Raw genomic sequence first — 57,671 nt, forward strand, 5'->3', positions numbered from 1 at the left:
GGGCGGGTCACCACCGCCACGTATGACCCGGCGGGGCGGCAGTTGTCCCAGACGGACCCGGACGGGCACACCACCACCTGGAGCTACGACACCGCCGGTCGGGAAGCGTCGGCCTCGGTGGACGGTGCCCTGATCGCCGCCATCGAACGCGACACCGCGGGCCGGCGGGTGGTCATCACGGACCACACCGGCGGGGCGGGGTACGCGGTGGAGCACGAACTGTGCTTTGACCGCCGCGGACTCCTCACCCGAAAGTCCAACGGCAACGGGAACGGGACGCTTTCCTGGGGGTATGACGGTGACGGGAACCGCACCGCGTTCACCGACCCCACCGGAACCACCACCTACACCCGCGACCCCGCCGGGAGGGTTGTGAAGGTTTCGAACCCGTTGCTCGGGGACGCGGCCTTCGCGTATGACCCGTCCGGGCGGGTCACCTCCGCGACCGCGGGCCAGTACACCCAGGAATGGGTGTACCGGGGAGGGAACCTTGCAGAGCACACCCGCACCCACACCGATACCCCGGATGCCACGGAGGTGACCCTGATCGGTCGTGAGGACGGCGGGCGGATCACCGGTCTGGCCCGGAACGGGGCCACGACCCGGTACGGGTACGACACCGCCGGGCAACTGACCTCCGCCACCACCACCACAGAAACAGGAACCACCGCGAAGGTGGTGGGGTGGGAGTACGACGCCGGTGGTCGGCTTCTCCGCGAAACCACCCCGCATGGGGCACGCACCTACACGTATGACGCCGCAGGCCAGCTCCTTACTGTCACCGAACCTGACGGTTCCCGGACGGAGTACGTGTATGACGGGTTGGGGCGGCGGGTCCGGGTGATCGACCCGGGCGGGTCCTGGACCGAATACGCCTGGGGCCCCACCGGCTACCTCACCGGCACCATCGAAAAGGATCGGGACGGGGCCGAGGTATCCCGGCACCGGCTCCACGTCGACGCGATCGGGGAACTCGCCACCGTGGACGGGACACCGTTGTGGTGGGACACCGCCGCACCGGTACCGACCCTGGCCGGGATCAACACCACCCAAATCCTGTCCTTGCCCGGCGGTGTCACCGGCATCGGCGACGCGTGGACCGCGCCGGGGTGGCGTACCGCCCGCCCCACCGACCAGCACGATCCCTGGGCAGTCCTCGGCACCCCCACCACCCCCAGCCCGGGCAACCCCGCAACGAATGGTGTCGGATCGGTCAATGGTGCAGGTGGTGTGTTGCCCGCCGGGATCACCCTGACCGCAGGTGGCGGGATCGACATCGCCGGACTCGAATGGCTCGGCGCCAGGGCCTACGACCCGGCCACCCGGGGCTTCCTCTCCACCGACCCCCTCGCCCCCGTCCTGGGCGCGGGCTGGGACGGAAACCCCTACGCCTACGCCGGAAACAACCCCCTCAACACCACTGACCCCACCGGCCTGCGGCCCCTGACCGACGCTGACCTGAAAGCCTACGACGGCTCCTCCCGCGGCGCCCTCGCCGCGGCAGGAGACTGGCTCGGAGACAACTGGGAATACGTCGTCGGCGGCGCCGCTGTGGTCGGCGGGGCCGTGTTGATGTTCGTCCCCGGCGGACAGGTCGCGGGCATGGGATTGATGAGCTTCGGCGCCGACGTCGTCATCCAAAAAGCAACCACCGGCCACGTCAACTGGGGCCAAGCGGCTATCTCCGGCGGCCTGGGCATGATCGGCGGCGGAGTCGGCATGATGGCGGGCAAACTCGTCAACAACCCCGTGGCACGGATGGCCGTGGAGAACGGAGTAGAAGGGGCGATCAGCGGAGCCGGCGGTTACCTCACCGGCCCAGGACCCCACACCCCGACAGGACTTCTCGGCGCCACAGCCCTCGGCGGTGGAACAGGCGCACTACCCATCGGAGGCGCCGCAAACCGGGCCGCCCTCCCGGCCCTGCCAACCGCCCGCTTAGGCCAATTGCCGCCTTCACCTCTGGGTTCCGCCAATCGATCCGGATCCGCCTATATTGCCAGTGCCGATGGAGTCGTTATACCGACAAATCGTTCTACTTTGGAAACAGGATTTCAAAAGGCCGGGCTTGCCAGCAAGCCTACTGATTCGATGGGAATGCAGTACACGATGCCAGATGGTAGTCTTGTTCGCATTATGGAGCCGTCTGGCGGAGCCCCTCTCAGGGCTTCATTCACAAACGCGAACGAAGGTCCGGTCCAACCGTTCACTGGAAAGCCCGTCCAGCCACCCCGAGGACTCACTAGGCCTGAAAGAGCGCTTTACGTTCGGGAACGCACGCACATTGAATTGATGCCATGATTGATCGCCTGATTTCTCGTATAAATGCTGTCTTACCCCTCGAAGTTATGCGCATTGAAGTCAATGACCCCTTCTTAAGCCTAGTCGGCGAAAATTGGTCGCTCGCGTTGAACTGTCCGTGGACGCTAGAAACGCCGGATGAAACCATCCCTTGGGAGTCAGATCTTCTTGATATTGAGGCGGAGAAGTTGGTTGGGCTATCGATGGAAGCAGCATCCAAAGGAAGGTCGGATGCTTCCGACCTTATTTTCTACTTCACTTCGGGATTTACAATTCATGTTTTCCCGGATACTGATCTGGATCCCTGGGTGATGCGGTTGCCAGACGTGGTTCTCATCGGACGAAAAAGTCCCTGACCATAGCAGTGTATGTTGCCTAGCTGTGCTGCCCAGGGAGGTTGTTGAGGACGTGCGAGGACGCGGCGTGAGATTTCCGGGATGACGAACGCCTCCCCGTGTGGAGTGGAGTTGTCTAAGAAACCGCTGCACACCTAGGAGGCCTTCGTGTCCCACGCTAACGCAATGTTGACCCCAAAAGCCCGTTTGAAGCTCGCCCAATTGGTCGTTGAAGACCATTGGACGATCACCGAGGCAGCCAAGCACTACATGGTCTCCTGGCCCACAGCTAAACGCTGGGTCACCCGCTACCTCTAACTCGGTCGCGAAGGAATGAATGACAAGTCGTCCCGTCCCCGCTGCAGCCCCAACCGCACCCCGTGGAAACTGGGTCAAACGCATTGTTGCCCTGAGGTGGCGCAAGCGGCTGGGCCCGGTGCAGATCGCCGGGCGGCTGGGCATCGCGGCCTCGACCGTGCACACTGTCCTGGTCCGCTGTCGGATCAACAGGCTGCGATACATCGACCGGATCACCGGCGAACCAAACCGCCGCTACGAACACACAGCCCCGGGCGAGATGCTCCACGTAGATGTCCCCAAATTCGGGAACATCCTCGACGGCGGCGGCCACCGCTACCTTGGCAGGGTCGAGGGCGGAAAGAACTTCAGGTCCTCAGCAGCACGCAGCGGCTACGCCCGTTCCAGCAAGCACCCCAGAAACGAGACCAACTGAAAAATCGAACGGCTCCACCGAACACTCAACGACGGCTGGGCCTACGCCAAGTTCTGCAGCACCGAATCCAGCCGCAGGGAGGCCCTACCCGGCTGGATCCACTACTACAATCACCAGAGGACCCACACCGCACTCGGGAGCACCCCACCCGTCAGCCGGCTAACCAACCTCCCTGGGCAGTACACCTAGCCATCCTCTAAGTTTGGCTCCACGAGCAGCAACTCAATGCAGGCCAGCACTTCTGGATCGGGAGGCTATGCGAGAGCGATGAGCAGCTTTATTCGTTGTCCTTACACTTTCACCATTACGGTACGGATTGGAAACCAATGGACCCTCTTCTTGATGCTCAGTTTCTTCCATCTGGGTTCCACTATTCTGGCTTTTACAAAAGGTTGATAGCACTGAACCTCACTAACCTTGAACCCTGGCGGATACTTCAAGGTCAAATGCTGATCCAGCGGACCGTAGGTTTAAGGGAGCGGTATCCCTCTCGTTTGCTTGTTCCCTTCGCGCGCAGGATTGATTCTGACGCAGTGGCTTGCTGGGACCTGGATGCCGATTGCGATGCGATCAGCGTCATTCATGATTTTGCCAATTCCGGGTGGGAGCAAAGGGAAAGATATGACGACCTGACCTGCTGGTTCCGGCAGGCCGTCGAAGACATGATTGAATTTGAGCAGTAGTGGGGAAGATTACACCGGACTTGAGCGAGTTGATTCGGTCGCCTGGCTGCACGACCTGCCCCACCGATCGCACCTCGTAGTCACACGGGGCGATCAGTGGGAATAGCCTCAGCCCAGCAAAGCCCGCCGCAGCACGTCCAAACCAACTGAGCCGATGTTGAGTGCCTTGCTGTGGAAGGACTTCAGGTCAAAGCCGTCGCGCCCCTCAAGCTCGGCACGGATCTGTTCCCACAGGCGCTGCCCCACCTTGTACGACGGAGCTTGTCCCGGCCAGCCCAGGTAGCGGGTAAATTCGAACTGAAGCTGGCCTTCGCTGATATCGAGGTTGGCTTTGAGGAAGTCGAAGCCTTTTTCGGGTGTCCAGGTGCCGGTGCCCCAGCGTTCAGGGACGGGCAGTTCCAAGTGCACACCGATATCGAACACCACGCGGGCTGCCCGCATCCGCTGGCCATCGAGCATGCCCATGTGGTCACCCGGGTCTTTGAGGTAGCCAAGTTCCAGCATGAGCTGCTCGGCGTAGAGCGCCCAGCCTTCGCCGTGGCCGGAGACCCAGCAGACGTTCCGCCGCCAGTTGTTCAGGAGCTCACGGCGGTAAGTTGCCGTGGCGACCTGGAGGTGGTGGCCGGGCACCCCTTCGTGGAAAACGGTGGTGGTTTCGGACCACGTGGTGAAGGTGTCTTCGCCTGCCGGCACTGACCACCACATACGTCCGGGCCGGGAGAAGTCGTCGGAGGGGCCGGTGTAGTAGATGCCACCCTCGTCGGTAGGGGCGATCATGCACTCGAGGGTTTTCATGACGTCGGGAATATCGAAGTGGACGTCGGCGAGCTCGGACACGGCACGGTCGGAGAGTTCCTGCATCCACGCTTTGAGTGCGTCGGTGCCCTTGATCTGGCGCGCGGGGTCGCTGTTGAGGATGGCCTTGGCTTCTTCAATGGATGCGCCGGGCTTGATCTGCGCCGCGACCTTTTCCTGCTCGCCGATAAGCCTCTCGAGCTCCTGAACGCCCCAGGAGTACGTCTCTTCCAGATCGATTTGTGCGCCAACGAATGAACGCGAGGCCAGCGCGTAGCGTTCGCGCCCGACCGCGTCCTTCTCCGGTGCAAGGGGGAGGAGCTCGTCCCGAAGAAATTCGCCCAGGGCGCTGTACGCAGAACGCGCGGCTGCAGTCCCGGCGTCGAGCCTGTCCTGAACATCGGCGGGCAGCGGCTGGCCATTAAGGGCGGCCGATGAAGCCATCTTGGCGAAGAATCCGTCCTCGGCTGTGTATCGGCCGGTCTGCTCGATGACAATCCGAACCTGCCGGGCAGAAGCTACTTTGCCCGACGCGGCAGCGGTCCGGAGGGAAACGATGTACCCCTCAATCGCCCCGGGAACATTAGCTGCACGGCCGGCGATATGCTCCCACTGTTCCACCGTGTCCGTGGGCATGAGGTCGAAGATCGCACGAATGTCCTGGGCGGGTGAGGCGATGTTGTTGAGGTCGGCGGCGTCCCAACCCGACTCGTGGATCTCCAGCTCCAGTCCGAGCCGCTCGCGCATGGCATCCAGGGTGACGGCGTCCACGTCATCCGAAGGCTCAAGGCCGGCCAGGGCGTCCAATGCCAACCGTGTGGCCTCCGCATGAGCCTCGGCACCGGCGGGCGAGTAGTCCTGGTATTCGGTTTCGTGTCCCGGCAGTCCAAGCGTGGTGGCGAAGCTGGGATTGAGTTCGATCAGCTTTTCTGTGTACGCGTCAGCGACGGCATCGATGGCGGACTTCGGGCGTACGGGGGTGTTTGCAGTAGTCACCCACAGAGCCTATCCGCGACGCCGCTTACGTGAAAGGGTTGTTGAACTTTTCTACGAGCGGGAATATTAGCCGCGGCTGCGCTTCCACGCACCCGGACCCGGGCTGGGATCCAGGCGCAGTTGTTGACGACGCACCCAATGCCGGACATTCGGCTTCGACGCGGCAGCTTCCGAAGGAGCACCGAGTGAAACCACGACGGCGGCCAGCGCCGCGAGTTCTTCGGCGGTCGGTTCACCTTTGACCACAGAGAACAGGGGCGCAGCGGCTGCTTCGGCGGGCAACTGGTCGGGCGCGGAATCGGCGCGGTGCTTGGGCGTGCTCACAGCGGGATGTTTCCGTGCTTCTTGGTGGGCAGGCTGGCGCGCTTGTCCCGGAGGGCCCGCAGGCCGCGGATGATCTGCAGGCGGGTGTCGGACGGAGCGATGACCGCGTCCACGTAGCCCAGTTGCGCCGCCTGGTACGGGTTGAGGAGTTCTTCCTCGTAGCCCTGGATGATTTCGGCCCGCTTCGCCTCGACGTCGCCACCGGCTTCGGCAACAGCAGCGAGGTCGCGACGGTACAGGATGTTGACGGCACCCTGGGCGCCCATGACGCCGATCTGCGCAGTGGGCCAGGCGAGGTTGAGGTCGGCGCCGAGCTTCTTGGAGCCCATGACGATGTACGCGCCGCCGTAAGCCTTGCGGGTGATCACCGTGAGCTTGGGAACGGTGGCTTCGGCGTAAGCGTAGAGGAGCTTGGCGCCGCGGCGGATGATGCCCTGGAATTCCTGGTCCTTGCCGGGCAGGAAGCCGGGGACGTCCACCAGCGTGATGATGGGGATGTTGAAAGCATCGCAGTGTCGAACGAAACGGGCTGCCTTCTCCGAGGCCGAGATGTCCAGCGTTCCCGCGAACTGCATGGGCTGGTTGGCCACAATGCCTACGGTGTGTCCCTCAACGCGGCCGTAGCCGATCATGACGTTGGGTGCGTAGAGGGACTGCATCTCAAGGAAGTGGGCGTCGTCCACGATCTGCTCGATGACCTTGCGCATGTCGTAGGGCTGGTTGGCGGAGTCGGGGATCAACCCGTCCAGGGCGAGGTCGTCGTCGTCGACTTCCAGTTCCTGGTCGTGCTCCACCACCGGGGCCTCGGACAAGTTGTTGGACGGGAGGAAGTCCAGGAGTTCACGGACGAACTCAATGGCGTCTGCTTCGTCGGACGCGAGGTAGGTGGAGGTACCGGTGGTGGCGTTGTGCTGCCGGGCGCCACCGAGCGTTTCCATGTCCACGTCTTCGCCCGTGACGGTCTTGATGACGTCAGGTCCGGTGATGAACATGTGGGAAGTCTTGTCCACCATGACCACGTAGTCGGTCAGTGCGGGGGAGTAGGCGGCGCCGCCGGCGCACGGGCCCATGATGAGGGAGATCTGGGGGACGACGCCGGAAGCGTGGACGTTGTTGCGGAAGATGTCCGCGAACATGGCCAGCGAGGCGACGCCTTCCTGGATACGCGCGCCGCCGCCGTCATTAATACCGACAACCGGGCAGCCGTTGCGGAGGGCGAATTCCTGGACCTTGACGATCTTCTCGCCGTTGACCTGGCTCAGCGAGCCGCCATAGACGCTGAAGTCCTGGCTGTAGATGGCGATCAGGCGGCCGTCGACTGTGCCATACCCGGAAACAACGCCGTCGCCGAGGGGCTTCTTCTTTTCCATGCCGAACGCCGTGGAGCGGTGGACTGCGAGGGCGTCGAACTCGACGAACGATCCGGGATCAACCAGGAGGTCGATGCGTTCGCGGGCGGTGTTCTTGCCGCGCGCATGCTGCTTTTCAATTGCTTCCGGGCCGGAAGGCTGTTCTGCACGGGCCTGGCGGTCGCGGAAGTCGGCAATCTTTCCCGCTGTCGTTGTCAGATCGTGGCTCATCAAGTGTCTCCGGCTCTGTAGCTGATTTTCGCTGGCGCAGTTAGGTGACGGTCGCAAGCTTAAGTAGCTTCCGTACAAAGAACAGGCCCCGATGGCCAGTCTAGTGACGCCTTTGCCGCGAACCGCTGTAGAAACCCTACAATTTTCAGCGTCCAAGCCAAAGCCATCCCTATGTTACCCGTCAGTAACATACTTGGGTTAGAGTGTCCCCATGACTTCAAGCAACGACGCTTCCCGCACACTTTCCCACGGTGCCAGCCCCTACGTCGCCACCGGCTCACTGAAAGACCGGACCATCCTGATGTCAGGCGGCAGCCGTGGCATTGGACTGGCAATCGCCACCCGCGCAGCCCGCGACGGCGCCAATATCGTGCTCATGGCCAAGACCGGCGACCCCCACCCGAAACTGGAAGGGACAGTCTTCACCGCCGCCGAACAGCTGGTCGCCGCAGGCGGCCAGGCGCTGCCACTCGTAGGGGACGTCCGCAACGATAACGACGTCGCGGCTGCGGTGGCCGCCGCCGTCGAGCGTTTCGGAGGAATCGACGTCGTCATCAACAATGCCTCGGCGATCGACCTCTCCCGCACCGACGCCGTTGACATGAAGCGCTACGACCTCATGCAGGACATCAACGTCCGCGGCACGTTCCTGCTGTCCAAGCTGGCGTTGCCCGCCCTTCGGGAATCCAGCCACGGCCACATCCTCACGTTGTCCCCGCCCCTCAACCTGGACCCCAAATGGGCGGGTATGCACCTCGCCTACACCATGGCCAAATACGGGATGAGCCTCACCACACTGGGCCTCGCCGAAGAACTGAAGGACGACGGGGTGTCCGTCAACTCGCTCTGGCCCTGCACCCTCATTGATACTGCCGCGATCAGGAACATGCCCGGTGGGCAGCAGATGGTGCAGGCTGCCAGGGGGCCGGAGATCATGGCCGATGCTGCGCACGCAGTGCTGACCGGTTCTGGCGTTACCGGGAATTTCTTCACCGATGAAGAGGTCCTTCGTGCGGCCGGCGTGTCGGACTTTTCGCCCTACAGCCTTGGGGCTCCGGAAGACCGACTCGTTCCGGACATCTTCCTCTAGGCGGATTCCCAGCCGCTTTTCGGTGAAAGGCACCATCCGGGGCCGCCTCAACTGGATAGGATTCAGCTATGGACGCCGAACAACCAGCCAGCAGTGGACCCCAGGAATCATCCGGGCAGTCGCGCGCCCCTTTGGACCGCGAAGCGCTGCTGCAGGCGGATTTCCTTTCGGCCACAGGCATCTCGAAACTGACCATCGTGGAATCCACGGGGTCAACCAACCAGGACCTGGTCCGGGCAGTAACCGTTGAGCCGAAGAAATGGGCCGATCTCGCCGTCCTGACAGCGGAGCACCAGACCGCGGCGCGCGGGCGACTGGACCGCCACTGGGAATCGCCGGAGCGTTCCGCGGTATCCGTGTCCATGGTGTTGCGACCTGTCACGGCAGACGGCATGCCAGTACCAACACAGAGCTACTCGTGGCTGTCCCTTCTTGCGGCTGTTGCCCTGCGCGAGGCCTTGCAGGAAACGGCCGGTGTGACGGCTGAGATCAAATGGCCCAATGACGTCCTGGTCAACGGGCGCAAGATCGCCGGCATCCTCGCGCAGATGACGCCCATGGGTGACGGCTCCGTGCCTGCCGTGATTCTGGGTGTGGGGCTCAACGTGTCTCTGGCCGAGAAGGAACTCCCCGTGCCGACGGCGACGTCGCTCGCCTTGGAAGGAGCCACGACGACGGACCGCACCGCGTTGCTGAAGAGCTACCTTTCGCGTTTCGCCAGGCTCTACCGCAGTTTCTGCAACTCGGAGGGGGACCCGGCCGCCGGATTGGTGGGTGGGCCGTCCCTGCATAAGCGCGTTGAATCTGCCATGGTCACATTGGGACGCGAAGTGCGCGCGCACCTGCCCGGCGACCACGAGTTGGTGGGGCATGCATCGCGCCTCGATGAGCATGGCTCGTTGTTGGTGGTAGACCATGGTGGCAGGGAGCACGTAGTCACAGCCGGGGATGTGGTGCATTTGCGCGCCACGGAAAGCGGTTATGCGTAAAGAGCTGCTTCCGGGGGAGCAGGTCATCACCATCACGCATCAGCAGGCCCGCTCACTCTTCTTTCCGGTGCTGGCCTTCATTGTGGTTCCTGCCTTGGCCGCCTACGCCTGTGCCTGGGTTGTCAAAGGAAACGCGCAACGGCTTGTCCCGTTCATTACAGTTGAATGGACGCCGTGGCTCCTGGGTGCCGCAGTGGTGCTTGCTGCTTGGGTTGTGCTTGGTTACAGCGTGAAGCGCGTGCTCCGATGGCGTTCGGTCAGGTACGTCCTCACGAGTCGGCGGATACTTGCCAAGTACGGAATGTTTCGCCGCAGCGATTGGCAAGTGTCGCTGATGGCCGTCCGCAATGTGGGTGTCCATCAAAGCTTGATTCAACGGACACTGCACTCCGGGAATATATCCTTGGATACCGGGCGCTCCGGAACAGCCGTTATGGCCGACGTCCCTGAGGTGGGTAAGTTCAGGGGATTCATTCTTGACGCGATGGACGAACTCCCGCAAGGTGAGGTTTTTGAGGGCGAAGTACTAAGTGATTTTGAAGAATTGCCGTGGGAGTTGAGAGAAGGTGGAAGAGATGAGCGTTGAGGATCAGCAGTCCGGCGAGGACCTGGACCAGGAGTTCGACGCCGTACCCGAACCTTCCGTGGACCAGGAGACTGAAGCTGGGCCGGCTCCGGTCCCCACCGGCCCGCCCACTGGTGTCATGTCCGCGGAGCGCCTGGCCATCAAGGCGCTCGAGGCGAAGCTCCTGGGCGGCGAACGCAAGCTCCGCCGTCGTGAAGTCGCTGCAGGAGCAGGAGTGTCCATCCTCTCAGCGCGGAAGGTATGGCGTGCTCTGGGTTTCCCGAACTTCGGCGACGAAGACGTGGCGTTCACTGAGCGTGACCAGGCTGCGTTGTCGAGCATTCTGGACCTCGTCCGGGCAGGCATCCTGACCGAAGAAGCCGCCATTTCGGTGACACGCTCCATCGGGCAGATGACTGACCGCATGGTGGTCTGGCAGATCGAAGCCTTGGTTGAGGACATGGTGTCCGAACAGGGAATTCCGGATGCCGTTGCGCGCAAGCAGCTGGTGGGGCGGTTGCCTTCCCTGGTGGACTCCTTGGAAGAGATCCTGGTCTACTCCTACCGGCGCCAACTCAATGCCGGGGTTCAGCGCCTCGCTGTCCGGGCCGAAGCCGGCCTGCAAGCCAGCGAGGAAGGCCGCGAAGGTGACGAGGACGATTCCCCTTTGCCCTTGGCCCGTGCTGTCGGCTTTGCGGACCTCGTTTCCTACACCAGCCTTTCGCGCCGCATGAACGAGAAGACACTGGCCCAGCTGGTGCAGCGATTCGAGAACAAGTGCGCCGAGATTATCTCCGTGGGTGGCGGCCGACTGGTCAAGACAGTGGGCGACGAAGTCCTCTACATTGCCGAGACTCCTGCGGCCGGTGCCGAGATTTCCCTGGCCCTGGCTCAAGCCTTCACCGAGGACGAGATCCTGCCGCAGTGCCGCGTATCCATGGTCTGGGGCCGCATCCTCTCCCGTCTGGGCGACATTTACGGACCCACCGTGAACCTGGCTGCCCGGCTAACCACCCTTGCCCAGCCCGGCACCGTGCTGGTTGATGCCATGACCGCTGCTGCCCTTGGACAGGACGACCGCTTCGTCCTGGTTCCGCAGAAATCCGAGAATGTCCGCGGCTTCGGCGAAATCCATCCCGTGATGCTTGCCAGGGGCCGCGGCAAGGGCCTCGTGCTGGACTGAGTCCTGGGTGTGAGTAGATCCACATGACGCAGCCTTAACAAATCGATGGACTAACCCGGTACTCTTGGGTTGTTTGTGTCGTGATAGCCGTGGGGGTCGGCATCGGGCGCTTTAAAGCTGCCTAAATGTGGGGGAATGTTGGATGGCTCTGCCTAACGAGTCCGGGAAACGCCGTGCCATGAACCGCCGGCGCCGGGTCATCACTGCGACCGCCTTTACCGCGGCGGCCGCTGTCCTGGTAACCGGCGCCATCCTCTATCCAGGTTTCAAGACCACGGATGTCGATCTTAACGACGGTGGCGTCTGGGTCGTCAGCAAATCCAAGAATGCAGCAGGTCGGCTCAACTATCCCTCCAAGTCCTTGGACGGGGCGGTAACCCCTGCCAGCGCCGACTTCGATATCCTCCAGCAGGCGGGGGACATCTTCATTGATGACGCTGACGGCGGGACCATCAACCCGGTCAGTGCAGCAAACATGCGGCTCGGGGGAGACCAGAAACTGCCGGGTGCCGCCGAGGTCAGCTTCGGGAGCAAGGTCCTGGCAGTTACCGATCCCTCCAAAGGCAAAGTCTGGGCTGTCTCTCCGACGTCCATCGGCGGATTCAGCGACGAGTCCGAGCCCTTGTTCGAACAGTCCCCGGGCGTTGTCTCGGTGGTCGGCGTGGACGACACCATCCACACACTTGATCCCGAAACAGGTCGGCTGACAGCCACAAAGGTAGATGCCGACGGCAAGGCCGTTGACTCCCAGGTCCGGAATGATGATCGGCTGAAGGCGTCAGGGGAGGTCCAACTGGCCGCCGTCGGAGACAAAGCAGTGGTCCTCAACGAGTCCACTGGCGACATCGTTCTCCCCGGTGGAAGCAAAGTGCATTTGGCCGACGCCCGCGACGCCAAGCTGCAACAGAGCGGCCCGGCCGCAGACTTCGTGGCCATCTCGACGCCCACTGCCTTGCTCCTGCAGCCCTTGGGCGGTGGGACCGCGAAGACCATCCAATCCGATGGCAACGGCATCCCGGCAGCACCTGTCCATCTGGGGTCGTGCACGTACGCGGCCTGGTCAGGGACCAACAAGTACGTCCGCGAATGCAGTAATGAGGCTGACAACCGCCGCGCCGACGTCCCCAAGGCGAGTGCGTCGCCGTCGTACGTTTTCCGGGTCAACCGCGAGCTCGTGGTGCTGAACGACGTAAACTCCGGCAACGTCTGGATGGTTAACCAGAACATGCAGCTGGTCAACAACTGGGACGACGTCATCCCACCCCAGCAGACATCGGACGACGCCGACAAGGACTCCGCGGACGAAGTCCAGCAGACGGTCCTCCCGGACCGCAGCAAACCCAACACCGTGCCGGTGGCCAAGCCTGATTCATTCGGAATCAGGGCCGGCAAGACCACCATCCTTCCGGTGCTGGACAACGACGCCGACGCCGACGGAGACGTCCTCACTGTCAGCACCAGCGAGCCGCTTAAGTCGGGCGCATTGTCCGCGGTCTATGGTGGGACGGGCTTCCAGATCGCCGTTCCGGCCGGGACTACCGGGTCCGAGACGTTCAAGTATTCGGTGGACGATGGCCGCGGCGGAACAGGCGCCGCGGACGTGGACCTGCGGATCGTCCCCAGCGAAGAAAACAACGCACCCCAGCCCAAGCCCAACCGCAACAACGCGCTGGTGGTCCAGTCCGGCAAGATCGCCAGTCAGTTCATCCTCACCGATTGGCTGGATCCCGACGGCGATGACATCTTCGCCGTCGCTGTCTCCAGCAGCGATCCCGCTGACCAGGTCCGGATCAGGCCGGACGGCTTGCTCACCTTCCAGGACTCAGGCGCAGGTCCGGGTCGGAAGACCCTGACCGTCAGCGTTTCCGACGGCGCCCTGACCACCCAGGGCCAGATCAGCGTCGACGTCCGTGCACCGGGAGCGCTGCCCCCCATTGCCAACGCCGACCATGTGGTGGCTGTTGCCGGCCAGGACACCGTGATCGCCCCGCTCAAGAACGACACTGACCCGCAAGGCGGCACGTTGCGGCTGGCGCAGGCGCAGCCCGATGAACAGTCAACGGCCGTGGTGGGACCCGACCAGCAGACATTCGCCTTCAACTCCACAGTCGTCGGACCCCACTACGTCACCTACATGGTGACCAACGGACCGGCGAGTGCGCAGCAACTGGTGCGGATCGACGTCGTATCCGGCAACAGTGACGGTGCGCCCGTAGCTGTCCGGGACATCGCGCTCCTGCCGAGTGGCGGCAGTGTGGTGGTTGACGTGCTGGGCAACGACTCAGACCCGGGCGGTGGCGTGCTGGTGGTCCAATCGGTGACGGCAGCTGACGGGCTGCCCGTTTCGGTGGCAGTGCTGGACCACTCGGTCATCAAGATCACCGATATCCGTGCCGAGGGACAACTCTCGCTCAAGTACACGATTTCCAACGGCAAGGCCTCCGCGACGGGGGACATCTCCGTTCAAGTGGTCCCTGCACCCACCAAGCTTCAAGCTCCGCAGGCCAAGCCTGATGAAGTCTCAGTACGGGTGGGCGATGTGGTGACGATTCCGGTGTTGGCGAACGATACCGACCCCAACGGCGGAGAGCTCACCCTGGATCCTGTGTTGGCGCAGCAGCCAGATGAAGCAGCCGGGCGGATGTTCGTCGCCGGCAACACGCTGCGCTTCATCGCAGGCGAGGAACCTGCCACCGTTTACGCGATCTACAAGGTCAGCAACGCCTCAGGCCAGACAGATTCGCAGCAAGTCACAATCAGGATCCGTGGCCGTGACGACGCAACCAACACCAGGCCGGAACCGCGGAACCTGACAGCCCGGGTGGTTGCCGGTATGACCGTGAGGATCCCCGTACCCTTGGACGGCATCGACGCCGACGGCGACTCCGTCCAGCTCATCGGCATCGACAAAGCGCCCGAACTGGGTACGGCCATTCTCAGGGATGGCTACCTGGAGTTCACGGCAGGCGGGAAGTCCGCCGGTACGGACACGTTCAGTTACCGCGTCCGTGATCGCATCGGCGCCGAGAACACGGGAACGGTGATTGTGGGCATCGCGCCGGCCGAAGCCGACAACCAGAAGCCGATCGCCGTGGATGACACCATCGATGTTCGCCCTGGTCGCAGGGTGGCGGTGGATGCTCTGAAGAATGATTCGGATCCCGACGGCGACCCCATCGGACTGGTGCCGACGTTGGAGGCAAAGCCCGAGCTCCAGGTGGAGACTGCGGGAGGCAAAGTGGTGCTGACAGCACCCGGCGCCGCCGGCACCGAAAGCATCACTTACCGGATCCAGGACGACAAGAAAGCGGAGGCCGCCGCCGTCATCCGTGTCCAGACCAGTCCGACCGCACCCCTTCATGCCCCGGTGGCAGTGGACGATCGGATCACACTGGCTGAGACCCTGGGCAAGACCGCGGTGGACGTACCTGTCTTGAAGAACGATTCGGATCCCGACGGCGTAGCTGAGGACCTCAAGATCTCCCTTCCTGACGGAAACCCGAACGCACGCGTTGGGACAACCGGGAACGTGGTGGTGACGCTGGCTCCCCAGGATCAACTGATTCCGTACAACGTGACGGACGTTGATGGGCAGACCGCAACGGCAGTCATGTGGATTCCGGGCCAAGGCCTCCAGTACCCCACGCTCTCCACTACCGACGTCGTGGAAATTACTGCGGGGGAGGAGGTCACCCTGGCCCTGCAGGACTACGTCAAGGTGAGGGAAGGACGCCAGCCCCGTATCACGGTTGCCGACAAGATCCGTGTCCAAGGCGGCGAGCCCACCAACGTCATCGCGGGCGACGGAACGGCCCTGAGGTACGCCGCCCAGGCGGAGTACGCAGGCCCAGGCTCCATCACCTTCGAAGTGACGGATGGAAGCGGTCCTGACGATTCCGAGGGCCTCAAGTCCACGCTGACCATCCTCACCAAGGTGCTGCCGGACCCGAACGCAAACCACGCTCCTACGTTCAGCGGGGCGGCCATCGAGGCCCCCAAGGGCGACACCGTGGACTTGGATCTTGCCAACCTCGCCGCGGACGTGGACGAGAAAGACCAAGGCAAGCTTGCCTTCGGGTTGGACGGTGACATGCCCGCCGGTTTTGACGCGCGGATCGAAGGCACCGTTCTAAAGGTCACCCCGGGTGGTTCACTCAACCCGGGAGCGCGCGGCACGCTGCCGCTGAAGGTGACCGATGGCCGCTCCGAACCGGTCAAGGCCGCCGTCACGGTCACGGTGGTTTCTTCCGACCGGCCAAAGCCGGCAGCCAACGATGACGTTGTGGAAAAGGCCGACGCCGGGAAGTCCGAAACCATCAATGTGTTGGGCAATGACTTCAACCCCTTCAGCGAGCCCCTGACCATCGTGTCGGCAGTGGTTGAGACAGGAAATGCCTCTGGCGCGCCCGCTGTCTCCGGTGATTCGATCACGGTGACTCCCTCCGAGGGATTCAAGGGGGTCTTGGTGGTCCGTTACACCATCAAGGACAAGACGGATGATCCGAGCAGGCAGGCCGTGGCCCGGGTCCGCATCACGGTGCGCGACAAACCGGACGCACCTTCGGCGCCGGTAGCCACTGACGTTCGCAGCAAGACGGCTGTGCTCAAGTGGGCCCCGCCGTCGGACAATGGCGCAGCCATCACCAAGTACACCGTTAAGGCTGCTGGTTTCCAGCAGGAATGCCCCACAACAACGTGTACGTTGAACGGGCTGACCAACAACGTCAAGTATGTCTTCACTGTGGTGGCCACCAACGAGGTAGGCGAGTCCCAGCCGTCAGTCCCGTCCAACGAGATCACTCCGGATGAAAAGCCGTCCGCCCCTGACGTACCTGCCGTTAAGGCCGGCGACAAGGACATGGCCATTACCTGGACACCGGCCAAGACCGAAGGCTCTCCGGTGAAGCACTACAACCTGGAGATCTCTCCACCACCTGCCAACGGAATTGCCGTCAAGAACGAGGTAACCGGCCTCAGCTACACGTGGCCAGGCTTGACCAATGGGGTGAAGTACAAGGTCCGGGCCCAAGCGGTGAACGATCTCGGTCCCTCGGAATGGGGTCTGTACTCCGCCGAGGACCACCCTGCCGGCATCCCCGGCACGCCGTCGCCGCCGAGCACCACAGTGGTGTCCGCCGTGGGTTCCCAGAACCAGCTCCGCGTCGACTGGGCCGAGCCGGACATCAACGGTGACCCCATAAAGAATTACTACGTCAGCATGAGTGGTGGCAGCGGAGCCACACAGACACAGACCATTCCGGGGAACGTCCGTACGGCAACCTTCAAGGTTTCCACCGATGAATCGGCGTACACGTTCACGGTTCAGGCGGAGAACAAAGCGGGGAAGAGCGCGGTTAGTGCTGCGTCGCCGCCGCGTCGGGCAACAGGAAAGCTGGCCACTGTCCAGAACGTGAGCGCCACGCCGGCCAACACCGGCGCCGCCGGCGGGCAGCTCACCATCAACTTCAGCGCGCTCAGCGATGCCCAACGCAACGGCTCCAAGGCCAACGAAGTCAGCTACACCTACTTTGCGGGCGGACGCTCCGGCGCCATCCAGCCCGGGCAGACAGTGGGAGGCTTCACCAACGGCCAGGCCACCAGCGTCACCGTCACGGCACACTCAACAGTGGCGCCCAGCTCGGATGCGAGTGCTGCAGCCACCGCGAAGCCCTATGGTGCGCCGGGTACGCCGTCGGCGTCGGGCTCGAATGGCGCCGTGAACCAGAAATCAGTGACCTTCAACTGGTCGTCCCCATCACCATCCACCAATGACGTCGCAACGACGAAGATCCGGATCGACGGCGGTGGTTGGGAGACAGTGGGTGCCTCGGGCAGCCGGACCATCAACACAGCTGGCTGGGAAGAGCAGCACAGCATCACTGTGCAGACGTTCAACTCTCTCGGCACGGGCGGCGGTCTGGCTACGGCCAGCGCCACGTCCGGACGCCAAGGGGTGTGGACAACCACCATGAACCCGGGCGCCGTGGTCCGTTCCTGCAGCTTCACGTTGGGTGGGGCGAATTACGACCCCAAGAAGTTCACCTGTGACGGCCAAAGCAACAACACGCCACCGTGGATGGCCTCGGCTGACCAGGGCGCAATTGTGGTGCGTTGTTACATCGACCAAACAGATAATTGGACCGGTATGCACCGTTGGTGGCGCATCGAATCCGGGTCGTACCGAAACGTGGGCCGGTACATCATCGCAGGTCACACTCACTTGGGTGACCCAGCTGGCTTGGGGGCCCCGCCATGCTGACCTTGAGGAAATGCGGCCGGGCAGTTCTCCCCATCGCGCGCCCGGCGATTAAGGCCGTAGGCTGTCAAAGCCAATGGATAGCCCGGTCTCGGGTTTCCTTGGCGAGCCGTTTGGTGCGTGGGATAGTCTTAGGGACTGAAAATTCCGCCGCCGTATGGGGGTACTGCGGAATGTACGGCTGCCGGCACATGCCGGTTGGCCAGGAAGTCGCTGGGGGGCGGCTGTATACAAAGGGAATTCTGGGGCTGTGACAACTTTCTTCGGCAAGCTGGGGCTGAAAAAGCGTCAAAACAAGAAACTCATATCGGGCATCGCTGTGACTGCTGCGGGCGCTGTGCTCGTGGCAGGTGCTGTGCTGTACCCGGGGTTCAAGACCACCGAGGTGGACTTGAACGACGGCGGAGTGTGGGTGGTCAGCAAAACCAAGAACGCTGTGGGCCGCCTGAACTACCCGTCCCGTGTTCTGGATGGTGCCGTGACGCCGGCTACCACTACCTTTGACGTCCTGCAGCACGACGGCAACGTCTTCGTGGACGATGAATCCGGGTCCACCATCAACCAGGTATCTGCCGCCAACCTGAAGCTTGGCGGCGACAAGCAGCTGCCAGCCTCGTCACAGGTCAGTTACGGCTCCACCGTCCTCTCGGTAACCGATCCAGCACGCGGCAAGGTGTGGGCGTTGTCTCCCTCCACCGTCAACGGCTTCGATGAAGAGGGAACCGAGCCCGTACTGACGGGCAACCAGGGGATGGTCTCGGCGGTGGGACAGGACAACCGCATTTACACAGCCGATCCCGGTAAGGGCGAGATTACTGTCACCACCGTTGATGCCAATGGCGAGCGGACCAACTCCGAAGTCACCAAAGTGGACGAGCTCAAGGGCTCCGGAGACCTGCAGATCGCCGTGGTGGGCGACAAGCCTGTAGTACTTGATGCTTCCTCCGGCAACCTTTTCCTCCCCGGTGGCCGCAGGCTCCAACTGCAGGACGCCCGCGAAGCCAAGCTCCAGCAGAGCAGCGAGGAGAGCGGCTACGTTGCCATCGCCACCCGCAAAGCCCTGCTGAAGCAGCCGTTGGACGGGTCCACGGCGGCAACGGTCAACGCCGATGGTGAAGGCGTCCCGGCTGCCCCCGTGCAGGTCAGCAAGTGCGTCCACGCTGCGTGGTCCGGCGCCAACAAGTACCTCCGCGACTGCGACAACGACGCAGACGACAAGAAAAACGATGTCCCCAAGGCCAGTGCTTCCCCGAGCTATGTGTTCCGCGTCAACCGGGACCTCGTGGTCCTCAATGATGTCAATTCCGGCAGCGTATGGCTGGTCAACCAGAACATGCAGCTCGTCAACAACTGGGACGATGTTGTCCCGCCCAAGAACCAGTCCGATGACCAGGATCAGGAATCCGCGGACAACAACACCATCAACGTGCTCCCGGACCGCACCAAGCCCAACCGCCCCCCGGAAACCAAGCCGGACGAGTTCGGCGTCCGACCGGGCCGGACCACCATCCTCAGCGTCCTGGACAACGATTCAGACCCCGACGGCGATGTTCTCACCGCTGCGGTGGGCGCCAACGGCCCCAAGGCAGGGGCGCTCGAAAACATCTACGGTGGCTCCGCCTTCCAGATCAAAGTTCCGATTGATGCCAAACCGGGCACGGAAGTCTTTGACTACAACGCGTCGGACGGTCGCAGCCTGTCGGCCGGCGGGAAAGTCACCCTGCGGGTTGTGCCCCCCGAAGAGAACAAACCGCCCTTCTTCAAACGCGGTGAGCCCACCACCATGCTGGTGGAGCAGGGCAAGTCCGTCAGCCAAAACATCCTGACCGACTGGATGGATCCGGACGGCGATGACCTCGTTCTGCTGGACGCGAAGTCGGACAATGACCAAGACCAGGTGAAGGTCCGCCGCGACGGACTCCTCACGTACCAGGATTCCGGGGCGGCACCGGGCAAGAAGAACGTCACCATCACGGTCTGGGACGGCCGCGCCACCACCACGGGCCGCGTGGTGGTGAATGTGCAGCCACCCGGTGCCCTGGCTCCTGTTGTCAATGCCGACCACGTTACGGCCGTAGTGGGCCAGGACCTGGTCATCGCACCGTTGAAGAACGACGTTGATCCCAACGGTGGCGCGTTGCGTGTGGCCCACGTCGAGGCTGCAGGTCCGGCCGACCTGGGACCAGTGACCGACGGCGGAACCTTCACTTTCAGAAGCACCACCCCGGGGCCGGTGTACTTGACGTACATCGCCAGCAACGGCCCGCAAAGCAGCCAGGGCTTGATCCGCGTCGACGTGGAGTCAGGCAAGGATGCCGGAGCGCCTGTAGCCGTTCATGACGTGGCGCTCCTGCCCGTCGGCGGAAGCGTCTTGGTGGACCCGCTGGCCAACGACTCCGATCCCTCCGGCGGTGTGCTGGTCCTGCAATCGGTCACGGTGCCTGACGGCTCCTCCGCGTCAGTCAGCGTCATCGACCACAGCGTCCTTCGCGTCACGGATGTCCTCGGAGCGAAGGAACCGTTCGTCTTCAGCTACACGATGTCCAACGGCCGCGCCTCGGCCACTGGAACGGTGGGCGTCGTCCCGGTGCCGGCTCCCGCCGTCGTCGAGGCTCCGCAACCCAAGCCTGACGAAGTCAACGTCCGCGTCAACGACGTCGTGACCATTCCGGTCCTGGACAACGACACGCACCCGCAGGGTGAAGAGCTCTCCGTGGACCCCGTGTTGGCGCAGAGCGTCCCTGAGGAAGACGGGAAGGCGTTCATTTCCGAAAAGACCTTGCGCTTCATTGCAGGTCCAACGCCCAAGACTGTCAGGGCCATCTACAACGCCGTGGATCCGCAGGGGCAGAAGAGTGCAGCCGCCGTGACCATCCACATCCTCCCGCTGGAAGGGACGCAGAATTCGCGGCCCCAGCCGCAGAACCTCACGGCACGCGTGGTGGCCGGCGGCAGTGTCCGCATCCCGGTTCCGCTGGACGGCATCGACCCCGACGGTGACTCGGTCCAGCTCACCGGCATCGACAGTACGCCCACCATGGGAACCGCGACGGCGGGCAGCAGCTTCATCGATTTCGTAGCCGCCGGTGATGGCGCGGGAACGGATACGTTCCGGTACAAGGTCATTGATCGCCAGGGCGCCGTGAACACGGGAACGGTGACTGTCGGCGTCGCCCCGCGAGGCGAAGACAACCAGAAACCTGCCCCCGTGGACGACGAGGTCAAGGTCCGTCCCGGACGCCAGATTGCTGTGGATGCCACCGCCAACGACACTGATCCGGACGGCGACATCATCCGTATCCTGACGGACAGCATCGAAGCCGATCAAGGACTCGATGCCCAGGTCAGCAAAACCAGCGGCAGGATCCTGGTGACGGCACCGGCCGCCGAAGGGACCGTGAATGTCCGCTACTCGGTGGCCGACGACCGTGACGCCGTGGGCACTGCCAGTATCCGGGTGATCGTCAAGAACGACATCCCTTTGCAGGCTCCCATCGCCAGGGACGACCGGGTGACGTCGGCGCAGACTCTCGGCAAAACTGCCGTGGACGTACCCGTCCTGAAGAACGATGAGGACCCGGACGGTGTGGGGGAGAACCTCAAGGTCGCTACCGGTTTGGACACGGCGCGCCCGGGTCCCGAAGGCAACGTGATTGTTGACCTCACCGAGCAGCCGCAGCTGGTCCCGTACACCGTGGAGGACGTCGACGGACAAAAGTCCACGGCCGTTATCTGGGTTCCGGGCATCGGCCAGCAGGTGCCCACCCTTGCCAAGGACGAGGTCGTTGAACTGGTGTCCGGCCAGTCCGTCACCGTTGACCTGGCCGAGTGGGTGAAGGTCCGCGAAGGAAAATCGCCGCGCCTGACCCAGACGGACCGGATCAAGCTCATCGGCGCTGACGGAAGTGACCCCGTGGCGAACAACGGGGCATCCATCAAGTACACGGCCGGTGCCGAGTATGTGGGGCCGGGCTCCATCAGCTTCGAAGTCACTGATGGAAGCGGCCCTGACGATCCCAACGGCCTGAAGTCAACGCTCAGTATCCGCACCAAGGTGCTGCCCGATCCCAACAAGAACAACCCGCCGGTGCTGCTGGGCAGCGACGTGGAGGTTCCCAAGGGCGACTCGGCCAGCCTGGACCTGGGGAAACTGACCTCCGATCCTGACGCTGACGACGTCCAGAATATGAAGTACGAACTGGCGGGTGCTGCCCCAGGCGGCTTCAGGGTGAACGTGGATGGCAACAGCCTCAAAGTCTCCGCTGACGACTCTGTACAGATTGGCCAAGGTGGCACGGTCCAGATCAAGGCAAAGGACCCCCGCGGGCTGGAGGCTTTGGCGACGTACAAGCTCTCCTTGACGGCCTCCAACCGGCCGAAGCCTGTTGCCAACGACGACGTTGAACCGGATGCGCAATCCGGGAAGCCCGTGACGGTCAACGCACTCGCCAATGACTCCAATCCCTTCCCGGATACACCGCTGAAAATTGTCTCTGCGGTCACCGAGACGGGCCAGGGCACTGCCGAAGCCAACGGCGGAAACGTGACGGTCACGCCCTCCGCAGGGTTCACCGGAACCATGGTTGTGGCCTACACCGTGGAGGACAAGACCGGGGAGCTCTCGCGCTACGCGACCGCCCGTATCCGCTTGACCGTCAAGGACAAGCCGGCAGCGCCCACAACCCCGCTCGCGCAGAGCGTGGGGGACCAGACGGCCTTGCTCACCTGGAACGCACCCGCCGACCGTGGCTCGCCCATCACCAAATACACCGTGTACGGCGAGGGTGGGTTCAAACAGGACTGCCCTGCCAACACCTGTACTTTGACTGGCTTGACCAACAATGTGAAATACCACTTTGCGGTGACTGCCACCAATGCCATCAACGAGTCCGAACGCTCACCGGTGTCTGCGGAGGTACGTCCGGACGTCAAGCCGGATACTCCCGCAGCGCCGACGCTCAAGTTTGGCGACAAGCAACTCTCGGTGGCCTGGGTTCCTCCTGCCAGCAAGGGTTCGCCCATCAAGTCTTACGATCTTGAGATTTCTCCTGCTCCGGCAGGCCAGAACCCCCAGATCCAAAACCTCACGGGCAACAGCCACGTGTGGACGGGACTGACGAACGGTGTGGCGTACAAGGTCCGCGTCCTGGCCCGCAACGATGCCAAGGAACCCTCCGAGTGGAGCCCCTACTCCGCTGCGGAGACGCCCGCCGGTGTTCCGGCCACCCCTGCTGCTCCGTCGGTGTCCGGCGCTGGGTCGGTGGGCACGCAAAGCCAACTGCAGGTCAGCTGGAAGGCGCCCAACAACAACGGTGACGCCGTGTCTGCCTACACCTTGACCACCTACCGTGGCGGCGCCGTCGTGGGTACCCAGTCGGTGGGCGCAACCTCGCAGAACGTCACCGTTGCCAATGCCGAAGCGGACTACACGTTCACGGTCTCGGCAACGAACAAGGCCGGGGTCAGTGGCGTCAGCCAGCAATCCGCGCCCATTCGAGCTGCAGGAAAGCCTGGCACCGTGGGCAGTGGTTCGGTGACCGCAACCGGCACCAGCGGACAGTTGCGGGTGACCTTCACTCCACTGACAGCCGCTGAACGCAATGGCTCCCAGGACAACGAGATCACCTATCGCTGGCAGACCGCCAGCGGATCCGGCCCCATTGGACGCGGCGGCGGTGACATCGGCGGCCAGCCCAACGGCACCAACGTGGTGGTCAACATTATTGCCACGTCGGTGAAGAACGGCATGGCCGGCGATGCCAAGGCCATCGGCACCGGCAACCCTTATGGGCCCCCCAACGCACCGAACGTCAGTGGCGGCAAGTCGGCCAAGGGCGATGGCCAAGTGCATTGGACCTGGAACAACCCCGCCATGAATGGTCGGGCGTTGGACCACTATGAGGTCAGCCTCGATGGTGGCGCGTGGACCGGAGTGGGCAAGGCAAACAGCTTTGATGCCTCCGGTGGTGGCTGGGAGAAGACCCGGCATCTGCGTGTTCGGGCCGTGACAGTCGCGGTGGGACCTGCCAGTGGCAATGTGGCTGCCACCAGCGGAGTCGACCCGACCCCGCCGCCTCCGCCTCCTGCGCCGCCTACAGTCCAGGCACACAACAACACCTGCCCGGGAAAGCCGGGTCAGACGGACACCTACAACCCCAGTGGACCGTCCTGCGGCGTTGGTTGGGTCTCGAGGTCCGAAGGCTGGCTGACCATCAACTGCACCAAGGACATCTACAACAACGGCACGCCGTGGTACCGCGTCACTGAGGGCAGCCACCCGGGATGGTTCGTGAAGTCCACCACCGTGGACATTCGCGGCAACAGGCCCGGCGGTTGCTGATGCTCCCACCCTCCGTTCATCAACTCCATTCGCATATCTATCAAAGGAACAGGACCAACCGATGACCATGACAAACGAGCAGGCCGTATGGTTTGCGGAAACATTCGAGAAGCTCGTTGCCAACGTGGGCAAGGCCGTCCTCGGCAAGGAACACGTCATCCGGTTGACCTTCACCGCGATGCTGGCCGAGGGGCACGTCCTGTTCGAAGACGCGCCGGGTACGGGCAAGACCTCGTTGGCCCGCGCCTTGGCCGCAACGGTCCAGGGTTCCCACAACCGCATCCAGTTCACCCCGGACCTCCTGCCGTCCGACGTGACGGGTGTGACCATCTACGACCAGAAAACCCAGAAGTTCGAATTCCACAAGGGTCCGGTGTTCAACAACATCGTCCTGGCCGACGAAATCAACCGTGCCTCGCCCAAGACGCAGTCCGCACTCCTTGAGGTCATGGAGGAATCCCGCGTCACCGTGGATGGAACCACCTACGAGGCGGGCCGTCCGTTCATGGTGCTGGCAACCCAGAACCCGATCGAGCAAGCGGGAACGTACCGATTGCCGGAGGCACAGCTGGACCGGTTCCTCATCAAGACGTCCATCGGCTACCCGGACCACGCCTCCACTGTGCGTTTGCTGGGCGGTGCCAACCTGAAGGATCGGTCGAAGGAACTCACCCCGCTGATCACCACGCAGGCCGTGGCCGACATGGCGGACCTCGCGGCCACGACGCACGTGGACACGGCGGTCCTTGAATACATTTCGCGGCTCTGTGAGGAGACCCGTAACGCATCCGAGACGCGCCTCGGCGTTTCCGTCCGTGGCGCCTTGGCGATGGTTCGCGCTGCCAAGGTCTGGGCGGCAGGTCAGGGCCGGAACTTCGTGTTGCCGGATGACATCAAGGAACTCGCGCCCGTGGTGTGGACCCACCGACTGGTGATGGACCCGGAGGCCGAGTTCTCCGGCGCGACACCGGAGGTTGTGCTCAGCCGGGTCCTCGGCGACGTCGCTGCACCCCAGCAGCGCGCCACCGCCTAAGCCTGCTCAGCGCCTTACCCCTAGACCCCCAGCCAAACATCCCCAGCCCAAACAAAGGTCCCCACATGTCCTCCAGCACACCCCTGAACAGGGCTGCTGATTCGCTGAAACGCGCAACGTCCGCGTTCGCCGGCAAGATACGCAACCTGCGCGGCTCAGGTGGTGGCACGGGCCAGCGCCCTTCCTCCACCGGCAAACCAGCCGGTTCGGCAAAGCCCCGCAAGACCGGCAAGCTCCACCCTGCCTCAGTGTGGTCGGAAGCCGCCGGTACCGCTGGTGAGTTCCTCGCGCCCGCATGGCGCAAGGTCCGCGGTGTCTGGTTGGCCTTCGCCTGGCCGGTCCTGTCAGTGGTGAGCCTGCTGGGCTGGGTGGTGCTGGCCGCTGCGATCGCGCTGTGGTGGGCCGGACAGGCATGGGGCTGGCAAGAAGCCAAGTCTGCCGCCATGGTGGCATTCCTGTTGTTCGTCCTGGCCATCGCCTTCATTGTGGGGCGTTCGGCGTACGGCGTGGTCCTGGACCTTGCCCGCACACGCGTGGCCGTGGGGGATGACGCCGTGGGAAGCATCGCAGTCTCCAACGTGTCCACCAGGCCGTTGTTGCCCGCGGCTCTTGAATTGCCGGTGGGATCCAACACCGCCGTTTTCCACCTGCCCCGCATGAAGCCGGCGCAGGTGCACGAGGACCTGTTCACCATTCCCACCGCCAGGCGCGCAGTGATCGTGGTGGGTCCGGTTCGTTCGGTCCGCGCCGACCCCCTTCACCTGCTGAGGCGCCGTGTGATGTGGACCGAACCCGTGGACCTGTTCGTTCATCCCCGCACGGTCTCATTGGGCAGCTCCGCCGCAGGTTTCATCCGGGACCTCGAGGGAATGCCCACCACCGAACTTTCCAGCGCCGATGTCTCCTTCCATGCCCTGCGTGACTACGTGCCCGGCGACGATCGCCGCCACATCCACTGGAAGACGACGGCCCGCACCAACAAGCTCATGGTCCGCCAATTCGAAGAGACCCGCAGGGCCCACCTTGCCATTGCGCTCTCCATCAACACCGATGAGTACGATTCCGAGCCCGAGTTCGAGATGGCCATTTCCGTGGCAGCCTCGATTGGTCGGCAGGCCATCCGTGAACAGCGGGAACTCGATGTCCTGACCCAAAAAGGACCGCTCCGCTGCGAAACCGGCCGCAACCTGCTGGACGACACCACAAGGATCGTCGGGGCACCCATGCGGAAGACCGCCGTCGACCTCGCCCGGACGCTGTCCGATACGGTCCCCAACGCCTCCGTGGTGTTCTTCGTAGTGGGAAGCCACGTAACGGCCACGCAGCTGCGTTCGGCCGCCGCGTCCGTTCCGCCCGGCGTCCGCAGCCTGGCTGTCCGTGTCCAACCCGGCGCCGCGCCGTCGAGGGCCAACATCGCAGACCTGACGGTCCTCACTGTCGGCGACCTTGATGACCTCGCCATTGTTCTTCGAAAGGCGGCAGCATGAGCTCCGCGCCCAATCTTCGCGTGCGTCCCCGCGCCGCCAAGAAGACTACGTCAACAGGCAGCGCCAACCGCGCCGCCGGGGGATCGCTCCTCGCCGACGGGCGGCCGTGGTGGCATTTCGCCGTGGACTGCGGCGCCCTGGTGGTGCTGCTGTTCCTGGGCGTCCTTGGTTTCACCCTGAGCTTCGGTGGAGACCCCCGCTATCTTGTCGCGGGTCTGGGCGGCGTGCTCCTGGGGGTGGGCATTGCTGTCCTGAACGCCCACCTCCGCCTCGGGCTGCTGATTACCACCGCCATGGCTTTCGGCGCGTACATGCTGTTCGGAACCGCTTTGGCTGTACCGGACTCGGCAGTCTTCGGTTTCCTGCCGAGCCTCGATTCCCTGCGAACGCTCCTCCTGGGCGTCGTCTTCGCCTGGAAGGACATGTTGACCGTAGGCGTGCCCGTGGGCACGGCGAACGGCATGCTCATTGTGCCGTTCCTCAGCTCGCTGCTCACGGCGCTGGCGGCGGGACTGCTGACGTGGCGGTTGAAGAGCCCGTACTGGCCGCTGCTTCCCGTCTTGGTCCTGTTCGTCACGGGCATCGCCTTCAGCACCAGCGCCGGGTTCCTCAACGTGGAGCGCGGCGTCTCACTGACCATCGTGTCCATTGTGTGGGCTACGTTCCGCCGCGACGTGTTGCGCCAACGAAGCACCAAGACCGTTTCGGCCAACCGGCCGGATTCCGACGCCGGTGCAGCCCGCCGCGGCCAGCTCCGCCGTCTGGGGACTGCTGCAGCAGTGATCGCCGTCGCGGTGGGCGTCACCGCCATCGCGTCTCCGCTGGTGACCGCCAGCGACGACAGGAAGGTCCTCCGCAACACGATCGTTCCCCCCTTCGACCCCCGCGACTACATCACACCGCTGGCGAGCTTTCGCAACTTCGTCAAGGACGAGAAGGACAGCACGCTGTTCACCGTCAAAGGACTGCCCAAGGACGCCCGTGTGCGGCTCGCGGCGCTGGATGCCTTCAACGGACTGAACTACACCATGGATCCGAACAGCTCGGGTAACTTCAGCAAAGTGGGCGATGCCCGTTCGCTGAACACGCTGGCGGACGCGGGAAGCCCGGTGGAGGGCACCAACTACACGCTGGACATCACCATCGAGGACTACCAGGGCTACTTTGTGCCGGGCGGGCGGCACACCACCGGGATGAGCTTCGCGGAGACTTCCGGTGCGGCGTCCGGCCTGTACTTCAACGCCGGTACGGACACTGCCGTCACCACCAAGGGCCTGGCCAAGGGCGAAAACTACACTGTTCAGGTCTCCGATCCGGGCACCTTGGAGCACGGCCAGTTGACGCAGTACGACTTCGCCAAACTCACGTTGCCGGAGGCCGAGGAAGTACCGCCGATCGTTCCCTCCCAGGCCAACGAGATTTCGGCTGACGCGCCCACGGCCATCGACCGTGTCCGCCAGATCGAGGCGCATTTCCAGAAGAGCGGCGCGTTCAGTAACGGCCTGGTTGCCGATGGGCAACTTCCGAGCCTTCCCGGCCACAGTGCCGCGCGTGTCCGCAATATGCTCTCCGCCAAGCAGATGCTCGGTGACGACGAACAGTACGCGGTGTCCATGTCCCTGATGCTCCGCCACCTCGGGATCCCGTCCCGGGTGGTCATGGGCTTCTATCCGGATCCCAAGAGCCCCGAAAACGGTGCCGGCGACGTCAAGATCACTGGCAAGGATGTGCACGCCTGGGTGGAGGTGGCCTTCGACCGCGTAGGTTGGGTGCCGTTTGATCCCACGCCGCCCAAGGACAACGTGCCCATCCCGCCTGACCCGGAAAACAAGTCCAAGCCCAAGCCCCAGGTGCTGCAGCCGCCACCCCCGCCGCAGGAACCCGCGGACTTGCCGCCGGACTCCACCCCGGATGCCCTGGACGCTGACGAGAAGAAGAACAACCCCTGGCTCTTCTGGGGTCCCTTGCTGGCAGCCATCGGTGTGGCGCTGATTCCCTTGGGGATCCTCGCCTTGCCGCTGCTGCTGATCCTCCTGTTGAAATCACGACGCCGGAAGGCCCGCTTCCGTGATGGCCACCCCGCCCAGCGGGTCGGGGGCGGTTGGAACGAAGTGATCAGCCTCGCCACCGACATGGGTGCTTCGATCGACACGAAGTCCACGCGGCGGGAATCGGCCACGGTCATCGCGGACGCGTTCCCCACCACAGGGACCACCACCACGATGCTTGCCCACCGTGCCGATGCCGCCGTCTTCGGGGCCGGCCAGCCGAGCGAGGACGAAGTCAAGCAGTACTGGGAGATCGTGGATTCATCGCTGACCGACATCACGGGAAGCGTTGGTTTCTGGAAGCGCCAGCAGGCCCGATTCTCGCCCCGGTCCCTGCTGTCCGACGGCAGGGCTGCCCTCCGCCGCCGCGATCAGGCCCCCAGCGATCCGGGTAAGCGTCGGTTCAGCCTTCGTCGGAAGAAGGACACCACGGATGAGCAGTGACGTGGAACTCTGCCCCGCCTGCCGGCACGCGGTCCGGCCGGGCGCAACGTTTTGTACGCAGTGCGGGTCACCGTTGAACAACCGAGGTGCACGCAAGGAAGGGAACATCAACCACGCCCAGAAGGCGGCGTTGGAGTTCGCAACCCGCCAGGGCCTGCCCGATCCCGGTAGTATCTCGGTAGTGTCGGCGCCGGCGTCGCCGGTGCAACCGGTGTATCCGGAAACAACATCAACGCCGAACGGAAAGCCTGGGCCAGGGGGAGGGACCACCATGACCACCAAGCTCGAGTTGGTGCCCGCATCTGCGGGAAAGCGTCTCGGCGCAGCTGTGCTGGATTGGCTGGGACCCGTTGCCGTCCTCGCCACCACCTTCGCCATCGGCATCGCCGGTATCACGCAAACGCGCAGGAACGGCTTCATCGTCTATGACACAGGTTTGTTGGTCCTGCTCGGCAGCATCGGCCTTGGAATCACAGTGGTCTATGTCGTGGTGCTGTTGGCGTTGGAGGCCAAGTCCGGAAACACCGTCGGCAACCAACTCATGGGTATCCGGAGTTCCGATGCGGACGGCTACGCGCCGGGCGCCGGCGCCGTGTTTGTCCGGGGCATTATCACAGGCGGTGGCTTGCTTCTCGGGGCCATCGTCTCGGTTGTTCTTTCCGCTTTGGGCTTGATCGGCCTGGTCTTGTGGATCGGACTGCCGCTCATGGCACTGGGCGTGGTGTGGGCCATCCTCGTGGTCATCTCCAACGCCTGGGACAAGAACGGCAAGCTCCGCGGCTGGCAGGACAAGGCTGCGAAGTCCCTGGTGTTCGATGTGAACGCCGGCCGTAACCCCGTGACGACTGGTGGCATCCAGGGTCCCTACAGTTTCGCGCCGATGGACCTGCCTCCCGTGCAGCCCGTAGCGTCCCCCGTACCTGTAGGCCCAGCATCCGGAAGCGGGCAGGTCCTTCCCGCGCAGGTCACGCCGGCCGCCGCACCGGTCGCCGCGCCGGTCACTGCGCAGTCGGCCCCGGCGCCTTCAGTGCAGCCGCCGCACGATCCCAACCAGTGGCGCCCGCCAACAGCGCCCCGGCCGGCCTCGGCGGTACCCCCGCAGGCCACCGTCATCCCACAACCCGCAGCCGAGACGCCCGCGCACCCCGACGATGACGTAGAGCGGACGCAGATGCGCCCCGGCACATCCCGAGCACAGGCCGTCCTGCGGATACGGGTGGATGACGGCCAGGATGTCCAACTGGGCGGGTCTGTCCTGCTTGGACGGAACCCGGCACCGCAGCCCGGGGAGGCCGTGGAGCAGTTGCTTCCCGTCTCCGATCCCGGCAGGTCGATCTCCAAGACCCACTTGCACCTGTGCGTCGATGGCGACGGAGTGTGGGTCTCGGATCGCAACTCCACCAACGGAAGCGCTGTCACCACCCCCGACGGCATCCAGACCAGGCTCCACCCGGGCGAAGCTGTCTTTGTCCGTCCAGGTTCCACCGTTCACTTTGGGGACCGTTCCTTCCACCTAGGACAAGCATGAATTCACAGCCGGCCACTCCTGCCCACGCCGAAGCCGGTCCCACTGCAGGCGGGTCCTCCTTTCGCCTCAGCTATGGCTACGGAACAGACCGGGGCCTTCGTCGCGAACTGAACGAGGATTCGTTTATTGCGGCGGACCCCGTGTTTGCCGTCGCTGACGGCATGGGTGGCCACGAGGCCGGCGAGATCGCCAGTGGCATGTGCGTTCGAACCCTCGGCAGTGCCCCTGAGTTGGCGGCGGGTGTGCGCACCGCATCCGCGGCCGACCTCCAGTCCTGCCTGTTGAAGGCCGATGCCAGCATCCGCAATGCCACGGGGGCCCGAGCGGGAACAACGCTCTCCGGCGTGGTGGTGGTGGAACAGATGGGACTGCCGTACTGGCTGGTGATGAACATTGGCGACTCCAGGACCTACCGCCTGAGCCAAGGGGAGTTCGCCCAAGTCAGCGTGGATCACTCTGAAGTACAGGAACTTGTGGATTCCGGGGACATCACCTCAGAGCAAGCTGCAGTTCACCCTCGCCGCCACGTGGTCACCCGAGCGCTGGGCACCGGCGACGAGACCGAGGCCGATTTCTGGTTGCTTCCCATCCAGGAGGGCGATCGGATCATGGTGTGCTCGGACGGCCTCAACGGTGAGCTGGGCGATGACCACATGTTCCGCATCCTCAGCACGGTGGCACATCCGCAGGACGCCGTGGACGCGCTGATTCAGGCCGCCCTGCGAAGCGGCGGCCGTGACAACGTCACCGTGATTGTTGTTGATGCCAAGAACGTGTTGAACGACGCCGGCATCGCCACCACTGCGCCCCGACCGGAGGTTGGGACCGAGGTTGAAGAGGACACCCTTCCCAGAGCCTGGGTGAATGGAACGGACCAGCTGAATGGAACGGACCAGCTAAATGGAACGGACCAGCTGAAGGAAACCGACCAGGAGGAAGGCGTCGATGGCAAGCAGTAACCGGCTGTCACTTACGCGTTACCAGCGGGGCGAGTGGTTTGGCGTGGTGCGGAATGGAACCGTGGTGCTCCTCGGTCCGGACACGCCCCATGCGCTGATCGACACCGTCTGGGAACTGCTGGCTTCCGCTCCCGAGGCTCACGAGGTCCTCCATGAGGTGACGGATGCGTTCGGCGTTTCGCTCAGCCGCATTCCTCCCTTCGGGATCATCGACGTCAAGGACGCACTCCGTGTGTTCCTCCGGGGCGATCTCGAGTTGCTCGTGCAGCTTCCCTCCGGCACGGAGCAGATCACAGGGCGTGATGTCACTACGTGGACCGAGCGGCGGCTCCCTGGCGTTGCGTCCTACAGCCTGCGCATTGGGGAGGGCAGCCGGCCGCTGAATAGTTCGGCAAGCAACAGTTCACCTCGTAACAGTCCCACCCTGGATAGCCCATCACTGAACAGCCTGCCCTTGACTGAGGGCGTAGTGCTGCTTGCAGCCCTTGAGGTTGGAACCAGCGAATCCGTGCACACCGTCGGAGAGCCACAGGTCCACGCGGCAGCCGTTCCGGCCATGGAGGGAGCACCTGTCGCAGGGGAGTTCCCTGCTGAGGCGCGGGTTTCGGACGAAACGATGATCGGCTACACGGAAGCCGATCTGGGAATGACCATAGCGCCTGGAGGCGTGGGCAGGGTGCCCGATATTGCGCCTCCCGGTTCATCGGTTGCCGACGAGCCTGCCGCCGGGGAGTTTCTGACCGACGGGACTGTTGCCGAGGCACTGGTCGCGGAACCGGTCGAGGAACCAGCCGACGAGCCTGCCGCGGAAGAATCCGCGGCCGAACCGGTCGGGGACGGACCTGTTGCCGACCAACCTGCTGCCGACGAAGCGGCCGACGAACAGGTCGACGGGCCTGCTGTGGACGCCTCTGAAGTGTCCGTCCACACGAGTACTACCGATCCCGTGATTCCGTCGCTGGAAAACACCACCAATTATGACCACCTCTGGGACAAGACGGTGATGCGGAACATTGAGGATGCAGCCGTCCGCCTGGATGACGAGTCGGATGACCACGACGCACCTGCATCCAAAACCCCCGACGCGCCGGCGGCCCCGGCCCCCGAACCGGAGAACCCGGAACCAGTCCCATCCGCACCGGCCACTGTTCAGTCCCCTCCAGCCGTGCAGGTCCCGGCGACCCAAGGCCTGATCGACTCCGTTCCTTGGCTCCGCAGCACCACGTCGTCAGCCAGCGCGGTCAGTGACCAGCAGCCGGTGGTTCCGTCGCACCCTGTTGCGACCCCCGCGCCGCAGCTGCCGGCCAACTGGCCGCCGCCACCGCCCCAAATTCCGTCCGCGGATGACGACTCAGACCACGACGGCCAAACCATCATGAAGAGCAGCCTGCCCACGGACGACCAAGCGGGCGCCCAACCGGCCAACGCCGAACAGCTCGCCGTCAACGGTCCCAGCGTTCTCGCTCGGGTGTGCCCCCAAGGGCACGCCAACCCGCCAACATATCCGCAGTGCTCCGTTTGCGGGGTCGCTGTCTCCGGAGATTCCATCCATGTTCCGCGTCCGCGCCTGGGCCGGATGCGGGTGTCCACCGGCGAGCTGATCGACTTGGACCAGTCGCTCATCATCGGCCGTCAGCCTTCGGTTTCCCGCGTCCAAGGCGGCACCATGCCCCGCTTGGTCCAGGTGGAGAGTCCCGGCGGGGACATCTCCCGCTCCCACGTCGAGGTTCGGCTGGAGGGGTGGCACGTCATGCTGTGCGACCTGAAGGCTACTAACGGAACCGTGCTCATCAGGGAGGGCCAGGCACCACGCCGGCTTGCCCAAAACGAGATGGCCATCCTTCTGGACGGCGATATCGCTGAGCTGGGCGACGACATTTCATTGCGTTTCGAGGAGATTCTTTGAGTTCCAAGAGGCCCCCTGCACCGCCTCCACCCATCCCGGGCTTCAAGTACATCAGCCTGCTTGGCTCTGGTGGCTTCTCGGATGTGTACCTGTACGAACAGGACCGACCCCGCCGGAAGGTTGCGGTCAAGGTGCTGTTGTCGGACCTGAAGACCGAAGGCGCGCGCCGCCGCTTCGAGTCCGAGGCGAACCTGATGGCGCAACTGTCGTCACACCCGTATATCGTGACGATCTTCGAGGCCGAGATCACCGAGAACGGCCACTCGTACCTCGCCATGGAATACTGCTCCAGGCCGAGCCTCGACGTCCGCTACCGCCGCCAACGTTTCAGTGTTGATGAGGTCCTGGCCGTCGGCATCCAGGTGGCCTCCGCCGTCGAAACCGCGCACCGCGCCGGGATTGTCCACCGCGACATCAAGCCCGCCAACATCCTGGTGACCGACTACAACCGGCCCGCGCTGACGGACTTTGGCATTTCCGGCACCATCGGCGCCGACACTGAGGACGACGCCGGCATGTCCATTCCCTGGTCGCCGCCGGAACAGTTCAGGGGCGGCGCGGTGGACGGTGTTCCTGTGGACATCTGGGCACTGGGGGCCACCCTCTACACGCTGCTGGCGGGTCGATCGCCGTTTGTCCTTCCCGGCCAGGACAACTCGCAACGGGAACTGATCTCGCGCATCACCAACTCGCCGCTGCCCAGGCTTGGCCGTGCCGACGTTCCTGAGTCGCTTGAGCTGGTCCTTGCCACCGCCATGGCGAAGTCCCCGGAGTCCCGCTACTCGTCGGCCCACGCGTTCGCACTCGCGCTGCAACGGATCCAGACCGAGCTGAACTTGTCCGTCACACCCTTCGAAGTCCTCGAAGAACCAGGACACGGCGATGAACATCCGGACGACAACTTCGAGGAAACCCGGGTCCGGAGCATCGCCGCGATCGATCCGGATGCTTCAGGAACGGCCACGACAGGCTCTGCGCCGACGTTCCCGGCACGGACCTTCCCGTCCACCGTTCCGGGCAGCAGCCCGCAGCCTGTGCGGCCCGTGCAACAGCCCCCACAGACTGTCCCGGCCCAAACACCACAGCAACCCCCGCAATTCCACGCGCCGGCGGCGCACACCGCCCCAAGGCCCGGCGACTTGGCGGAGCCGGACGCGGCCGAGTCCACGGTCTTGCGGGGCTGGCAGTCCACGCCGTCGCATGATGACCTGGGAGCGACAGTCAACCGCGCCGGTGCTTCCGCCGACGCGTCACCGGCAACGGAGGAAGCCCCGGTTGCCGACCACAGCAAACGCAACCTATGGCTGGCCGCAACCGGCGCAGCGGTCCTGGTGGTCGCCGTCGTGGTTGGTCTTGTCCTTGGGGCTTCCGCGCAGCCCAAAGTGGTGCCCACCGAGGCCGCCAGCAAGCCCCCGGCCGACGCTTTGGACAGCGGCAGCGTCCCGGACGTCGAAGCCCTTGCCGCTGCTCGGGACACCAAGGATCCGAACATCATTGTTTTCTCTTGGAAGAACCCGCAGCCAAAAGAGGGCGATACCTACAAGTGGCGCACCAAGTCCGCGAAGGCTGACGGTGCCTACGAAACAACGCGAACCGAGAAGGCTTTTGTTTCCGGATTCGGTGAGCCGCCCATCTGCGTCCAGGTGATCATTGTCCGGTCAGACGGCAGCGCATCGCCTGAGGGACCGGGTTCCATTGCCTGCCTGGACAGTTAGCCGGCACATGCAACAATCACACCGCCCACTGAGGAGGCACAGATCATGGGGGATCTAGCAATAGATTTCTGTGGGGAATGGTACGAACCGTCGGACGAGGACGTCTTCGACATCGGACGCGAAGGGGATCTGGAAGTTGACGACAACCCCTACCTGCACCGCCGGTTCCTGCAAATTGCGCGCTACGACGGCATGTGGTGGCTCAGCAACGTTGGCAGCATGTTGTCGGCGACCATTGCGGACGGTTCAGGCGGGATGCAGGCATGGTTGTCACCGGGCGCGAGGATCCCTTTGGTCTTCAGCCATACGAACGTCATCTTTACGGCCGGACCCACCACGTATGAGTTCGCCGTCCATCTGAAGACTCCGTCCTTCCGCCATGAAGCCCGCGACGAAGACCAAGCCGGCGACACCACCATAGGCCCGGTGGTCTTCACCGATTCCCAAAAGGCGCTCATCGTCGCGCTGGCCGAACCCATGTTGCGACGCGACGGCACTGGCTTCAGCGCCATACCGTCGTCCGCCGAAGCGGCCAAGCGGCTCGGGTGGGCCCTGACCCGCTTCAACCGCAAGCTGGACAACGTATGCGACAAACTGGACCGCGTTGGCGTAGTGGGTCTGCGCGGAGGCGCCGGAAAGCTCGCCACCAACCGCCGTGCACGCTTGGTGGAGCACGCCGTGACGTCACACCTGGTGACCGCGGCCGACCTGCATCTCCTTGAAACCATGACTGGAGTCGACGAAGGATGAAGTTCCGCCTGACCTTGCGGCGTGACCCTGCGGAAGCAAAGGACCTCGCCGTCACGGTGGACGGCCGTGCCACCGTCGCTGACATTGCCACCGAACTTTGGGCTGCCGACCCCGCACGCAAGGGGACCGAACCGCCGTCGAACCTGTCCATCAGCGTGGACGAAGCATTCGTTGGCGGCGGCCTTTCCGGCCACATCCTGAGGCCAACGGACAACCTGTTGGAGTCCGGGCTCCGGCCCGGCTCGAAAGTCTCGCTCGCCCAGGTGAGCGAACAGTTCGCCTCTAATGGCCACTCCGGCGGCACCAACCGGGGGCCGGCAGCGGCGACCTTGCGCGTGATGTCAGGACCCGACGTCGGGCGCGAATTTTCGCTGCCATTCGGCACCAGCTACATCGGCAGGGACCGGGACGCGGACATCCGCCTGTCCGACCCACTGACGTCAAAGCGCCATGCGCGCGTCACCGTGGGCGAGACCGTGGAGATCGTGGACACGAACTCGGCAAACGGCCTCCTCATGGACGGGCTGCCCGTGACACGGGCCACGCTTGAATCGTCGGACACGGTGACGCTCGGAGACACTACGGTGGGCGTCGTCGCGCTGTCACGCAACCACGGCGGAGGTCCTTCCTCGCCGTTGGTGGACTTCAACCGTTCACCCCGCGTGCTGCCAAGGTTCGAATCGCCCAAGCGGGTACCGCCGGCCGGTCCCAAGCGTCCGGAGCACCAACCGTTCCCGTACATCATGCTGGTAGCGCCGCTCCTGATGGGCGGAGTGCTGTTCGCCGTCACCCAGAACCTGCTGTCCGTGCTCTTCATGGCCATGATGCCGCTGTTCATTGTGGGCCACTACGTTGACCACAAGATGCAAGGCAAGCGCCAAGCCAAGGAAGGCCACAAGCAATTCAAAGCCGCCATGCTGGCCTTCCGGGAGGACATCGACAAGCAACAGAACATTGAGCGTGCCGTCAGGCTCCAGGAAGCGCCCTCCGTCAGCGATACCGTCGATGCGATCTACAAACTTGGTCCGCTCCTCTGGACCAACCGGCCCGAGCACCAGCACTTCATGGGCGTCCGTTTTGGGCTGGGGTCCGCGCCTTCGCGCATACCCTTTGATGAGCCCGGCGCCAACGAAACCGAACCCCAGTACATGCGCGAGATCCAGGAGTGCCTGCAGCAGGTCCGTGTTATTGAAGGCGTACCGATCGTGTCGCAGCTGCGTACTTCAGGTTCCTTCGGTGTGGCAGGGGACCGCAGCGTGGTGGATGACGTTGCCCGGGGCATGGTGCTCCAGTTGGTGGCCCTTCACTCGCCGGCTGAGGTTGTCCTCACGGCCCTGACCTCGGCACGTTCCCGCGAACGCTGGGACTGGTTGCAGTGGCTCCCGCACGTAGGATCAGGCCACAGCCCCTTGTCCGGCGACCATTTGGCAGCCGGCCCCGGGGCCGGTGCCGCTTTGTTGTCGCGCCTGGAAAACCTCGTGGAAGAACGCGAATCGCAGGCCAAGGAGCCGGGCCCGCAGCTGCGGTCGGGGCTCAAGGACGAGCATGAAGAGCTCCCCGGCCCCGTAGTGCCCGCCGTCTTGGTCATCGTGGAGGACGACGCCCCCGTAGACCGCGGACGCCTCACCCGGCTGGTGGAGCGCGGCCCCGATTACGGGGTTCATATCATGTGGGTTGCCGCCAACGTGCAGTCGCTTCCGGCCGCGTGCCGCGACTTCCTCTCCGTCGACGGCGACCACGGCACCACCACCGGCCAGGTCCGCCTGGGACGCCACACGTACCCGGTGAGTTGCGAGAGCCTCGACGCAGGCCTCGCCACGCAACTGGCGCGCATGATGTCGCCATTGGTGGACGTTGGGAACCCGCTCGACGACGACTCCGACCTCCCGCGGGCCGTCTCCTATGCCACGTTGATTGGCAAGGAACTGATGGACAACCCGCAGGCGGTTGCCGAGCGCTGGCAGGAGAACAACTCGGTCCACGCCACCGCGGTGCCCAACCGCAAGGACAATGGCAGCCTCCGCGCTTTGGTGGGTTCCAAGGGCGTGGAGCCGTTCTACCTGGACCTCAAGAATGAGGGACCCCACGCTTTGGTGGGCGGGACGACAGGTGCCGGTAAGTCCGAGTTCCTGCAGTCCTGGGTGATGGGCATGGCCGCGGCCTACAGCCCGGACCGCGTCAGCTTCCTCTTTGTGGACTACAAGGGCGGTGCGGCCTTTGCCGACTGCCTGCACCTGCCGCACACCGTGGGCCTCGTGACGGACTTGTCCCCGCACCTCGTGCGCCGTGCGCTGACCTCCCTGCGGGCCGAGCTGCACTACCGCGAACGTCTCCTGAACCGGAAGAAGGCCAAGGACCTGCTGGCACTGCAGCGTGAAGCCGATCCGGAAGCACCGCCGTACCTCATCATCATCGTGGACGAGTTCGCGGCCTTGGCTACTGAAGTTCCCGAGTTCGTCGATGGCGTGGTGGACGTCGCTGCCCGTGGCCGTTCACTCGGCCTGCACCTGATCCTCGCCACCCAGCGGCCCGCCGGTGTCATTAAGGACAACCTGCGCGCCAACACCAACCTCCGCGTCGCCTTGCGAATGGCCGACGAAGTGGATGCGGTGGACATCCTGGGCGTTCCGACAGCCGCCTACTTTGATCCGTCCATTCCCGGCCGCGGTGCAGCAAAGACAGGTCCGGGCCGCATCCAAGGCTTCCAGACCGGTTACGCCGGCGGCTGGACTACGGACAAGCCCCAGCGGCCGCGGATCGACATTGTGGAGATGGCCTTCGGGTCCGGCCCCACCTGGGAACCGCCGCTGGTGGCCCAGGTGGAGGAAGAGCCCGCCGGGCCCAACGACATTGCCAGGATGACCGGGAACATCATCCGGGCAGCTGACGTCCTGTCCATCGCCCCTCCCCGGAAGCCATGGCTCAACGAACTGGCCACCACATATGACTTCTCCAAGCTCCCCAACCCGCGCACCGACGAGCGGCTGCTGCTGGGCGTAGCTGACGACCCCGCCCACCAGGACCAACCCACGGTGTTCTACGAACCGGACAAGGACGGCAACATGGCCGTCTACGGTACGGGCGGATCCGGAAAGTCCGCCGCGCTGCGAAGCATCGCCATCGCCGCTGCGGTTACCCCACGTGGTGGGCCGGTGCACGTGTACGGCATCGATTGTGGTTCGTCCGGATTGAAGATGCTTGACGGGCTTCCGCACGTTGGCGAAATCATCAACGGTGACGACGTGGAGCGCGTGGGCCGTCTGTTGCGCTGGCTGAAGGAAGTAGCGGACGACCGGGCGGCACGTTTCGCCGAGGTCCGCGCCTCCACCATCGTCGAATACCGGCAGCTGGCCAACCGGCCGGACGAGAAACGCATCTTCATCCTGGTGGACGGCATGTCCTCCTTCCGCGAAGGATACGAGTACAGCAAGTTGTCGGCGTTGTGGGATATCTTCCTGACGCTGGCCACCGACGGCCGTCCCTTGGGCATCCACCTGGTAGTGAGCGGGGACCGCACCAACTCCGTTCCGGCGTCGCTCCTGGCCTCCATCCAGAAGCGGCTGGTCCTGCGCCTCAGTTCCGAAGACGACTACATGACCCTCGATGTCCCCAAGGATGTCCTCAACGCTGCGTCGCCTCCCGGGCGTGGCTTGCTGGACGGACTCGAAGTCCAGCTCGCCGTGCTGGGTGGCAACTCGAACCTGGCGCTCCAGGCCCGTGAAGTGGCTAAGCTCAGCCAGGCAATGGTGCGCCAGGGCCTGGAGCAGGCACCGCAGATCCAGCGCCTTCCGGAGCTGGTGGACCTGGACATCCTGCCCACAGGCGCCCCGGACAACCCTGTGATAGGTGTCGACGACGAGACGCTGGGTTCGGCAGCCATCGCCGCCAAGGGTTCGCTCCTCCTCGCGGGACCTCCGGGCGCTGGACGCACCGTTGCGCTGGTGACGCTTGCCTACGCCCTGCGACGCTCCAACCCGCGGACGGACCTCATCTACATCGGATCGCGTCGCTCTGCCGTTGCGTCGTTGAACATCTGGAGCCGTTCCTTGGTGGGGCCGGACGAGGTTTCGGACGTGGTGGATGACCTGATCGACAAAGCGTCGGACAACCCGGGGACCATGGCCATTTTCATCGAGGGCCTCACCGAGTTCACCGACACGCTGGCCGAGTCGGGCGTGGGACGGTTGGTCACGGCGGCCATCAAGGCCGACCAATGGGTGGTGGGCGAGTCCGAAACATCCACCTGGTCGCAGGCCTGGTCCCTTGCCCAGCCGTTCAAGTCCGGACGCCGTGGGCTGCTGCTTAACCCCGGAGACGTGGAAGGCGACAGCCTCCTCAACACGTCCTTGGGCCGCATCAGCACCGACTTCATTCCGGGCCGTGGATACATCGTGGGACGTGGAAAGGTACGCAAGCTCCAAATCGCCATGCCGCCGGAGAACCGCAGCTAGGATTTGCCGGGATGCAGGAGGATGTAGGAGGATTTCGGGAAACACCCGAACTTCCTGAATACTGCGGGCGCCCCAACGCCCCAGCTGAGGTTACTTTCATGCGACACTCCGTTGTCCCTGCCGTTCTGTTGGCCGCTGGCCTGATCCTGGCGCCCGCTGCCGCCGCCCAAGCCGCTCCGTGCGACGGGAAGTTCTCCTGCGCGCCCACCGAGGGCGCCGACGACCCGTTGCCGACCCAGCCCGGGCTGGCCCCGGAAGCAGACAAGAAGCCTGCGCCCAAGCCGGAACCGACCCGCGTTCGGGAAACGGAGGCAGCACTGGAACCGGCGGCACCGGCGCCCAAGGTGGAAGCGCCACGACCCGTGGTGACCCAGGCCCCGGTAACTGTGGCACCGCAGCCGGCCGGTCCGGCGTCGAACTCTTCCGAACCGATCCCGAGTGCTGAGACCTCGGCAGCGTCAGCGACGCCGTCGGCCTCTCCGAGCGCGAGCCCCACCTCGGCCAGCCCCAGCCCTTCCAAGTCCTCCAACTGGAATACCCCCGTGGACAAAGGCCAGGAGACCCAGGCCGCCATGATGGCATCGAACTCATTCACAGGGCCGAACATGCTGGGTCTGTTCGGCATCCTGGGTGCGGTATTGCTGGTGGGATTGGGCGGACTGGCGTTTGCGCTGTGGAGCAAGAACCGCCTCTCGTCGCACTAGCAGCGCTTTAATGTCTGCCGCTTGCGGCAAGATAGACCTGTGAGCACACCAGAGAATCCGGATCCGGTCGACACCACAACCCAGGACGCCGCAGCGGCCATCGTTGCTGACGAGGGAACACCTCCGTCGGAAACGCTGCGTGACGAGTATGAGCAATTGGCGGACCTCGTACGCAAGTACCGTTACGCGTACTACCAGGAGGACTCGCCCACGGTATCGGACGCTGAGTTCGATGAACTGTACCGGCGCCTGGAAGAGCTGGAAGCGCTCCACCCGGAGCTCGTCTCCAACGATTCCCCCACGCAGGAAGTAGGCGGTGAGGTTTCCTCGGCGTTTGCCGCGGTGGAGCACCTGCAGCGGATGTACAGCCTTGACGACGTCTTCTCGCTGGATGAGCTCGAAGCCTGGGTCCGCAAGGCCGAAGCCTCCGTTGCTAAGCTGGGCGACTCCGTCCCGGCCATCGCATGGCTGACCGAGCTGAAGATTGACGGCCTGGCCGTGAACCTCCTTTACCGTGACGGCAAACTGGTCCGCGCTGCCACCCGAGGCGATGGCACCACGGGGGAGGACATCACCCATAACGTCCTCACCATCAAGGAAATCCCGCGGGAGCTCAGCGGATCCGGCTACCCTTCGGAAGTGGAAATTCGGGGCGAGGTGTTTATTCCCTCCAAGGCCTTCCTCGAGTTCAATGAGACCCTCGTCGCCGCGGGTAAAGCGCCGCTCGCCAACCCCCGCAATGCTGCGGCAGGTTCGCTGCGCCAGAAAGACCCTGCGGAAACGGCCAAGCGCCCGCTCAGCATGTTTGTGCACGGCATCGGTGCCCGTGAAGGTCTGAATGCCAAGAGCCAATCGGAAACGTACAAGCTTCTTGAGCAGTGGGGGCTTCCCGTCAGCCCGTACCTCAAGGTCCTGGACTCGTTCGACGATGTCCTGAAGTTCATTGCCGACTACGGTGAGCGCCGGCACAAACTCCTGCACGAGATCGATGGCATCGTGGTCAAGATCGATGACTTTGCCACGCAGCGCGCGCTTGGTTACACGTCCCGCGTCCCCAGGTGGGCCGCGGCGTACAAGTACCCGCCGGAAGAAGTCCACACCAAGCTCCTGGACATCGCCGTCAATGTTGGCCGCACGGGGCGCGTGACGCCGTTCGGCTTGATGGAGCCTGTGAAGGTTGCCGGATCCACCGTGGGAATGGCCACGCTGCACAACCAGGATGTGGTCAAGGCCAAGGGCGTGATGATCGGCGACATCGTGATTCTCCGCAAGGCCGGTGATGTTATTCCAGAGATCGTAGGCCCCGTGCTCGCCCTGCGGGACAAGCAGGATCCGCCGGTCCGTGAATTCGTGATGCCCACGGAATGCCCTTCCTGTGGCACCCCCTTGGCGCCGGCCAAGGAAAGCGATGTGGATATCCGTTGCCCCAATGCCAAGTCGTGCCCCTCACAGTTGCGGGAGCGCGTGTTCCACGTAGCCAGCAGGGGTGCGTTCGATATCGAAGCACTGGGCTGGGAAGCAGCGGTTGCGCTGACCCAACCGGCGGAACCGGAAACGCCGCCGCTGACCAGCGAAGCCCGGCTGTTCAGCCTGACCCGCGAGGACCTGGCGGATGTCCTGATTCGCCGGGAGAAGCGTTCGAAGGGCGTGGGCACGGGCGAGTACGAACTCGTTCCGTACTTCTACACCAAGGGAACGGCCAAGTCCCCGTCCAAGCCGACGGCCACCACCGAGAAGTTGTTTGCTGAGCTGGAGAAAGCCAAGAAGCAGCCGCTCTGGCGTGTGCTGGTGGCGCTCTCCATCCGGCATGTGGGCCCCACCGCGTCCCGGGCCTTGGCCACTGCGTTCGGCAGCATGGACGCCATCCGCAACGCCACGGAGGAGCAAATGGCGCATGTGGATGGCGTGGGCCCCACCATTGCGGTGGCCCTGAAGGAATGGTTCGCAGTGGACTGGCACAACGAGATCGTGGACAGCTGGGCGGCTGCTGGTGTCCGAATGGAGGACGAGCGCGATACCTCGATGCCGCGAACACTCGAAGGCCTTACGGTGGTGGTCACCGGCACGCTCCCTAACTTCAGCCGCGACGAAGCGAAGGAAGCCATCATCATCCGCGGTGGGAAGGCCTCCGGATCCGTCTCCAAGAACACCAGCTACCTGGTGGCCGGTGAAAGCGCCGGGACCAAGCTGGACAAGGCGGAGCAACTGGGCGTTCCGGTGCTGGACGAGGACGGCTTCCGCGAGCTCCTTGCCAACGGACCGGCAAAGACGGACGCGGAACCGGAAGCAGCACCCGAAGAACCGGCAGCGGAGGCAGAATCCGAATGACGGATCCGTTGGAACTGCTTGCTGTCGCCAAACGAGCCGCTGCGGCGGGAGCCGCGGTGCTGTCGCAGCGTTCTACCAGTGGAACAGCCGGCGATGGTTTGGACACCACGAACAAGGGCGAGGCCGGGGACTGGGTCACAGCCTTCGACGTCGCCGCGGAAAACGCCGTTCGTGAAGCAATTACTGCTGAACGGGGGAAGGACAGCATCACGGGGGAGGAGCACGGGACTACCCGCCCGGACCAACCTTCCGGCTACCGTTGGTCCATCGATCCACTGGACGGGACCACCAATTTCATCCGCAACATCGTCTACTACGCGACGTCCGTCGCTGTGGCGGATTCCGACGGCGTGTGGCTGGCCGGCGTGGTTCACGCACCAGCGCTGGGACGCGTCTATTCCGCTGCTCGGGGCCACGGTGCCTGGCTCGAAACTGCCGGAGAGACAACGCGCCTTGCCGGCCCGGTCCCCGGAAGGACCGGACTCATCCTGGCCACCGGCTTTAGCTACGATCCCGCCACCCGGGCCGATCAGTCAGCTGGGCTCGCTGAACTCATGGACGGCTTTGCGGACGTCCGGCGGCTGGGCTCTGCTGCTTTGGACCTCTGCCTGGTGGCGGACGGTACCTTCGACGCATACGGCGAACGCGGACTCAACGAGCATGACTTCTCCGCCGGTGCCTTGATCGCTGAAGAAGCAGGCTGCTGGGTGCGTAGGCCACGGCTGGAAAGTCCCCTTGACGGCGGGCCCAGCACAGAGGATCGCCTGGCTGCCTGGATGTGCGCCGGTGCCTTGGAACTGTCCGGCAAATTCCCGCTGTGACAACCATCCAGTGATCAGGACGCTCGCCATCGCCAACTACCGGTCCATCCGGGACCTCGCGATGGAATTGCACGGACTGGACATTGTCACGGGCGCCAATGGCAGCGGGAAGTCTTCGCTGTACCGCGCCCTGCGGCTGCTGGCCGAATGCGCAGGGGGCGATTCCGGAAACGTCGTGGGTTCCCTTGCCCGGGACGGTGGATTGTCGTCCACGCTGTGGGCCGGGCCGGAGACCATCAGCGAGGCAATGCGCCGCGGTGATGTTCCCCTCCAAGGAACCGTCCGGCGGGAGTCGGTCAACCTGAAACTGGGCTACTCCGGTGACGGGTTCGGCTACTTGGTGGACCTCGGCATGCCGGTGTCCAGCGGCTCCGGCTTTGACGCGGAGACCGGGAAAACGCAGCCCTCCGCTTTCAGCCTGGATCCGGAGATCAAACGGGAGCAGATCTTCTCCGGACCGGTAGCCAGGCCGGGCTCATTGCTGGTTGACCGCAAAGGGGCCCTCGCCAGGCTGCGCGGTCCGGACGGTGAGTGGACGGAACTCTCCCGGCGTTTGGACACCTACCAGAGCATGCTGACTGAGGTCTCGGACCAGGACCGGGCCCCGGAAGTCCTGCGGGTCCGCGATTCCGTGCGATCCTGGCGGTTCTACGATCATTTCCGAACGGATGCCGAAGCTCCCGCGCGGCAGGCCCAAATAGGTACCCGCACCCCTGTTCTGCACCACAGCGGCAGGGACCTGGCGGCCGCCCTCCAGACGCTGCGCGAGGTGGGCTTCGAACGGCAGCTTGACGCCGCCGTCGATCATGCTTTTCCCGGAAGTCGGCTGGGGATCTCCGTCAGCGATGGCCGTTTCAGCGTGGAGCTGCGGCAGCCTGGCATGCTGCGGCCAATGAAGGCCGCCGAGCTTTCGGACGGGACGCTTCGCTTCCTCCTGCTCACAGCTGCGTTACTGACTCCAAGGCCTCCCGAACTCATGGTGCTCAACGAACCCGAGACAAGCCTCCACGTCGATCTGATGCCGGCACTGGCTGGACTCATTGTCCAGGCCAGTGCCAACAGCCAGATGATCGTGGTGACCCACTCCGAGGCCTTGCTCAAAGCACTGCGGGAGAGCGGGTCGGCACATGAGCATGAGCTCTACAAGGACCTCGGCGAAACCAGGATCAAGGGCCTGGGATCGCTGGAAGGTCCGTTATGGAGCTGGCCCAAGCGCTGATCGACGGTCAGAACGCCGATCCGATGGACGTGAGTTGCTGAGCGCTGGAACCGGCGAAGCGGTTCTCAGGGCGGGCAAGCCCATAGTGTCCGCGCAGCGTGGAGGCGGTGTATTCGGTACGGAAAAGGCCACGCTGCTGGAGAATCGGCACCACGTGGTCCACGAAGGTCTCCAGGCCCGAGGGAAGGACCGGCGGCATGATGTTGAAGCCGTCGGCGGCGCCGGCAAAGAACCAATCCTGGATGGCGTCCGCAACCTGCTCTGGCGTTCCGGAGAAGGTACGATGGCCACGTCCGCCGCCCAAGCGACCGATCAGCTGCCGCACCGTGAGCTGCTCGCGTCGCGCCAGTTCCACGATCAGCGTGTAGCGGCTCTTAGCACCCTCAATTTCATCTTCGGAGGGCAGGTCTGCAGGCAACTGCCGGTCCAACGGAAGGTCCTCAGGCTTCAGGCGCAGGGTCTTGGCCAGCTGTTCGCGGGCATACTCCGGCTTGATCAGCTCGTCCAGCTCACGCTCAAGCTTCAAGGCCTCGGCCTCGGTGGAACCGATCACCGGGACGATGCCCGGCAGGATCTTGATGCCCTCGGGGTCCCGGCCCACTGCGGCGGTGCGGGCCTTCAGGTCACCGTAGAACGCCTGGGCGTCGGCCAGGGTCTGGTGCGCGGTGAACACAGCTTCTGCGTACTGTGCGGCCAGCTTCTTGCCGTCCTCAGAGGATCCTGCCTGCACTATCAAGGGATGGCCCTGCGGTGAACGCGGAACGTTCAGCGGACCGCGGACACGGAAGTGCTTGCCTTGGTGGTCGATGGCCCGGATCTTGTTGTCGTCGCCCCACACACCCTCGGCCTTGTCGGCCAGTACGGCGTCGTCTTCCCAGCTGTCCCAGAGCTTCTGGGCCACGTCGATGAACTCGGCCGCCCGTTCATAGCGGACAGCGTGGGCCGGCTGGTCATCCACGCCGAAGTTCCGCGCGGCGTCCGGTCCCGCCGTCGTGACGACATTCCAACCGGCGCGGCCGCCGCTGACCCAGTCCACCGACGCGAAGCGGCGTGCCAGGTTGAAGGGGTCGTTGTAGGTGGTTGACGCCGTGGCGATCAGTCCGATCTTCTGCGTGGCCGCCGCGATGGCGGTCAGCAGGACCGTTGGCTCCAGTTTGCCGGCGGGACGGCGTCCCACCTCGCCGAACAGGACCGGGGAGTCGGCGAAGAAGATGGAGTCGAGCTTTCCGCGCTCGGCGGTGCGGGCGAGGTGCTGGTAGTGCTCCACTTTGGTGGAGGACAGGGGGTCGCTTTCCGGGAGCCGCCACGAAGCTTCGTGGTGCCCTGTGCTCATGAGGAAGGCGTTGAGGTGGAGGTGGCGCTGTGGTTCGGACATGATTTCTCCTTGGGTGGCAATTAAGGTGGGGCGGTAGGGATTCAGGCGGCTGCGTGGACGCCAAGGGCGGCGAGCAGTTCGCCCCTCAGCGAGTAATGGTCGACGCCGGCTCCGGCCGCGCGCTCCAGGGCGACACGACCGTCCTGGAGGACGATGACGCGATCCGCGAGCGTGATGGCCTCGTCAACGTCGTGGGTGACCAGCAGGACCGCAGGCTGATGGGCGGCTACGAGTTCCTTCAGGAGCGCGTGCATTTTCAGGCGGGTCAGGGCATCAAGGGCCCCGAAGGGCTCGTCGGCCAGGAGCAGACGCGGCTCGCGCACCAAGGACCTCGCCAGGGCAACACGCTGTTGCTCGCCGCCGGACAGCTCGTGCGGCCACGCCTTTTCACGGCCGGCGAGTCCCACTTCGGCGAGGGCGCGTCGGCCGCGGGCGTCGGCGTCGTGGTCCCTGAGGCCCAAGGTGACGTTGCCCAAGACGCTGTCCCATGGCAGAAGCCGGGAGTCTTGGAACACCACCGAGACCTGTTCGGGGACTTTAACCACTCCGCTGCCGCGGACATCGCGGTCCAAGCCCGCCAGTGCGCGCAGCAGCGTGCTCTTGCCGCAGCCGCTGGGGCCCAGGAGGGCCACGAACTCGCCGGGGGCGATGTCGAGGTCGACGCCGTTCAGGACACCTTTCGGCCCGAAGCTGCGAATGAGGCCGCGGACGGAAACCTCGTAGGAAGGCGGCGTGCCTAGCCCGCCAGTGTTCGTTGCCATGACAAGGCCTTTCGTTCCAGGAGCCGGACGGCGGCGTCGGAGAGCAGTCCCAGGACGCCGTACACGGCCAGGCCCAGGACGATGATGTTGGTTTGGCCGTAGGTGCGGGCGAGCTCCATCATGTAGCCGATGCCACTGGTGGAATTGATCTGTTCCACCACTACCAAGGACACCCACGCGCCTGTGACGGCAAACCGCAGGCCCAGGAAGAACCCCGGCAATGCCCCGGGAAGAACCACTCGGCGAATGAAACCGGCCCGGCTCAGGCCAACGGTCTGTGCCAGTTCCACGTAGCGGAGATCGATGCCGCGCAGTCCGGCGTGCGTTTGGAGGTAGATCGGGACGAACACACCCAATGTGATGGTGAGGACTTTCATGGTTTCGTCGATGCCGAACCAGAGGATAAGCAATGGGATGAGCGCCAACCCGGGGATGGCACGCTTGATCTGCACAGGACCATCGATCAGGGACTCACCCACACGGCTCAGCCCGGACAGGACCGCCAGGACAGCACCCACAACGATTCCGAAGAACAGGCCCAGACCGGCACGCTGTGCAGAGATCGCGAGGTTCTCCTGGAGCCGGCCATCCGCGATCAGTTCCCCCGCCGTGGAAACTACGGTCCACGGCTCGGACAGGATGCGGGGGTCCAACAGGCCTGTGGCGGAGGCTGCCACCCACAACAGGATCAGCGCGGCAGGGCCAACCAGACCGGCAAAACGGCGTCGTCGGCCAGGTCCCAGGCGGCGGCTGCTCGGCCGGATGTCCGGCCTAGTGGAGAGGTTCGGATCAAGATGGGGCTCGACGACGGTACCCGGGTGGGTGCCGTGGCCGCCCCCGAACGGGGGAGCGGTGACCGTGGTCGAGCGTCGGGCAGCAGTGGTGGTCATGGCTACGAACCCTTCCCTGCAGCGGCGTAGGCGGTGCCGCCAATGGCCTCGAATCGCAGGTCATACAGCTTGGCGGCGTCCAGGTTCGGTTTCTTCTGCTCCCGTGAGAGCAGGTCGATGGTTTGCTGGTGCCGTGCTATCGCGTCGGTCCATGAGGTGGGGAGGTCGCGCTCGCCGGCGGCATCGATCAGGTACTGGCCGTCCTCAGCGGAAAGTCCTTGGTTCTTGACGTAGTAGCCTTCAAGCCACTCTTTGGGGTGGTCTTGGATCCAGCGCTGGGCCTGCCCCCAGATCTCGACATACTCAGCAAGCGCTGCGGCCTTCGCCGGGTCATCCAGCACCTTGGCCGGCGCATACAGGTGGCCGGGGTCGTCGCGGAGCCCGTGCCGCAGCGTGGTTCCGCCGTCGGCGCCGTACTTGGCCAGGTAGCGCTTGATCTGGACGCCACCCAGCGGAGCGGCATCAACCTGCTTGCTGGACAGGGCCGTGGAATAGGTGTCGCCGGTGCTGGGCAGTTCCACGAGCTTCACGTCGCCCTGCTGAAGGCCCGCCTTTTCCAGGATGCGCAGCACTAAAGCACCCTGAGCCTGGCCGGGGCTGTACGCGATCTTCTTGCCGCGGAGGCCCTGCAAGTCAGTGATGCCCGCGCCGGGTGCCACTCCCAGTTCGTACAGCGGGTGGTTCACGGCGTCCTGGCGGTAGACGCTGGCGACGATCCGGACATCCAAACCGGTCCACGTGGCGTGGATGGGAGGAATGTCGGCGACGGACCCCACATCCAGGGCGTTGGCCCGGAAGGCTTCGGTGGTGGCAGGGCCGCCGGAGATGTTGGCGAACTTCACGGGGAAGCTGAGCAGCTTGTCCAAACCGGAGAGTTCGAGCGCCACCTGGACCGAGGGGTCACCTACTACCAGGGTGGTGCCCGACGGCACGGCAGTAGCAAGAGGGGCGGTCACTTGTGCGGCCTGCGTGGCTTCACCTCCCGCTGTTGCTGCTCCACCGCAAGCCGTCAGCAGGCCGAGGGCAGGAAGTGCGAGGAGGGCGCCGAGGACATGGCGGCGGTTCGGAGGGGTTTTGGGGTGTTTTTGGGCGCGAAGGGACGCGGACGACATGAACAGCCTTTCAGGTGCTTGGGGGTTCGCTGGTGGCCCGGAGCCGAGGGCATCGACGGGGCAGCGGGGGAGATCGCTTAGTTCTGAAGGCAGGACGGACAGCAGGAGTGAGCCTGCGTTGCTTGCGCATTCGAAACGGTCTTGGGCATCGTTCCTCCTGTTCTGTATCCACGAAGATGTCAAAGGTGAGGGCGTCAGTCACTCCCCGTGTGGCAACTCAAACACGCGCACTATGCCGTGCACCAGCGTTTCGACATGTGCACGCAACAGCAGGAAACCGGGGTTCACCGCACGCAATGCGGCTCAATTCGCCGCCACGTGAGGCAACACAAAAGCAGCCCACTGGCCACCCGGCTGAACAGCGGCAGCCGGTTATCCGCCGTCGTGCCTTCCACACGTGACTGATAGTTCCATCACGGAAAGGCGCATTTGGCACGCGGCGCCGGTGCGGCGCGACTACCATTGGTAGGTGCTTTCGCCGATTACCGTCCGTCCCGCCCTGCCCGAAGACTACGACGCCGTTGCCCGCATTACGCAGGACTCCTACGTCACCGCGGGGTACTACGGCGACGCCGATCACCCGTACCTGCAGAAACTCCAGGACGTGGCCGGCCGTGCGGAACACGCCGAGATCCTGGTGGCAGAGCGCAACGGTGAGGTCATCGGTTCCGTGACGGCAGCTCCGGCCGGCGGTGGCTTCTCGGACATCGGACTGGATGACGAACTGGAACTGCGCACCCTCGTGGTGGATCCGGCTGTCCAGCGCTCCGGCGCGGGCCGGGCCTTGGTGCAGGCCGTGGTGGACCAAGCCAAAGCCATGGACGGGATCAACGCGGTGTCGCTGACCACCGGGGCAACATGGGAAAGCGCCAACGCCCTCTACTCGCGGACCGGTTTTGACCGCGCCCCGCACCGCGACTGGTTCGTTCCCGGCACCGACATAAAGCTGTTCGTTTACAGGCTCGAGCTCTCGCAGTCATAAAGTTTCCTTCGTAACGGCCGGTCACCGGACCGGGCGAAAACGACAGGAAAGGCGCGGCATGCGCAAGACATTCGGCACGGGTTCGGTCTGGGAGCAGACCCTTGGCTACTCCCGCGCAGTGCAGGTGGACAACACTCTCTTCATTTCCGCCACGGCTGCCAGCGGCCCCGATGGCATTGTTGGCGATGACTTCTATTCGCAAACCAAGTACATCCTTGAGAAGCTCGGCGCGGTGCTGGAAGACGCCGGATTCTCCTACGAAGACGTGGTCCAGTCCAAGCTGTACCTGACGGACATCAGCAAGTGGGAAGATGCCGGACGCGCGCACGGCGAGGTCTTCGGTGAGATCCGCCCCACGCTGGCCCTTGTCCACGTCCTGCCGTTCCTGGATCCCGAAATGCTCGTGGAGATCGAACTCGTGGCCCAGAAGTCCGCGTAACGCACCCAACTGAGTCGCATTAGTGGTTGTTCTGAGCGCTCAGAACAACCACTAATGCCAGCTGGTTGGGCTAGCTCGGGATGCCGTAGCGGTGTTCCGGGCGGCCGGTGGTTCCGTAGCGCAATTGGATTTCGACGGCGCCATCGTCCGCGAGCGACGACAGGTACCTTTGCGCTGTGGCGCGGGAGACGCCAACCCGTTCCGCGACCTCGGCGGCGGAGTATTGCTCGCCCGGAAGCAGGGAATCCAGGACTGCCGCTTCAGTTGCGGACCTCGGCTTGGCGCTTGGTGCGACGTCGCCGGGAATGAGTGACCGCTTGGCACGTTCAATGGTGGTCTGGTCGACAGCCGTCTGTTGTCCGAGGATCCTGCGATACCGGGCGTAGGACCTCAACTGCTGGGACAGGGTTTCCGCGGTGAAGGGCTTGAGCATGTATCCGAGGGCTCCGCGGCGCAGGGCCACCTTGATGGATTGCGCATCAGAGGCAGCAGTGAGCATCACGGCATCCACGTCCAGCTGGCCCAGCAGGTCCAGCCCCGAGCCGTCAGGCAAGTACACATCCAGCAGCACCAAATCGGGCCGAAGGCTGTGGATGGCCTGCAGCGCTTGGGATACAGAGCCGGCCGGTGCCAGGGCCATGAAGCCGGCCACCGAATCCACATAGGCCGCGTGCAGCCTTGCCACGTGGAAGTCGTCATCAACGATCAGCACCCTCAGATCCTCAGCCACTGCTGTCCTCCCTCATCGTCGACTCCACCCCGGTGTCGGCCGCATCCATGACCCCCGGGATGCTCGCCATGAAGACCGCCCCGGGACCACCTTCGCTGCCTGGATCCAGGACACGAACATCGCCTCCGCGCCTCCGCGCAAGCTGCCGGACCAGTGCCAGCCCCAAACCTTGCCCGGCCCCCGAGCGTACCGGTTGTTCCGACGTCGTAAATCCCTCGGCGAAGACTTCCTCAGGTTCCAGGCTCCCCAAACCGTCGCCTGAGTCGCCCACCACGATGTGCAGCGTCCCGCCGCTCCGGGTGACGTCGTCCAGCAGCTCAACTTCCACCCAGCGCTCCGCTGCGGAACCGGCGACGGCGGCACTTACCGCGTTGTCGATCAGGTTGCCGAGCACTGTGGTGACGTCCTGCGGATCCGCAACGTGCCCACGGACCAGCGTTTCCGGGCCGATGCGAAGGGCAACCCCGCGCTCCGAGGCCTCCACCCCCTTGGCGCCGATGAAGGCTTGCAAATAGGTATCCTGCAGGAGCTCTGCTTGCTCAACGGGGAATTTCAGCGGCCCTGTGGCAGAGATCCTGGCAAGGTATTCCTTGGCGGAATCGTGCTGGCCGATGCTGATGAACCCGGCGATTGTATGAAGCTGGTTGGCAAACTCGTGGCGCTGGGCACGCAGGGCCGTGGACATGGTTCCCACGGCGTCCAGTTGCCGAGTGAGCTGCTGGAGTTCCGTGCGGTCGCGCAGCATGACCACCCACCCGAGGTCTTCCTTGCGGTGCCAGGCCTTACGGGCGTTAGCTACCAGGACCCGTCCGCCGGCCACGATTTCAACGGCCTGGGCGTCCTGCGCCGCTGGCTGGGTGAGGTGCTTGAGTTGTTCGGGAACGTTGGCCGTGGCCCAGTCCTGGCCGGTGGCGTCCGGGATGTCCAGGAGCCGGGATGCGGCTGCGTTGAACACCGAGATTCGACCGTCGGGAGCCACGCCGATCACGCCGTCGTCCACTCCTTGGAGCACTGCCACCTGGTCGTGGACCAGGGTGCTGATTTCTTCCGGTTCCAGGCCGAGGGTGAGCCGTTGCAGCCTGCGCCGGAGCAGGAAGGACGCCAGCACGCCCGCCAGCAACGCCCCGCCTGCGGTCAGGGCAATGGGGACAATGTCGCGCGCCAGGCTGTTGCCCAAGGACTCAACGGAGTAGCCGACGCTGACTTCGCCCACGATGGTGCTGGTGGAGTCCGGTGCATAGACGGGCACTTTGGCTCCGGCCGAGGGCCCCAGCGTTCCTGTGTTGCGGGTGGTGATTTCCTGTCCGCCGAGGGCCACGGTGGGATCGGTGCTGACCCGTTCGCCGAGCCGGGCCGTCTCCGGGTGGGCCAGGCGAAGCCCTGTTTCATCGGTGATGACAACAAAGAGAGCGCCGGTGCGGACGCGGACTGCCTCCGCTGCCGCCTGCAGGGGACCGGAAGCGAGGACCTCCGGTGGCGGTGTGCCTTCTTCCTGGCTGATCTCCTGGACACCGGCCCTGATATCGGGATCTGCCGCGACTGTCCTGGCAAGGGTCAGGGCCTGGTTTTCGGCTTCGTCGCCGATCCGCTCGTACACCAGCCAGGCATGGACGGCGCCGCTGAGCAGGACCACCAGCAGCACCACCCCTAGTTGGAGGAGGAGGGTTTGGGTGGAGAAGCGCATACTGACTCGCCTTTTGCGGGGCACCTTCACTCCTTTCCTCCAGCTCCATTGAAGCATTGAGCACAATGCGCAAAACGTTCTCAATGAGCAGTATTCCCAACAATTCCCGGAAACCCCAGCCCGTGACGGGCGCCACCATGTCGTCTGTAGTGCGCATCACATCGACGTGGCGCCATTCACAGTAGTAAGGAGCCGGCCGTGCTGGTTTTGCTTGGATTCGCAATGATTGCGGTATTCATGGTCCTGATCATGACCAAAAAATTGACGCCAGTGCTGGCGCTGATCATCGTTCCCACCGTCTTCGGCCTGTTCGCCGGAGCGGGCCTCGGCATCGGCGACATGGTGATGGACTCCATGAAGTCCATGACATCCACGGCCGCACTCCTCATGTTCGCCATCATCTACTTCGGCCTGATGATCGACGTCGGACTCTTTGACCCCCTGGTGAAGTTCATCCTCCGCAAGCTGGGTAACGACCCCGCCAAGGTTGTCCTCGGCACCGCCATCCTCGCCGCAGCAGTTTCCCTGGACGGCGACGGCTCCACCACCTTTATCCTCACTACTGCCGCGATGCTGCCCGTTTACCTGCGCCTCAAGATGAGCCCGGTGGTCCTCACCTGTGTGGCCGGCCTCGCCAACGGCACCATGAACATCCTGCCGTGGGGCGGTCCCACCGCACGCGCCGCCACCGCGCTGCACCTGGATGTCAACGACGTCTTCGTCCCCATGGTCCCGTCCCTCATCGTTGGCCTCATCGTCGTGCTGGTCTTTTCCTGGCTCCTCGGCCTGCAGGAACGCAACCGCCTCCGCACCACTGCCCCCGAGATCTGGGGCGACGTCGCTGATCCTTCGCAAGCGTTCGACGGCGGCTCAGGTCGCCGCGGCGGTTCAGTCGCCACCGCAGGCAAGCCGGGCACCGGCGGAGGTTCCGGCGTCGCGGTTCTTGAAGATCCAGCAACCCTGGTTGACGACCACGACACCGCCATGGCAGATACCGCCCTGGACCCCAATCGCACCACGCTGCGCCCCAAGCTGTTCTGGTTCAACCTGGGCTTGACCGTAGCCGTCATGGTGGTCCTGGTGGCCAACATCGTGCCGCTCCCGTTTGTCTTCATGGTGGGCTCGGCCATCGCCCTCCTGGTCAACTTCCCCAAGGTCAAGGACCAAGGCGCCCAGCTGATCGCCCACGCACCGTCCATCGTGGCCGTAGTCAGCATGGTCATGGCTGCTGCTGTCCTCACCGGCGTGCTGAACGGCACGGGCATGGTCAAGGCAATGTCCGAGTGGCTGGTCCAGATCATCCCCGCAGAGATGGGCCCGTTCATGGCGGTCATCACCGGCCTGCTCAGCATCCCGATGACGTTCTTCATGAGCAACGACGCCTTCTACTTCGGTGTCCTTCCGGTCCTCTCCGAAACCGCCGCGCACTACGGCGTAGGAGCAGCGGACATGGCTCGCGCTTCCATCACTGGCCAGCCCTTCCACCTCCAGAGCCCTCTGGTTCCGGCAATCCTCCTGCTGGTCTCCCTCGCCAAGGTGGATCTGGGCGACCACCACAAGAAGGTCCTCTGGCGCACGGCGGTGGTCTCGCTGGTGATGCTGGCGGTAGGCGTCCTGACCGGGGCCATCGGCATCGGCTAACCAGCCACCGCTTCAAGTGTCGAGTTCGCGGGTTCGCTACGAATTCGCCGTTCAGTAACGGCGTATTGTGCAGCGGACCCGCGAATTGGCGTGCGAGCACGCGGAGGATGGCGCCAGGGTGTAGCGTCAGGACACCCCGGCACACCCAAGACAAGTAGACTGGTTCGGAAAACCATTTGAACTTTGCAGGGGAGATCCATGGCTGCGATCAACCGTGACGACGTCGCGCATCTTGCGCGTCTGGCTCACATTGAAATGAGTGCCGAAGAACTGGACAGGATGGCTATTGAGCTTGCTGTCATCGTGGATTCGGTGAAGAGCGTGAGTGAAGCTGCCGGGGACGATGTCCCGGCTACCTCGCACCCTATTCCGTTGACCAACGTCTTCCGTGAGGACGTTGTGGGTCACACGTTCACGGCCGAGCAGGCGTTGTCCGGCGCCCCGGATGCTTTCGAGAACCGTTTCAAGGTCCCGGCAATCCTGGATGAGGACTAATCACCATGACTGAACTGAAGAACGAACTCATCCGCCACTCCGCTGCCGATCTTGCTGCCAAGCTGGCTGCCCGCGAAGTTTCCGCGGTCGAGGTGACGCAGGCGCACCTTGACCGCATTGCCGACGTCGACGGTCAGGTTAATGCGTTCCTGCACGTTAACAGCGAAGAGGCTTTGGCCGTTGCCGCGGAAGTTGATGCTGCTCGCGCCTCCGGCGGTGCTGCTGCCGAGGAACTGCACGCCCTTGCGGGTGTGCCGATCGCGGTCAAGGACCTCATCGTCACCATCGGCCAGCCGACGACCGCTGGTTCAAAGATCCTCGAGGGCTGGCACAGCCCGTATGACGCCACCGTGGTGAAGAAGCTTCGCGCGGCCAAGATGCCTATCCTGGGCAAGACCAACCTGGACGAATTCGCCATGGGTTCCTCCACGGAGCACTCGGCCTACGGCCCCACCCGCAACCCATGGGACCTGGACCGCATTCCCGGCGGTTCGGGCGGTGGCTCCGCTGCCGCCGTCGCCGCTTTTGAAGCTCCGCTGGCCCTCGGGACGGACACCGGTGGATCCATCCGCCAGCCCGGTGCCGTCACCGGAACTGTTGGCATGAAGCCGACGTACGGTGCCGTGTCCCGTTACGGCGCCATTGCCATGGCGTCGTCTTTGGACCAGATCGGCCCGGTGTCCCGCACCGTGCTGGACTCCGCCTTGCTGCAGGAAGTCATCGGTGGACACGATCCCTTTGATTCCACGTCCCTGACTGACCCGTTCAACAACTTGGTTGCTGCTGCCCGCGTGGGCAACGTAGCCGGCATGAAGATCGGCATCATCAAGGAACTGCACGGCGAGGGCTACCAAGGCGGTGTCGAGAACCGTTTCAACGAGTCCCTCCAGTTGCTGAAGGATGCCGGTGCGGAAATCGTCGAGGTTTCCTGCCCCAACCTGAAGTACGCCCTGGGTGCTTACTACCTGATCATGCCGTCCGAGGTCTCCAGCAACCTGGCCAAGTTCGATGGCGTCCGCTTCGGTATGCGCGTGCTGCCCAAGGATGGTCCCATGACCATTGAACGCGTCATGGGTGCCACCCGTGCTGCCGGCTTCGGCGACGAGGTCAAGCGCCGCATCATCCTTGGCACGTACGCGCTGAGCGCCGGCTACTACGACGCCTACTACGGCTCGGCGCAGAAGGTCCGTACGCTGATCCAGCGTGACTTCGACGCCGCGTTTGCGCAGGCCGACGTCCTGATTTCCCCGACGGCGCCCACCACGGCGTTCAAGCTGGGGGAGAAGCTGGACGATCCCCTGGCCATGTACCTGAACGACGTCGCCACGATTCCCGCAAACCTTGCCGGTATCCCTGGCCTTTCCCTTCCGGGTGGCCTTGCTGACGAAGACGGCCTGCCCGTTGGTATCCAGTTGCTGGCTCCGGCCCGCGAGGATGCCCGCCTGTACCGCGTGGGTGCCGTACTCGAATCCATCCTTGAAGAGAAGTGGGGCGGCCCCATGCTCGCGCAGGCGCCGGATCTGAAAAATGCTGTCCTTGACGCAGCATCCACCACCGCCGGAGGTTCCAACTAATGTCCGTCGACGCAACCCTGAGCTTCGAAGAGGCCATGGAGAAGTACGATCCCGTCCTGGGGTTCGAGGTCCACGTGGAGCTCAACACCAAGACCAAGATGTTCTCCTCCGCGCCGAACGTCTTCGGTGATGAGCCGAACACCAACGTCAACGAGGTTGACCTTGGCATGCCGGGCGTCCTGCCCGTGGTGAACAAGACCGCTGTGGAGTCGTCCATCAAGATCGGCCTTGCCCTGAACTGCAAGATCGCCGAATCCTGCCGCTTTGCCCGGAAGAACTACTTCTACCCGGACACCCCCAAAAACTTCCAGACCTCGCAGTACGACGAGCCGATCGCCTACGACGGTTACCTCGACATCGAGCTGGAGGATGGCACGGTGTTCCGCGTGGAGATCGAACGCGCCCACATGGAAGAGGACGCCGGC

37 protein-coding genes and 1 pseudogene (1 of these 38 running past the window's edge) are annotated in these 57,671 nt (G+C 64.1%); 29 read left to right on the top strand and 9 right to left on the bottom strand.

The genetic code is table 11. The features are described from left to right. From ACR30Z_RS19425 to ACR30Z_RS19440, 4 genes and pseudogenes are all read left to right on the top strand, one after another. The coding region (locus tag ACR30Z_RS19425) for an RHS repeat-associated core domain-containing protein (protein WP_434374324.1) at window positions 1–2,301 on the top strand (2,301 nt) is incomplete at its 5' end. Then, window positions 2,298–2,657, top strand: a complete 360-nt coding sequence (locus ACR30Z_RS19430; protein WP_144652040.1) for a hypothetical protein — start codon at window positions 2,298–2,300, stop codon at window positions 2,655–2,657. The genes ACR30Z_RS19425 and ACR30Z_RS19430, both read left to right, overlap by 4 nt. A gap of 147 nt (window positions 2,658–2,804) precedes the next feature. Beyond that, window positions 2,805–3,558 (top strand): annotated as a pseudogene (locus ACR30Z_RS19435) (helix-turn-helix domain-containing protein). 137 nt (window positions 3,559–3,695) lie between these two features. Then, complete coding sequence (locus ACR30Z_RS19440) at window positions 3,696–4,052, top strand: hypothetical protein (protein ID WP_144652041.1); 357 nt, start codon at window positions 3,696–3,698, stop codon at window positions 4,050–4,052. A 108-nt stretch (window positions 4,053–4,160) separates the two neighbouring features. On the opposite strand, the gene ACR30Z_RS19445 is transcribed toward ACR30Z_RS19440, so the two are convergent. The 3 genes from ACR30Z_RS19445 to ACR30Z_RS19455 form a co-directional block, all read right to left on the bottom strand. Beyond that, a complete protein-coding gene (locus ACR30Z_RS19445; RefSeq protein ID WP_434374325.1) occupies window positions 4,161–5,843 on the bottom strand; it encodes a DUF885 domain-containing protein in 1,683 nt (560 codons plus the stop codon). A 66-nt stretch (window positions 5,844–5,909) separates the two neighbouring features. Further along, window positions 5,910–6,167 carry an acyl-CoA carboxylase epsilon subunit gene (locus ACR30Z_RS19450; RefSeq protein WP_144652043.1) on the bottom strand — a complete coding sequence of 86 codons (258 nt, stop codon included), beginning with the start codon at window positions 6,165–6,167 and terminating at the stop codon, window positions 5,910–5,912. Further along, a complete protein-coding gene (locus tag ACR30Z_RS19455; RefSeq protein WP_434374326.1) occupies window positions 6,164–7,747 on the bottom strand; it encodes an acyl-CoA carboxylase subunit beta in 1,584 nt (527 codons plus the stop codon). Before ACR30Z_RS19455 ends, ACR30Z_RS19450 begins: the two co-directional genes overlap by 4 nt. 211 nt (window positions 7,748–7,958) lie before the next feature. Between ACR30Z_RS19455 and ACR30Z_RS19460 the strand changes: the two genes are divergently transcribed. From ACR30Z_RS19460 to ACR30Z_RS19550, 19 genes are all read left to right on the top strand, one after another. Further along, window positions 7,959–8,837, top strand: coding sequence for an SDR family oxidoreductase (locus ACR30Z_RS19460; RefSeq protein WP_434374327.1), 879 nt, complete (start codon window positions 7,959–7,961; stop codon window positions 8,835–8,837). Window positions 8,838–8,905: 68 nt separating this feature from the next. Further along, window positions 8,906–9,826 carry a biotin--[acetyl-CoA-carboxylase] ligase gene (locus ACR30Z_RS19465; RefSeq protein WP_144652046.1) on the top strand — a complete coding sequence of 307 codons (921 nt, stop codon included), beginning with the start codon at window positions 8,906–8,908 and terminating at the stop codon, window positions 9,824–9,826. Then, the gene (locus tag ACR30Z_RS19470; RefSeq protein WP_434374328.1) at window positions 9,819–10,412 is read left to right on the top strand and encodes a PH domain-containing protein; all 594 of its coding nucleotides are present in this window, start codon (window positions 9,819–9,821) and stop codon (window positions 10,410–10,412) included. The genes ACR30Z_RS19465 and ACR30Z_RS19470 overlap by 8 nt, the downstream gene beginning before the upstream one ends. Then, window positions 10,402–11,574: an adenylate/guanylate cyclase domain-containing protein gene (locus ACR30Z_RS19475; protein ID WP_434374329.1), complete on the top strand. Its 1,173-nt coding sequence runs from the start codon at window positions 10,402–10,404 to the stop codon at window positions 11,572–11,574. Before ACR30Z_RS19470 ends, ACR30Z_RS19475 begins: the two co-directional genes overlap by 11 nt. Before the next feature lie 142 nt (window positions 11,575–11,716). Then, window positions 11,717–17,833, top strand: a complete 6,117-nt coding sequence (locus ACR30Z_RS19480; protein ID WP_434374330.1) for an Ig-like domain-containing protein — start codon at window positions 11,717–11,719, stop codon at window positions 17,831–17,833. Between the two features lie 247 nt (window positions 17,834–18,080). After that, complete coding sequence (locus ACR30Z_RS19485; protein ID WP_434374331.1) at window positions 18,081–24,170, top strand: Ig-like domain-containing protein; 6,090 nt, start codon at window positions 18,081–18,083, stop codon at window positions 24,168–24,170. Between the two features lie 61 nt (window positions 24,171–24,231). Beyond that, complete coding sequence (locus ACR30Z_RS19490) at window positions 24,232–25,203, top strand: AAA family ATPase (protein ID WP_144652051.1); 972 nt, start codon at window positions 24,232–24,234, stop codon at window positions 25,201–25,203. A gap of 65 nt (window positions 25,204–25,268) precedes the next feature. Next, window positions 25,269–26,690 (top strand): DUF58 domain-containing protein, encoded by a 1,422-nt coding sequence (locus tag ACR30Z_RS19495; RefSeq protein ID WP_434374332.1) that lies wholly within the window; start codon window positions 25,269–25,271, stop codon window positions 26,688–26,690. Then, window positions 26,687–29,182: a transglutaminaseTgpA domain-containing protein gene (locus ACR30Z_RS19500; RefSeq protein WP_434374333.1), complete on the top strand. Its 2,496-nt coding sequence runs from the start codon at window positions 26,687–26,689 to the stop codon at window positions 29,180–29,182. The genes ACR30Z_RS19495 and ACR30Z_RS19500 overlap by 4 nt, the downstream gene beginning before the upstream one ends. Then, window positions 29,172–30,710 carry an RDD family protein gene (locus ACR30Z_RS19505; protein WP_434374334.1) on the top strand — a complete coding sequence of 513 codons (1,539 nt, stop codon included), beginning with the start codon at window positions 29,172–29,174 and terminating at the stop codon, window positions 30,708–30,710. The genes ACR30Z_RS19500 and ACR30Z_RS19505 overlap by 11 nt, the downstream gene beginning before the upstream one ends. Beyond that, window positions 30,707–31,669 (top strand): PP2C family protein-serine/threonine phosphatase, encoded by a 963-nt coding sequence (locus tag ACR30Z_RS19510; RefSeq protein WP_434374335.1) that lies wholly within the window; start codon window positions 30,707–30,709, stop codon window positions 31,667–31,669. The genes ACR30Z_RS19505 and ACR30Z_RS19510 overlap by 4 nt, the downstream gene beginning before the upstream one ends. Continuing rightward, window positions 31,656–33,575, top strand: coding sequence for an FHA domain-containing protein (locus ACR30Z_RS19515; RefSeq protein ID WP_434374336.1), 1,920 nt, complete (start codon window positions 31,656–31,658; stop codon window positions 33,573–33,575). Before ACR30Z_RS19510 ends, ACR30Z_RS19515 begins: the two co-directional genes overlap by 14 nt. Beyond that, entirely contained in the window at window positions 33,572–35,290 is a 1,719-nt protein-coding gene (locus ACR30Z_RS19520) for a serine/threonine protein kinase (RefSeq protein ID WP_434374337.1), read from the top strand. The genes ACR30Z_RS19515 and ACR30Z_RS19520 overlap by 4 nt, the downstream gene beginning before the upstream one ends. A gap of 45 nt (window positions 35,291–35,335) precedes the next feature. Further along, a complete protein-coding gene (locus tag ACR30Z_RS19525) occupies window positions 35,336–36,040 on the top strand; it encodes a hypothetical protein (RefSeq protein WP_144652058.1) in 705 nt (234 codons plus the stop codon). Next, the gene (locus tag ACR30Z_RS19530) at window positions 36,037–40,491 is read left to right on the top strand and encodes an FtsK/SpoIIIE domain-containing protein (RefSeq protein ID WP_434374338.1); all 4,455 of its coding nucleotides are present in this window, start codon (window positions 36,037–36,039) and stop codon (window positions 40,489–40,491) included. Before ACR30Z_RS19525 ends, ACR30Z_RS19530 begins: the two co-directional genes overlap by 4 nt. A gap of 98 nt (window positions 40,492–40,589) precedes the next feature. After that, the gene (locus ACR30Z_RS19535; protein ID WP_434374339.1) at window positions 40,590–41,195 is read left to right on the top strand and encodes a hypothetical protein; all 606 of its coding nucleotides are present in this window, start codon (window positions 40,590–40,592) and stop codon (window positions 41,193–41,195) included. Window positions 41,196–41,234: 39 nt separating this feature from the next. Continuing rightward, window positions 41,235–43,523: an NAD-dependent DNA ligase LigA gene (gene ligA, locus ACR30Z_RS19540; RefSeq protein ID WP_144652061.1), complete on the top strand. Its 2,289-nt coding sequence runs from the start codon at window positions 41,235–41,237 to the stop codon at window positions 43,521–43,523. After that, window positions 43,520–44,344 carry an inositol monophosphatase family protein gene (locus tag ACR30Z_RS19545; RefSeq protein WP_434374340.1) on the top strand — a complete coding sequence of 275 codons (825 nt, stop codon included), beginning with the start codon at window positions 43,520–43,522 and terminating at the stop codon, window positions 44,342–44,344. The genes ligA and ACR30Z_RS19545 overlap by 4 nt, the downstream gene beginning before the upstream one ends. A gap of 10 nt (window positions 44,345–44,354) precedes the next feature. After that, window positions 44,355–45,563 carry an AAA family ATPase gene (locus ACR30Z_RS19550; protein WP_434374341.1) on the top strand — a complete coding sequence of 403 codons (1,209 nt, stop codon included), beginning with the start codon at window positions 44,355–44,357 and terminating at the stop codon, window positions 45,561–45,563. Window positions 45,564–45,570: 7 nt separating this feature from the next. Here the strand turns inward: ACR30Z_RS19550 and ACR30Z_RS19555 are convergent, their stop codons facing one another. The 4 genes from ACR30Z_RS19555 to ACR30Z_RS19570 are packed head-to-tail and all read right to left on the bottom strand — an operon-like array spanning window position 45,571 to window position 49,701. Continuing rightward, window positions 45,571–46,938: an LLM class flavin-dependent oxidoreductase gene (locus ACR30Z_RS19555; protein WP_434374342.1), complete on the bottom strand. Its 1,368-nt coding sequence runs from the start codon at window positions 46,936–46,938 to the stop codon at window positions 45,571–45,573. 41 nt (window positions 46,939–46,979) lie between these two features. Continuing rightward, complete coding sequence (locus tag ACR30Z_RS19560; RefSeq protein WP_434374343.1) at window positions 46,980–47,699, bottom strand: ABC transporter ATP-binding protein; 720 nt, start codon at window positions 47,697–47,699, stop codon at window positions 46,980–46,982. Then, the gene (locus tag ACR30Z_RS19565; RefSeq protein ID WP_144652065.1) at window positions 47,675–48,589 is read right to left on the bottom strand and encodes an ABC transporter permease; all 915 of its coding nucleotides are present in this window, start codon (window positions 48,587–48,589) and stop codon (window positions 47,675–47,677) included. Before ACR30Z_RS19565 ends, ACR30Z_RS19560 begins: the two co-directional genes overlap by 25 nt. 2 nt (window positions 48,590–48,591) lie before the next feature. After that, complete coding sequence (locus ACR30Z_RS19570) at window positions 48,592–49,701, bottom strand: ABC transporter substrate-binding protein (protein WP_144652066.1); 1,110 nt, start codon at window positions 49,699–49,701, stop codon at window positions 48,592–48,594. 469 nt (window positions 49,702–50,170) lie between these two features. On the opposite strand from ACR30Z_RS19570, the gene ACR30Z_RS19575 reads away from it, so the two are divergent. Both ACR30Z_RS19575 and ACR30Z_RS19580 read left to right on the top strand, forming a co-directional pair. Next, window positions 50,171–50,683 (top strand): GNAT family N-acetyltransferase, encoded by a 513-nt coding sequence (locus tag ACR30Z_RS19575; protein ID WP_144652067.1) that lies wholly within the window; start codon window positions 50,171–50,173, stop codon window positions 50,681–50,683. Between the two features lie 58 nt (window positions 50,684–50,741). Beyond that, complete coding sequence (locus tag ACR30Z_RS19580) at window positions 50,742–51,122, top strand: RidA family protein (protein ID WP_144652068.1); 381 nt, start codon at window positions 50,742–50,744, stop codon at window positions 51,120–51,122. Between the two features lie 70 nt (window positions 51,123–51,192). Here the strand turns inward: ACR30Z_RS19580 and ACR30Z_RS19585 are convergent, their stop codons facing one another. After that, window positions 51,193–51,852 (bottom strand): response regulator, encoded by a 660-nt coding sequence (locus ACR30Z_RS19585; RefSeq protein WP_144652069.1) that lies wholly within the window; start codon window positions 51,850–51,852, stop codon window positions 51,193–51,195. Next, complete coding sequence (locus ACR30Z_RS19590) at window positions 51,845–53,536, bottom strand: ATP-binding protein (protein ID WP_434374344.1); 1,692 nt, start codon at window positions 53,534–53,536, stop codon at window positions 51,845–51,847. Before ACR30Z_RS19590 ends, ACR30Z_RS19585 begins: the two co-directional genes overlap by 8 nt. A gap of 198 nt (window positions 53,537–53,734) precedes the next feature. Here ACR30Z_RS19590 and ACR30Z_RS19595 point away from each other — a divergent pair, with 198 nt between their 5' ends. The 4 genes from ACR30Z_RS19595 to gatB all read left to right on the top strand — a co-directional run. Beyond that, a complete protein-coding gene (locus ACR30Z_RS19595) occupies window positions 53,735–55,177 on the top strand; it encodes a CitMHS family transporter (protein WP_434374345.1) in 1,443 nt (480 codons plus the stop codon). 198 nt (window positions 55,178–55,375) lie between these two features. Then, on the top strand, window positions 55,376–55,672 hold the full coding sequence (gatC, locus tag ACR30Z_RS19600; RefSeq protein ID WP_144652071.1) for an Asp-tRNA(Asn)/Glu-tRNA(Gln) amidotransferase subunit GatC: 297 nt from the start codon (window positions 55,376–55,378) through the stop codon (window positions 55,670–55,672). A 5-nt stretch (window positions 55,673–55,677) separates the two neighbouring features. Beyond that, complete coding sequence (gatA, locus tag ACR30Z_RS19605) at window positions 55,678–57,246, top strand: Asp-tRNA(Asn)/Glu-tRNA(Gln) amidotransferase subunit GatA (RefSeq protein ID WP_434374346.1); 1,569 nt, start codon at window positions 55,678–55,680, stop codon at window positions 57,244–57,246. Continuing rightward, window positions 57,246–57,671, top strand: the 5' portion of a protein-coding gene (gene gatB / locus ACR30Z_RS19610) for an Asp-tRNA(Asn)/Glu-tRNA(Gln) amidotransferase subunit GatB (protein ID WP_089594286.1). Its footprint extends 1,083 nt past the window's final position; the window shows 426 of its 1,509 coding nt (coding positions 1–426); its start codon is at window positions 57,246–57,248; the stop codon falls past the right edge of the window. Before gatA ends, gatB begins: the two co-directional genes overlap by 1 nt.

Origin of the sequence: Paenarthrobacter sp. FR1 (genome assembly GCF_051106045.1) — a bacterium.
Classification (GTDB): Bacteria; Actinomycetota; Actinomycetes; order Actinomycetales; family Micrococcaceae; genus Arthrobacter; species Arthrobacter nitroguajacolicus_A.

What these genes read in the sequence shown, in the direction of transcription:
- ACR30Z_RS19590 (WP_434374344.1), bottom strand. Translation starts at nt 53,536, where the DNA reads ATGCGCTTCTCCACCCAAACCCTCCTCCTCCAACTAGGGGTGGTGCTG.
- ACR30Z_RS19515 (WP_434374336.1), top strand. Translation starts at nt 31,656, where the DNA reads ATGGCAAGCAGTAACCGGCTGTCACTTACGCGTTACCAGCGGGGCGAG.
- ACR30Z_RS19545 (WP_434374340.1), top strand. Translation starts at nt 43,520, where the DNA reads ATGACGGATCCGTTGGAACTGCTTGCTGTCGCCAAACGAGCCGCTGCG.
- ACR30Z_RS19500 (WP_434374333.1), top strand. Translation starts at nt 26,687, where the DNA reads ATGAGCTCCGCGCCCAATCTTCGCGTGCGTCCCCGCGCCGCCAAGAAG.
- ACR30Z_RS19580 (WP_144652068.1), top strand. Translation starts at nt 50,742, where the DNA reads ATGCGCAAGACATTCGGCACGGGTTCGGTCTGGGAGCAGACCCTTGGC.
- ACR30Z_RS19555 (WP_434374342.1), bottom strand. Translation starts at nt 46,938, where the DNA reads ATGTCCGAACCACAGCGCCACCTCCACCTCAACGCCTTCCTCATGAGC.
- ACR30Z_RS19480 (WP_434374330.1), top strand. Translation starts at nt 11,717, where the DNA reads ATGGCTCTGCCTAACGAGTCCGGGAAACGCCGTGCCATGAACCGCCGG.
- ACR30Z_RS19535 (WP_434374339.1), top strand. Translation starts at nt 40,590, where the DNA reads ATGCGACACTCCGTTGTCCCTGCCGTTCTGTTGGCCGCTGGCCTGATC.
- ACR30Z_RS19460 (WP_434374327.1), top strand. Translation starts at nt 7,959, where the DNA reads ATGACTTCAAGCAACGACGCTTCCCGCACACTTTCCCACGGTGCCAGC.
- ACR30Z_RS19490 (WP_144652051.1), top strand. Translation starts at nt 24,232, where the DNA reads ATGACCATGACAAACGAGCAGGCCGTATGGTTTGCGGAAACATTCGAG.
- ACR30Z_RS19470 (WP_434374328.1), top strand. Translation starts at nt 9,819, where the DNA reads ATGCGTAAAGAGCTGCTTCCGGGGGAGCAGGTCATCACCATCACGCAT.
- ACR30Z_RS19465 (WP_144652046.1), top strand. Translation starts at nt 8,906, where the DNA reads ATGGACGCCGAACAACCAGCCAGCAGTGGACCCCAGGAATCATCCGGG.
- ACR30Z_RS19530 (WP_434374338.1), top strand. Translation starts at nt 36,037, where the DNA reads ATGAAGTTCCGCCTGACCTTGCGGCGTGACCCTGCGGAAGCAAAGGAC.
- ACR30Z_RS19565 (WP_144652065.1), bottom strand. Translation starts at nt 48,589, where the DNA reads ATGACCACCACTGCTGCCCGACGCTCGACCACGGTCACCGCTCCCCCG.
- ACR30Z_RS19570 (WP_144652066.1), bottom strand. Translation starts at nt 49,701, where the DNA reads ATGTCGTCCGCGTCCCTTCGCGCCCAAAAACACCCCAAAACCCCTCCG.
- gatC (WP_144652071.1), top strand. Translation starts at nt 55,376, where the DNA reads ATGGCTGCGATCAACCGTGACGACGTCGCGCATCTTGCGCGTCTGGCT.
- gatA (WP_434374346.1), top strand. Translation starts at nt 55,678, where the DNA reads ATGACTGAACTGAAGAACGAACTCATCCGCCACTCCGCTGCCGATCTT.
- ACR30Z_RS19495 (WP_434374332.1), top strand. Translation starts at nt 25,269, where the DNA reads ATGTCCTCCAGCACACCCCTGAACAGGGCTGCTGATTCGCTGAAACGC.
- ACR30Z_RS19440 (WP_144652041.1), top strand. Translation starts at nt 3,696, where the DNA reads ATGGACCCTCTTCTTGATGCTCAGTTTCTTCCATCTGGGTTCCACTAT.
- ACR30Z_RS19430 (WP_144652040.1), top strand. Translation starts at nt 2,298, where the DNA reads ATGATTGATCGCCTGATTTCTCGTATAAATGCTGTCTTACCCCTCGAA.
- ACR30Z_RS19505 (WP_434374334.1), top strand. Translation starts at nt 29,172, where the DNA reads ATGAGCAGTGACGTGGAACTCTGCCCCGCCTGCCGGCACGCGGTCCGG.
- ACR30Z_RS19560 (WP_434374343.1), bottom strand. Translation starts at nt 47,699, where the DNA reads ATGGCAACGAACACTGGCGGGCTAGGCACGCCGCCTTCCTACGAGGTT.
- ACR30Z_RS19475 (WP_434374329.1), top strand. Translation starts at nt 10,402, where the DNA reads ATGAGCGTTGAGGATCAGCAGTCCGGCGAGGACCTGGACCAGGAGTTC.
- ACR30Z_RS19510 (WP_434374335.1), top strand. Translation starts at nt 30,707, where the DNA reads ATGAATTCACAGCCGGCCACTCCTGCCCACGCCGAAGCCGGTCCCACT.
- ACR30Z_RS19525 (WP_144652058.1), top strand. Translation starts at nt 35,336, where the DNA reads ATGGGGGATCTAGCAATAGATTTCTGTGGGGAATGGTACGAACCGTCG.
- ACR30Z_RS19455 (WP_434374326.1), bottom strand. Translation starts at nt 7,747, where the DNA reads ATGAGCCACGATCTGACAACGACAGCGGGAAAGATTGCCGACTTCCGC.